General features: G+C 70.5%; 55 protein-coding genes and 2 pseudogenes (1 of these 57 running past the window's edge). 33 read left to right on the plus strand and 24 right to left on the minus strand.

The features are described 5' to 3' along the window. From OO62_RS18330 to OO62_RS18340, 3 genes are all read left to right on the plus strand, one after another. Positions 1 to 166: the final stretch of an MFS transporter gene (locus OO62_RS18330; RefSeq protein ID WP_078617235.1), read on the plus strand. Its footprint begins 1,067 nt before the window's first position; 166 of the gene's 1,233 nt are visible here — the last part of the coding sequence; the start codon falls outside the window, past its left edge; the stop codon is at positions 164 to 166. Between the two features lie 49 nt (positions 167 to 215). Next, positions 216 to 1,052: a COG4705 family protein gene (locus tag OO62_RS18335; protein ID WP_033268615.1), complete on the plus strand. Its 837-nt coding sequence runs from the start codon at positions 216 to 218 to the stop codon at positions 1,050 to 1,052. A 247-nt stretch (positions 1,053 to 1,299) separates the two neighbouring features. Continuing rightward, the gene (locus tag OO62_RS18340) at positions 1,300 to 2,178 is read left to right on the plus strand and encodes a COG4705 family protein (RefSeq protein ID WP_033268533.1); all 879 of its coding nucleotides are present in this window, start codon (positions 1,300 to 1,302) and stop codon (positions 2,176 to 2,178) included. A gap of 72 nt (positions 2,179 to 2,250) precedes the next feature. On the opposite strand, the gene OO62_RS18345 is transcribed toward OO62_RS18340, so the two are convergent. Next, entirely contained in the window at positions 2,251 to 3,639 is a 1,389-nt protein-coding gene (locus OO62_RS18345; protein ID WP_033268534.1) for a sensor histidine kinase, read from the minus strand. Further along, a complete protein-coding gene (locus OO62_RS18350; RefSeq protein ID WP_033268535.1) occupies positions 3,636 to 4,298 on the minus strand; it encodes a response regulator transcription factor in 663 nt (220 codons plus the stop codon). The genes OO62_RS18345 and OO62_RS18350 overlap by 4 nt, the downstream gene beginning before the upstream one ends. A 505-nt stretch (positions 4,299 to 4,803) precedes the next feature. Here OO62_RS18350 and OO62_RS18355 point away from each other — a divergent pair. Together OO62_RS18355 and OO62_RS18360 are read left to right on the plus strand one after the other, a co-directional pair. Continuing rightward, on the plus strand, positions 4,804 to 5,514 hold the full coding sequence (locus OO62_RS18355) for a hypothetical protein (RefSeq protein ID WP_129323025.1): 711 nt from the start codon (positions 4,804 to 4,806) through the stop codon (positions 5,512 to 5,514). Positions 5,515 to 5,876: 362 nt separating this feature from the next. After that, entirely contained in the window at positions 5,877 to 6,497 is a 621-nt protein-coding gene (locus OO62_RS18360) for a sigma-70 family RNA polymerase sigma factor (protein WP_033268536.1), read from the plus strand. 244 nt (positions 6,498 to 6,741) lie between these two features. Here OO62_RS18360 and OO62_RS18365 read toward each other — a convergent pair whose 3' ends face one another. Next, complete coding sequence (locus OO62_RS18365; RefSeq protein ID WP_033268537.1) at positions 6,742 to 7,647, minus strand: LysR family transcriptional regulator; 906 nt, start codon at positions 7,645 to 7,647, stop codon at positions 6,742 to 6,744. A gap of 146 nt (positions 7,648 to 7,793) precedes the next feature. On the opposite strand from OO62_RS18365, the gene OO62_RS18370 reads away from it, so the two are divergent. From OO62_RS18370 to OO62_RS40695, 4 genes are all read left to right on the plus strand, one after another. Beyond that, a complete protein-coding gene (locus tag OO62_RS18370) occupies positions 7,794 to 8,912 on the plus strand; it encodes a PrpF domain-containing protein (protein WP_033268538.1) in 1,119 nt (372 codons plus the stop codon). Then, positions 8,909 to 10,324, plus strand: a complete 1,416-nt coding sequence (dctA, locus tag OO62_RS18375) for a C4-dicarboxylate transporter DctA (protein ID WP_033268539.1) — start codon at positions 8,909 to 8,911, stop codon at positions 10,322 to 10,324. The genes OO62_RS18370 and dctA overlap by 4 nt, the downstream gene beginning before the upstream one ends. A 376-nt stretch (positions 10,325 to 10,700) precedes the next feature. After that, a complete protein-coding gene (locus OO62_RS38980; protein WP_106974870.1) occupies positions 10,701 to 10,856 on the plus strand; it encodes a hypothetical protein in 156 nt (51 codons plus the stop codon). Between the two features lie 233 nt (positions 10,857 to 11,089). Further along, on the plus strand, positions 11,090 to 11,284 hold the full coding sequence (locus OO62_RS40695) for a hypothetical protein (RefSeq protein ID WP_228332388.1): 195 nt from the start codon (positions 11,090 to 11,092) through the stop codon (positions 11,282 to 11,284). Positions 11,285 to 11,290: 6 nt separating this feature from the next. Here the strand turns inward: OO62_RS40695 and OO62_RS18385 are convergent, their stop codons facing one another. Then, the gene (locus OO62_RS18385; RefSeq protein ID WP_033268540.1) at positions 11,291 to 12,121 is read right to left on the minus strand and encodes an alpha/beta fold hydrolase; all 831 of its coding nucleotides are present in this window, start codon (positions 12,119 to 12,121) and stop codon (positions 11,291 to 11,293) included. A gap of 75 nt (positions 12,122 to 12,196) precedes the next feature. On the opposite strand from OO62_RS18385, the gene OO62_RS18390 reads away from it, so the two are divergent. Continuing rightward, on the plus strand, positions 12,197 to 12,799 hold the full coding sequence (locus OO62_RS18390) for a hypothetical protein (RefSeq protein WP_051733398.1): 603 nt from the start codon (positions 12,197 to 12,199) through the stop codon (positions 12,797 to 12,799). Positions 12,800 to 12,931: 132 nt separating this feature from the next. Here the strand turns inward: OO62_RS18390 and OO62_RS18395 are convergent, their stop codons facing one another. Then, entirely contained in the window at positions 12,932 to 13,336 is a 405-nt protein-coding gene (locus tag OO62_RS18395) for a hypothetical protein (RefSeq protein WP_033268541.1), read from the minus strand. A 197-nt stretch (positions 13,337 to 13,533) separates the two neighbouring features. Here OO62_RS18395 and OO62_RS18400 point away from each other — a divergent pair, with 197 nt between their 5' ends. Further along, positions 13,534 to 14,337: a DUF6461 domain-containing protein gene (locus tag OO62_RS18400; RefSeq protein ID WP_033268618.1), complete on the plus strand. Its 804-nt coding sequence runs from the start codon at positions 13,534 to 13,536 to the stop codon at positions 14,335 to 14,337. An 82-nt stretch (positions 14,338 to 14,419) separates the two neighbouring features. On the opposite strand, the gene OO62_RS41355 is transcribed toward OO62_RS18400, so the two are convergent. Next, positions 14,420 to 14,548: a hypothetical protein gene (locus OO62_RS41355; RefSeq protein WP_266105123.1), complete on the minus strand. Its 129-nt coding sequence runs from the start codon at positions 14,546 to 14,548 to the stop codon at positions 14,420 to 14,422. A gap of 98 nt (positions 14,549 to 14,646) precedes the next feature. After that, positions 14,647 to 15,219, minus strand: a complete 573-nt coding sequence (locus OO62_RS18410) for a hypothetical protein (protein WP_129323026.1) — start codon at positions 15,217 to 15,219, stop codon at positions 14,647 to 14,649. Between the two features lie 172 nt (positions 15,220 to 15,391). Between OO62_RS18410 and OO62_RS18415 the strand changes: the two genes are divergently transcribed. Together OO62_RS18415 and OO62_RS18420 are read left to right on the plus strand one after the other, a co-directional pair. After that, a complete protein-coding gene (locus OO62_RS18415; protein WP_033268544.1) occupies positions 15,392 to 15,790 on the plus strand; it encodes a DUF6234 family protein in 399 nt (132 codons plus the stop codon). A 490-nt stretch (positions 15,791 to 16,280) separates the two neighbouring features. After that, a complete protein-coding gene (locus tag OO62_RS18420; RefSeq protein ID WP_033268545.1) occupies positions 16,281 to 17,108 on the plus strand; it encodes an SCO6745 family protein in 828 nt (275 codons plus the stop codon). A gap of 284 nt (positions 17,109 to 17,392) precedes the next feature. Here the strand turns inward: OO62_RS18420 and OO62_RS18425 are convergent, their stop codons facing one another. Then, a complete protein-coding gene (locus OO62_RS18425) occupies positions 17,393 to 18,310 on the minus strand; it encodes an RNA polymerase sigma-70 factor (protein ID WP_033268546.1) in 918 nt (305 codons plus the stop codon). Next, positions 18,307 to 19,500, minus strand: a complete 1,194-nt coding sequence (locus tag OO62_RS18430) for an NAD(P)/FAD-dependent oxidoreductase (RefSeq protein WP_033268547.1) — start codon at positions 19,498 to 19,500, stop codon at positions 18,307 to 18,309. The genes OO62_RS18425 and OO62_RS18430 overlap by 4 nt, the downstream gene beginning before the upstream one ends. Before the next feature lie 572 nt (positions 19,501 to 20,072). Between OO62_RS18430 and OO62_RS18435 the strand changes: the two genes are divergently transcribed. Together OO62_RS18435 and OO62_RS18440 are read left to right on the plus strand one after the other, a co-directional pair. Next, the gene (locus OO62_RS18435) at positions 20,073 to 20,615 is read left to right on the plus strand and encodes an SMI1/KNR4 family protein (RefSeq protein ID WP_228332387.1); all 543 of its coding nucleotides are present in this window, start codon (positions 20,073 to 20,075) and stop codon (positions 20,613 to 20,615) included. Positions 20,616 to 21,030: 415 nt separating this feature from the next. Continuing rightward, positions 21,031 to 22,239 (plus strand): MFS transporter, encoded by a 1,209-nt coding sequence (locus OO62_RS18440; protein ID WP_228332386.1) that lies wholly within the window; start codon positions 21,031 to 21,033, stop codon positions 22,237 to 22,239. A 198-nt stretch (positions 22,240 to 22,437) separates the two neighbouring features. Here the strand turns inward: OO62_RS18440 and OO62_RS18445 are convergent, their stop codons facing one another. Genes OO62_RS18445 through OO62_RS18455 form a run of 3 tightly spaced genes read right to left on the minus strand, consistent with a single transcriptional unit; the run spans position 22,438 to position 24,372 of the window. After that, on the minus strand, positions 22,438 to 22,854 hold the full coding sequence (locus OO62_RS18445; protein ID WP_033268548.1) for an arsenate reductase ArsC: 417 nt from the start codon (positions 22,852 to 22,854) through the stop codon (positions 22,438 to 22,440). Beyond that, positions 22,847 to 23,962: an ACR3 family arsenite efflux transporter gene (gene arsB / locus OO62_RS18450; protein ID WP_033268621.1), complete on the minus strand. Its 1,116-nt coding sequence runs from the start codon at positions 23,960 to 23,962 to the stop codon at positions 22,847 to 22,849. The genes OO62_RS18445 and arsB overlap by 8 nt, the downstream gene beginning before the upstream one ends. 8 nt (positions 23,963 to 23,970) lie before the next feature. Further along, positions 23,971 to 24,372, minus strand: coding sequence for an ArsR/SmtB family transcription factor (locus OO62_RS18455; protein WP_033268549.1), 402 nt, complete (start codon positions 24,370 to 24,372; stop codon positions 23,971 to 23,973). Positions 24,373 to 24,451: 79 nt separating this feature from the next. Here OO62_RS18455 and OO62_RS18460 point away from each other — a divergent pair, with 79 nt between their 5' ends. After that, on the plus strand, positions 24,452 to 24,871 hold the full coding sequence (locus tag OO62_RS18460; protein ID WP_033268550.1) for an ArsI/CadI family heavy metal resistance metalloenzyme: 420 nt from the start codon (positions 24,452 to 24,454) through the stop codon (positions 24,869 to 24,871). A 321-nt stretch (positions 24,872 to 25,192) separates the two neighbouring features. On the opposite strand, the gene OO62_RS18465 is transcribed toward OO62_RS18460, so the two are convergent. Further along, entirely contained in the window at positions 25,193 to 26,920 is a 1,728-nt protein-coding gene (locus tag OO62_RS18465; protein WP_033268622.1) for a hydroxysqualene dehydroxylase, read from the minus strand. A 305-nt stretch (positions 26,921 to 27,225) separates the two neighbouring features. On the opposite strand from OO62_RS18465, the gene OO62_RS18470 reads away from it, so the two are divergent. Beyond that, a complete protein-coding gene (locus OO62_RS18470; RefSeq protein WP_206738514.1) occupies positions 27,226 to 27,711 on the plus strand; it encodes a hypothetical protein in 486 nt (161 codons plus the stop codon). Positions 27,712 to 27,765: 54 nt separating this feature from the next. On the opposite strand, the gene OO62_RS18475 is transcribed toward OO62_RS18470, so the two are convergent. Beyond that, positions 27,766 to 28,695: an ADP-ribosylglycohydrolase family protein gene (locus OO62_RS18475; protein WP_033268551.1), complete on the minus strand. Its 930-nt coding sequence runs from the start codon at positions 28,693 to 28,695 to the stop codon at positions 27,766 to 27,768. Between the two features lie 744 nt (positions 28,696 to 29,439). On the opposite strand from OO62_RS18475, the gene rph reads away from it, so the two are divergent. Together rph and OO62_RS41750 are read left to right on the plus strand one after the other, a co-directional pair. Continuing rightward, the gene (gene rph, locus OO62_RS18480) at positions 29,440 to 32,046 is read left to right on the plus strand and encodes a rifamycin-inactivating phosphotransferase (RefSeq protein ID WP_033268624.1); all 2,607 of its coding nucleotides are present in this window, start codon (positions 29,440 to 29,442) and stop codon (positions 32,044 to 32,046) included. A 299-nt stretch (positions 32,047 to 32,345) separates the two neighbouring features. Next, positions 32,346 to 32,702, plus strand: coding sequence for a plasmid stabilization protein (locus tag OO62_RS41750; protein WP_398742343.1), 357 nt, complete (start codon positions 32,346 to 32,348; stop codon positions 32,700 to 32,702). Between the two features lie 307 nt (positions 32,703 to 33,009). On the opposite strand, the pseudogene OO62_RS18485 reads toward OO62_RS41750, so the two are convergent. After that, positions 33,010 to 33,303 (minus strand): annotated as a pseudogene (locus OO62_RS18485) (inositol monophosphatase family protein); the annotation flags it as partial. Positions 33,304 to 33,521: 218 nt separating this feature from the next. Between OO62_RS18485 and OO62_RS18490 the strand changes: the two are divergent. After that, positions 33,522 to 34,421 carry an oxidoreductase gene (locus tag OO62_RS18490; protein WP_033268552.1) on the plus strand — a complete coding sequence of 300 codons (900 nt, stop codon included), beginning with the start codon at positions 33,522 to 33,524 and terminating at the stop codon, positions 34,419 to 34,421. Between the two features lie 333 nt (positions 34,422 to 34,754). On the opposite strand, the gene OO62_RS18495 is transcribed toward OO62_RS18490, so the two are convergent. Next, positions 34,755 to 35,333, minus strand: coding sequence for a DUF488 domain-containing protein (locus OO62_RS18495; protein ID WP_051733400.1), 579 nt, complete (start codon positions 35,331 to 35,333; stop codon positions 34,755 to 34,757). Positions 35,334 to 35,768: 435 nt separating this feature from the next. After that, positions 35,769 to 36,656 carry an SDR family oxidoreductase gene (locus OO62_RS18500; protein ID WP_033268553.1) on the minus strand — a complete coding sequence of 296 codons (888 nt, stop codon included), beginning with the start codon at positions 36,654 to 36,656 and terminating at the stop codon, positions 35,769 to 35,771. Between the two features lie 745 nt (positions 36,657 to 37,401). Between OO62_RS18500 and OO62_RS18505 the strand changes: the two genes are divergently transcribed. Further along, positions 37,402 to 37,728: a plasmid stabilization protein gene (locus tag OO62_RS18505; protein ID WP_033268554.1), complete on the plus strand. Its 327-nt coding sequence runs from the start codon at positions 37,402 to 37,404 to the stop codon at positions 37,726 to 37,728. A gap of 317 nt (positions 37,729 to 38,045) precedes the next feature. On the opposite strand, the gene OO62_RS40705 is transcribed toward OO62_RS18505, so the two are convergent. Then, on the minus strand, positions 38,046 to 38,216 hold the full coding sequence (locus OO62_RS40705) for a hypothetical protein (RefSeq protein WP_033268555.1): 171 nt from the start codon (positions 38,214 to 38,216) through the stop codon (positions 38,046 to 38,048). A 258-nt stretch (positions 38,217 to 38,474) separates the two neighbouring features. On the opposite strand from OO62_RS40705, the pseudogene OO62_RS40710 reads away from it, so the two are divergent. The 4 genes and pseudogenes from OO62_RS40710 to OO62_RS18530 all read left to right on the plus strand — a co-directional run. Continuing rightward, positions 38,475 to 38,606, plus strand: a pseudogene (locus OO62_RS40710) (IS5/IS1182 family transposase); the annotation flags it as partial. A 123-nt stretch (positions 38,607 to 38,729) separates the two neighbouring features. Then, positions 38,730 to 39,236, plus strand: coding sequence for a DUF6624 domain-containing protein (locus OO62_RS18520; protein ID WP_033268556.1), 507 nt, complete (start codon positions 38,730 to 38,732; stop codon positions 39,234 to 39,236). A 555-nt stretch (positions 39,237 to 39,791) separates the two neighbouring features. Beyond that, the gene (locus tag OO62_RS18525) at positions 39,792 to 41,219 is read left to right on the plus strand and encodes an Ig-like domain-containing protein (protein WP_051733402.1); all 1,428 of its coding nucleotides are present in this window, start codon (positions 39,792 to 39,794) and stop codon (positions 41,217 to 41,219) included. A 445-nt stretch (positions 41,220 to 41,664) separates the two neighbouring features. Continuing rightward, on the plus strand, positions 41,665 to 42,357 hold the full coding sequence (locus OO62_RS18530) for a DUF4232 domain-containing protein (protein ID WP_033268557.1): 693 nt from the start codon (positions 41,665 to 41,667) through the stop codon (positions 42,355 to 42,357). A 136-nt stretch (positions 42,358 to 42,493) separates the two neighbouring features. Here the strand turns inward: OO62_RS18530 and OO62_RS18535 are convergent, their stop codons facing one another. Beyond that, on the minus strand, positions 42,494 to 43,309 hold the full coding sequence (locus OO62_RS18535) for an SDR family NAD(P)-dependent oxidoreductase (protein WP_033268558.1): 816 nt from the start codon (positions 43,307 to 43,309) through the stop codon (positions 42,494 to 42,496). 189 nt (positions 43,310 to 43,498) lie between these two features. Next, positions 43,499 to 44,017, minus strand: coding sequence for a hypothetical protein (locus OO62_RS18540; protein ID WP_033268559.1), 519 nt, complete (start codon positions 44,015 to 44,017; stop codon positions 43,499 to 43,501). Between the two features lie 850 nt (positions 44,018 to 44,867). Here OO62_RS18540 and OO62_RS18545 point away from each other — a divergent pair. From OO62_RS18545 to OO62_RS18570, 6 genes are all read left to right on the plus strand, one after another. Then, entirely contained in the window at positions 44,868 to 45,692 is an 825-nt protein-coding gene (locus tag OO62_RS18545) for a HipA family kinase (protein WP_033268560.1), read from the plus strand. Next, on the plus strand, positions 45,653 to 46,084 hold the full coding sequence (locus OO62_RS18550) for a DUF3037 domain-containing protein (protein WP_051733404.1): 432 nt from the start codon (positions 45,653 to 45,655) through the stop codon (positions 46,082 to 46,084). The genes OO62_RS18545 and OO62_RS18550 overlap by 40 nt, the downstream gene beginning before the upstream one ends. 264 nt (positions 46,085 to 46,348) lie before the next feature. Next, positions 46,349 to 47,110: a 3-oxoacyl-ACP reductase FabG gene (gene fabG / locus OO62_RS18555; protein WP_033268562.1), complete on the plus strand. Its 762-nt coding sequence runs from the start codon at positions 46,349 to 46,351 to the stop codon at positions 47,108 to 47,110. Positions 47,111 to 47,139: 29 nt separating this feature from the next. Continuing rightward, a complete protein-coding gene (locus OO62_RS18560) occupies positions 47,140 to 47,910 on the plus strand; it encodes an SDR family oxidoreductase (RefSeq protein WP_033268563.1) in 771 nt (256 codons plus the stop codon). Between the two features lie 212 nt (positions 47,911 to 48,122). Next, positions 48,123 to 48,791, plus strand: coding sequence for a uracil-DNA glycosylase (locus OO62_RS18565; RefSeq protein WP_033268629.1), 669 nt, complete (start codon positions 48,123 to 48,125; stop codon positions 48,789 to 48,791). Positions 48,792 to 48,993: 202 nt separating this feature from the next. Continuing rightward, positions 48,994 to 49,464 (plus strand): hypothetical protein, encoded by a 471-nt coding sequence (locus tag OO62_RS18570; protein ID WP_381568568.1) that lies wholly within the window; start codon positions 48,994 to 48,996, stop codon positions 49,462 to 49,464. Positions 49,465 to 49,591: 127 nt separating this feature from the next. Here the strand turns inward: OO62_RS18570 and OO62_RS18575 are convergent, their stop codons facing one another. Then, positions 49,592 to 49,987, minus strand: a complete 396-nt coding sequence (locus tag OO62_RS18575; RefSeq protein WP_033268564.1) for a VOC family protein — start codon at positions 49,985 to 49,987, stop codon at positions 49,592 to 49,594. Between the two features lie 39 nt (positions 49,988 to 50,026). Beyond that, entirely contained in the window at positions 50,027 to 50,737 is a 711-nt protein-coding gene (locus OO62_RS18580; protein ID WP_033268565.1) for a TetR/AcrR family transcriptional regulator, read from the minus strand. A gap of 95 nt (positions 50,738 to 50,832) precedes the next feature. Between OO62_RS18580 and OO62_RS18585 the strand changes: the two genes are divergently transcribed. Both OO62_RS18585 and OO62_RS18590 read left to right on the plus strand, forming a co-directional pair. Further along, positions 50,833 to 52,221: an FAD-dependent oxidoreductase gene (locus OO62_RS18585; protein ID WP_033268566.1), complete on the plus strand. Its 1,389-nt coding sequence runs from the start codon at positions 50,833 to 50,835 to the stop codon at positions 52,219 to 52,221. Next, positions 52,218 to 53,126 (plus strand): Gfo/Idh/MocA family protein, encoded by a 909-nt coding sequence (locus OO62_RS18590; RefSeq protein WP_033268567.1) that lies wholly within the window; start codon positions 52,218 to 52,220, stop codon positions 53,124 to 53,126. Before OO62_RS18585 ends, OO62_RS18590 begins: the two co-directional genes overlap by 4 nt. On the opposite strand, the gene lnt is transcribed toward OO62_RS18590, so the two are convergent. Then, on the minus strand, positions 53,095 to 54,627 hold the full coding sequence (gene lnt / locus OO62_RS18595) for an apolipoprotein N-acyltransferase (protein ID WP_033268568.1): 1,533 nt from the start codon (positions 54,625 to 54,627) through the stop codon (positions 53,095 to 53,097). The genes OO62_RS18590 and lnt overlap by 32 nt on opposite strands. Before the next feature lie 106 nt (positions 54,628 to 54,733). Beyond that, entirely contained in the window at positions 54,734 to 55,216 is a 483-nt protein-coding gene (locus OO62_RS18600) for a nuclear transport factor 2 family protein (RefSeq protein WP_033268569.1), read from the minus strand. Positions 55,217 to 55,246 lie beyond the last annotated feature (30 nt).

Below are 55,246 nucleotides of genomic sequence, written 5' to 3' on the forward strand. Positions count from 1 at the left end.
CACGTTCTGCCTCGGCGCACTCGTGGGAGGGTTGACCCTGGACCGCACCTCGCCGGCCACGGTCATGCTGCTCGGCGGCTGCACCGCCGCCCTCACGGTCCTGGCTGCGGGCGCCCACTTCGCCCGGCGCCTCACCTGGCCCGCGGAAGCGCGGACGACGCGGTAGGGCGCACGCTCAGGATGCGTTCAGGTTGCGGATGACACGGTCGGGCACCATGACAGCTGACATCCCCGGGGCCGTCGAGGCGCCCGGCACCTCCCGCCCCGCCCCCACCGGCCGGCGCCTCCGCTGGAACAAGGTCCCCGAAGTCACGGCGTACTTCTGGGTGATCAAGGTCCTGTGCACCACGGTCGGCGAGACCGCGGCCGACCTGCTGAACGAGAAGCTGGGCCTGGGCCTGACGGGCGTGTCGCTGCTGATGAGCGTGGTGCTCGTCGCGGTCCTGGTAGCCCAGTTCCGCACCCGCGCCTACCGCCCCGGCATCTACTGGCTCGCCGTGGCGCTGATCAGCGTCGTGGGCACGCTGATCAGCGACAACCTCACCGACAACCTGGGCGTACCGCTGGAGACCAGCACCGTCGCGTTCGCGGTGGCCCTCGTCGTGGTGTTCGTGGCCTGGTACCGCAGCGAGCGCACGCTCTCCATCCACCACGTCGACACCACCCGCCGCGAGTCCTTCTACTGGCTCGCCGTGCTGTTCACCTTCGCCCTGGGCACTGCCGCCGGTGACCTGGTCGCCGAGCGCATGGACCTCGGGTACTGGCTCTCCGCCGGCCTGTTCGCGCTGGCGATCGCCGCGGTCGCGGTGGCGCACTTCGCCCTGGGGCTGGACGCGGTGTGGAGTTTCTGGATCGCCTACATCCTGACCAGGCCGCTGGGCGCCTCGATCGGCGACTACCTGTCCCAGCCGACCGCCGACGGCGGGCTCGGCCTGGGCACGGTGATCACCAGTGTGCTGTTCCTGGCGGTCATTCTCGGCTTGGTGGTGTTCCTGACGGTCACCCGGCGGGACGTGTCCGACCCGGAACGCCTCACTCCGCAGGCGAGCTGAGCGGACCCACCCTCGGCGGCGGCCGGCCCCGAGCCCGGGGCCGGCTTCACCCGTCCGGGGCTGCTCTGCGGGTGCGGTGAGCGGTGTTCAGGATGCGTTCAGGTTGGGGCTGGGAGCGTTTGACGGGGTGCGGGTTTCGCCGCGCGCGGTGCGCCTCGTGCCCCCACATGCTGCCGCTGTGCGCACTTCGCCAGGCCCCCACGGCACGACGTGAGGAGGCGGAGGCGCCCCCCAGAAGGGACCGACCTTGCCTGAGCCCGAAGTCCTGACCGACCTCGACGTCGCCGGTACCGACAGGTACGTGATGCGGAAGTTGCCGGAGGTCACGCTTGCCTTCTGGGTCATGAAGACCGCCGCGACCACCCTCGGCGAGACGGCCGGCGACCTCTTCGCCCAGACCCTCAAGCTCGGCTATTTCCTGACCACCATCGCGCTGTTCCTGCTCTTCGTGGTCACGTTGGTCGTCCAGCTCCGGTCCCGGCGCTACAACCCGTTCTTCTACTGGACCGTCATCCTGTCCACGAGCATGGCGGGCACCACGATGTCCGACTTCATGAACCGGGACGCCAGCGCCAAGTTCCTCACGGACGGCGCGAAGTCACTCGGCTGGGGACCGCAGGGCCTCGGACTGGGCTACCCCACAGGGGCCGCCATCCTGATCTCGCTGTTGGTCGTCATCTTTGTCATCTGGAAGTGCACCGGGCTGACGTTCGCCATCCGCGACATCGTCAGCTTCCGCGCGGAGGCGCTCTTCTGGGCGGCGATCCTCGTGTCGAACACGCTCGGCACGTCGATGGGTGACTTCCTCTCCGACAGCACCGGACTCGGTTATGCGGGTGGCGCGCTGCTCGTTACCGGTGTGCTCGCCGTACTCGTCGGCCTGATGCGGGTGCCCGCCGTGCCGAACGTGGTGCTGTTCTGGATCGCCTTCGTGCTCACCCGCCCCCTCGGAGCCACCGCCGGCGACTTCCTCACCAAGCCGCTCGCCAAGGGCGGCCTCGACCTCGGCACGGCAGGCTCGTCGGCCGTGCTCCTCGCGATCCTGGTCGGCCTGATGGGCTACGCCCATGTTCAGGAGCGCCGGACCGCCGTCCCCCAGGACAAGAGCCTGACGGGCGCCTCCTGAGCGGCGGCGCGAGGGCCCGGCGGCGTGCCCGCCCGGGCCTGCCGGGCGGGGACGGTGCCGGGCCCGGCACTGTCATCCGGCGGGCAGGCTGACCACGAAGCACGCGCCGGAGCTGTGCCCGGCGTCATGGGTGACCTCACCGCCGGCGGAGCGGGCCAGGCGCCGCGCGAGCGGCAGTCCGAGGCCCGCTCCGCCGTGTCCGTCCTCGGGGTCGGCGCGCCGGCCCGGCTGGAAGAGGTCCGCGGTGAACGAGGCCGGGACGCCGGGCCCGTCGTCGATGACCGCCACACAGATGCCGTCGGGCCCCGGCGCGGCCTGGATGCCGACCCGGGTACGGGCGTAGCGCAGCGCGTTGTCGGTGAGCGTGGCGACGACGCGTTCCAGCAGTGCGGCGGGCGCCCCGGCCACCAGCGAGTCCGGGCCGGTCACCGTGATCGCGGGCTTCCCGGGAGCGCCGAGCCGTGCGGTGAGGCGGCGCAGCACGGCCATCACGTCCGCCGTGCCGGGTGCGGTGTGCGCGTCGGCCCGGGCGTCGTCGAGGACGGTGTCGCAGATGGTGCGCATCGAGTCGGCGGCATCCGCGATGGAGGCGTGCGCGGCGCGGGTTTCGGCGGTGGAACGGGGCCGGGCCTGCCACCAGTCGAGTTCGGCGGTGATCCGTGCCAGGGGGTTGCGCAGCTCGTGGGAGAGCTCCCGGGTGAGCTGCTGTTCGTGCCGCAGCACGGCACGGATGCGGTCCAGGAGTTCGTCCAGCGACGCCCCGAGCCGTGTCAGCTCGACGGGGCGGTCCCCGACGCCGAAGCGCTGTTCGGAGCCGACCACGCTCCATCGGGTGGCCTGTTCGGTCATCGCCCGCACGGGGCGCAGGGCGCGCCCCACCGCCAGCCGGGTCAGGACGTAGGTGCAGGCCAGTACGGTGGCGTCCAGGGCCAGGGAGGCGACGAGCAGGGTGTCGGCCGAGGAGCGGTAGGGCGCGAGGTCCATGGCGGTGACGACAGCGGCGGTGGGCCCGGCGCCCGGCCGGACGTCGCCCACGGGCTCGGCGCACAGGCGTATCGGGTCCCCGGCCGTCACCTCGGCGCAGTGTCTGCCGCCGCGCGCGGCGAGATCCGCCGCGGTGCGGGTGAGGGTGGCGCCGGGCGTGGTGGAGGCGGGGTGTTCCAGCAGCCGGGCGCCCGCGTAGATCCATACGTTGGTGTCGAGGACGGCGTCGTGCGGCGTCTCCAGGACGCGCACCGGGCGGTGGCGGGTGTCGACGGTCGCGGCCACGGCGGCGGCCCGGGTGTGCAGCTCATCATCCGCCTGCTGCTGGAGGTGCTGCCGGACGATCGCGTTGAACACGACGGTGAGGATCACCATCACCAGCGTGGCGGTGGTGAGCGCCACCAGCGACAGCCGGCCCCGCAGGGTGCGGGGGCGGCAGCGGGCGGCAGGCCCGGCGAGGCGGTTTCGGGCGGTCACGACAGCCGGTGCCCGATCCCGCGGATGGTGCTGATCGTCAGGCTGCTTCCCGCCTCCCGGATCTTGCGCCGCAGCCGGCTCAGATACTGGTCGAGGGTGTTGTCACTGACGTATGCGCCCTCGGGCCAGCCCACCCGGACCAGATCCCGTCGGCGCACCACCGCCCCGAGTCCGGCCATCAGCGCGGCCAGCAGCCGGAACTCGGTGGGCGTCAGCGCCACATCGACGCCCCGCACGCACAGGCCGTGGTGCACGGGATCGAGGACGAGGTCCCCGGTGGCCGTCGGCGCCGGGGGCCCGGAACGCTTGAGGGCGGCGCGCAACCTGGCGGCGAGTTCGGTGAGGTGGCAGGGCTTGGGAAGGTAGTCGTCGCCCCCGGCGGAGAACCCGCTGAGGCGGTCGCTGAGCCGGTGGTGCGCGGTCAGGAAGACGACCGGTCCGAGGAACCCCTGTGCCCGCATCGCTTGGCACACGTCCCGTCCGTCCGCGTCGGGCAGCCCGACGTCCAGCACCACGGCGTCCACGCCGTCGCCGACCAGCCGCAGGGCGATGGCGCCGTCCTGTGCGGCCCGCGTGTCGAAGCACTCGTCGCGCAGCCCGCGCACCAGCACGTCCCGCAGGGCATGGTCGTCCTCGACGACCAGGATGGTGGGACGCAACAATGATCACCTCACTGACTAGGGAAGTCCGTCCCCGTTACCGCGCCGGACGCGGCCCGACGGGCAGGCCGACACCCGAGGCCGGCCCTGGGCGCGCCCGGGTCACCACACCCCGAGCGACTACAAGCAAGTAGACGGTCTACCGCACTGTAGACGACGAGGGTGGCCGAGGCTTGTGAGTGAGGGCACAACACGCTCCCTCCGGTCTCCTGGCCTGCGAAAAGCCGGTTCGGCTCGCCCCGATCCCGGGCCCGACGGCGTCAGCACGGCGTGGCACTACCGCGTCGCCGAGGCCGAAACCGCGGAACCACGGAACCGCACGCCCGCGCAACCGCCGTACGGCAGCGTCGACCCGACAGGCGTAGGTGCAGCCGAAAGCATCATCTCCCCTTCCCTGCCGCCCAGTTGACCGCCCGTGAGGTGGTTTAGCAGATCTGGACAACAACTGAGCCCGAGGTGCCGTGCACCCTCCCGAGCGGGCGAACGGGCTGGCACGATGGCCAACATGACTTCCGGGTCGGTTTCACGCGCTGTGCGCGCCGCGATCTTCGCGGTGGTGTGCGTGACGACCGCGGCCCTGGGGCATGCGCTGATGTCCGCGCGGCCGTTGCCCTGGTGGGTCCTCGTCGCCGCACTCGGCGTAACGGGCTCGGCGGCCTGGTGGTCGGCAGGGCGGGAACGCGGCGGGTTCGTCGTGACCGGTTCTTCCGTCCTGGCACAGCTGGCGCTGCACTCCCTGTTCGGCCGGGTGCAGTCGTGCGGGGCCGGCCTCTGCCTGGAGAGCGCTCACGCCTCCTCGTCGACGCCGATGGGCGGCATGGCGGGGATGAGCCGTCTGACGGACATGGCCGGCATGCAGGCACTTTCCACCGCACACACGGGCGCTCCCGGTGCCCTGCGCGAGGACTGGAGCCTGGCGCAGATGGTGCACGCCGGCCACGGCACTCTCGGCATGTTCCTGGCCCACGCGCTGGCCGCGCTGGTGTGCGGCTTGTGGATGTGGCGCGGCGAGGCGGCCGTGTGCCGGCTCGCCCGGAACGCCGCCGCGGAATGGTTTGCGCCCTTCCTGCTGGCCCTGGCGGCACTGGGCTGGACCGGCCTGAAGCCGACCGCCCGCCCGGCGGTCGGGGCCGCTCATGTCCCGTGCCTGCGTGGGGTGTTCCTGCACCACGTCCGCTTTCGCAGGGGCCCGCCGAGCCCGTCCTTCTGCTGCTGACCGCCCGCCCCGGGGCCTTCCCGGCGCTGCCCGGAATGCTGCGACGCCGTCTTGGACGCACCTGCCGTCAATGACGCGGTGTCGTCGATGCCGTCCGGGCCCCGTTCCCCTTTCCGCGAGGTGGCGGGCGGAGTACCGGCGGGTCCGCGCGACGGGCGCCCTTACGCGTCCGTGAGCGCAGCTGGACCACCCGCCGGCCCTTGGCCCCGCGGCCCTCCCGCCTGCCCGTAGCCGTACGCCTTTCGCGCGTCGTCCCTGGACGTACGTCGTCACCGGCCGTCGTACGGGTGCCGGAGTGCCGCTCACCGACGAGGCCGTGCCATGCCGTGGTGCGGCCCGCATCTCCCGAAGGACATGTGGTGATGATTCCTGCCCTTGACGGTCTGGCCGGTGGCAAGCGGACGGCCGCGGACGACGCGCAGTTGACGGCCCTGGCCCTGGCCGCCCGGGACGGTGACCCTGACGCCGTCGAGCGCTTCATCCGCTCCTCCCACCGCCATGTATGGCGGTTCGTGGCACACCTGAGCGGCGAAACGCACACCGCCGACGACCTCGCCCAGGAGACGTTTCTGCGCGCCCTCACCAGCCTGCCGCGATTCGCCGGCCGCTCCTGCGCCCGCACCTGGCTCCTGTCGATCGCCCGTCGCGTGGTGATCGACCGCTACCGCTCCGCCGCCGCCCGTCCGCGCATCGCCGACGTCGACGACTGGCAGGCGGTCGCGGAACACCGCCAGCCCCTCTGCCTGCCGGGCTTCGACGACGGGCTGGCGCTGAGTGAGTTGCTGGACGCGCTGGAGGGTGAGCGGCGCGAGGCATTCGTGCTCACACAGTTGGTCGGCCTGCCGTACGCGGATGCTGCGGCCGTCGTGGGCTGCCCCATCGGCACGGTCCGCTCCCGGGTGGCCCGCGCCCGCGCCGACCTCATCGCCTGGCTGACGTCCGCCGAGACCTGCGCACGGGCCTGCCAGACGTGCGCAGCGTGACCACTTCCGGTGGCGAGTGTCCCGGTCTCGCCGTCCCATGCCCTCGGCCTGGTCACTTCCGGAGCCGCCGCTCGCCAAGCTCACCTAGGATCCCGTGCTCCTTCCGGTTCACGCCGCCGAACCCAACGTATGGCCAGGGTTGCCTGCCGCCGCCCGTTGCTCGGGTCCAACACCGAAGTGCGGGGCCTGGATTGCAGGCGGCGGTCAGCGCCACGGTTCCATGATCGGTGGGCGTGGTTCGGTGTCAGAGGGTTCGGGCCGCGGCGGCGTCGCGGAGGAGTCCGGCGAAGGTCAGGGCGGCGGGGGTGAGCGAGTGATCGGCCATGCGGACCAGGAGGATGCGGCGGACGGGGGCCGGCGGCTGGAGGGGCAGGACGTTGACGCCGGGTCGGATGCCCTCCAGGGCCAGGGTGGGAGCAAGGGCGACGCCGATGCCGGCGGCGACCATGGCCTGGGCTTCCTGGTAGTCGTGGGCCTCGTAGGCGATGTGGGGCTCGAAGCCGACGGCGCGGCAGCCGCGGACGAGGGCTTCGGCCACCGGGTGACGGTCGGCGCGGGTGATCCAGGGGTCGTGTGCGAAGTCGGCGAGTGAGGCGGCGTCGCGGCCGGCGAGTGGATGGTGGTCGCTGACGAGAAGAGCCGGCGGGTCATCGAGGAGTGGGGTGATGACGATGTCCTCCCGGTCGATTCGGCTCCAGTCGTAGTCCCACATCAGCGACATTTCGATCTCCCGGTTCTCCAGCATCGTCCAGAGCCCGGCGATGCGGGCGCTGCGGACGGTCAGCCGTACGTCGGGGTGGGCGTCCCGGAAGGCGATCACGGCCTGCGGGAGGAGCGAGGCGCCGACGGTGGGGAAGGTGCCGATGCGCAGCGTGCCCGCACGCAGACCGGCGTAGTCGGCGAGTTCGTTTTCCGCGGCCTGCAGTTCGCGTTCGATCCGTTGCCCTCGTTCGGCCAGCGCCCGTCCGGCGTCGGTGAGGGTGACGCCCCGGGCGTGGCGTTCCAGCAGGGGCTGGCCTGCCTCCGTTTCCAGGCGGCTGATCTGCTGCGATACCGCTGACGGGGTGTAGTTGAGGGCGCGGGCTGTCGCGGTCACCGAGCCGCGCCGGGCGACCTCCGTGAACAGCAGGATGCGCCGGACGTCGAGCATGCCGCCACCTCCAGCGTTCACTTGAGCTTAATGGCCATGCAGATTTCCGAGATTGTACTTCACGCTGCCGTAACCCACCGTGGAGGACACCCCGCACGGCGAGACCGTCGGTGGACTTCCCCTTCCATGGCTGTGAGGAGTCAGTTGTGCTGCGTCTGCAGGGCGAGATGATCCGCGGAGGAACCAGCAAGTGCTGGATCTTCGACCACCGCGACGTGGCCGCCACGGGCGTGGACGTCAGTGCCCTCCTGCTCGCTGCCTTCAACGCCGCCGACCCCCGCCAGATCGACGGCGTGGGCGGCGCCTCCTCCACCACCTCCAAGGCCGCCGTCGTACAGGCGTCGACCCAGGCCGGCGTGGATGTCGAGTACGCCTTCGCGCAGGTCGGCATCGGCGACGAGCGCGTGGAGTGGGCCAGCAACTGCGGCAACTGCGCCACCGCCGTGGCCCTGTACGCCGTCCACCACGATCTCGTGCCGATCGCGTCGGACACCACCACCGTCCGCATGCTCAACGTCAACACCGGGGCCCGCCTCACCGGCACGATCCCCACCCCCGCAGGCGTGGCCCCGGAGGAGGGCACGGCCGTGGTGCCGGGTACCTCGGCACGGGGCGTGCCGGTCCTGCTCGGGTTTCAGGACCCGGCGGGCTCGACGACCGGCCGCGCTCTGCCGACCGGCCGGGCACTGGACGAGCTGACCGGCCCGGACGGCCCCGTCGAGGCTTCCCTGGTGGACGCCGGCGCGCCGGCCGCGCTGTTCGAGGCCAAGGCGTTCGGCCTCGACAGCACGGAATCCCTCACCACGTTCGCCACCGCAGTGCCCGCGCTGACACTGCTGCGCCGCCAGGCAGCGCTGGCCATGGGCCTGGCCCGCGAGGGTGATCGGGTCAGCCACGCGGTGCCGAAGGTGGGCATCGTCGCGCGACCCGCTCCCTATCGCACCACACAGGGCACACTCGTCAACCAGGACGAGTACGACCTGGCCGTACGCATGGTCTCCATGCACGCCCCACATCCGGCGATCGGCCTGACCTCCGCCGTGGCTCTGGCCACGGCCGCCGCCACCCCCGGCACCCTCGCCCACCGCGTCGCCCGGCAGACCGCCGACGGAACGCTGCGCCTGGGCACCCCCGCCGGCGTGGTCACCACCCAAGCCGTCCCCGCACCGGACGGCGCGTCCCCCACGGTGCTGCTGCACCGCGCTGCCCGGCGTATCGCCCGAGCCGAACTCCTCGTTCCCGTCCTGGAAGGACGCCCCGCATGAGCCGCAACGACGCCGCCCCGGGTACCGTCACCGCACCACCGGGCCGCATCCGCCGGATGCTGCCCCACCTCTACATCCAGTGCCTGATCGGCGTCCTCCTCGGCGCCGCCGTGGGCGGGCTGTGGCCGTCCGTCGGCGCCGACCTCAAACCGCTCGGCGACGGCTTCATCGCGCTGGTGAAGATGTTCATCGCGCCGATCATCTTCTGCACGGTCGTCCACGGCATCGCCTCCATGGGCAACGCCCGCGCGGTCGGCCGGGTGAGCCTGAAGGCTCTGGTCTACTTCGAGGTGCTGACCACCGTGGCCATGGTGATCGGCCTGGTCGTCGTCAACATCGTCAAGCCGGGCAGCGGTCTGCACATCGACCTCTCGACCCTGTCCACGAAGGGCCTCCCGCCGGAGACGACCACGGCCCACGAGGGCTTCGCCGCCTTCCTCCTCACCATCATCCCGGCCACCCTGGTCAGCGCCCTGACCGGCAACGAGATCCTGCCGGTGCTGCTGGTGTCGGTGCTGTTCGGCTTCGGTCTGCACGCCAGCGGAGAGGCCGGCCTGGGGATCGCCCGGGGCGTCGAGAAGTTCTGCACGGTCCTGTTCACGCTCATCCGCTGGATCATGCGGCTGGCCCCCATCGGCGCGTTCGGCTCGATGGCCTTCACCATCGGCAACTACGGCCTGGGCACCCTGCGCCACCTGGCCCTGCTGGTCGGCTCGTTCTGGCTGACCGCCCTCTTCTTCGTCCTGGTCGTCCTCGGGACCGTGATGCGCCTGAACGGACTGCGGATGCTGCCCTTCCTGCGCTACATCAAGGAAGAGCTGCTGATCGTCCTGGGCACCTCCTCCACCGAGCCCGTCCTGCCGCGCATGATGGCCAAGCTCCAGCACGCGGGCGCCTCGAAACCGGTCGTCGGCATCACGCTGCCCGCCGGGTACTCCTTCAACCTCGACGGCACTGCCATCTACCTGACCATGGGCTCGGTCTTCCTCGCCCAGGCCCTCGGTATCGACCTCAGCCTCACCCAGCAGCTGACCATGCTCGCCGTCATGCTGCTCACCTCCAAGGGCGCCGCAGGCGTCACCGGCTCCGGCTTCATCGCCCTGGCCGCCACCCTCAGCGCCGTACCGCACGTCCCGGTCGCCGCCCTCGCGCTGGTCTTCGGCGTCGACCGGTTCATGTCCGAAGCCCGCGCCCTGACCAGCCTGGTCGGCAACGGCGTCGCCACCCTGGCCGTCGCCCGCTGGGAGGGCGAACTGGACGAGGACCGCGCCAAGGCCGTCCTGCGCGGAGAGATCCCCTACACCCCTGCCCCCGCTCCTTCTGCGGTGACAGCCGAGCCCGATCCGAAGCAGACGCCCGCACCCGAGGCGATGCCCGAACCAACCCGCGACCCGGTGCCCACCGCAAGCTGATATGGCGTGGGCGGGCCGGCCCAGAGCAGATGCTCCGGGCCGGCCGCCCACGTCTCAACAGGACGTCGTACTCGCCGTCCGGGCTGATCAGGAACGTCCGGTCCTCCAGTACGCCCAGCCTTCCAACCGCTGATCAAGTCCGGCGCACGCCGCGCAGAACTCCCGCGTCGTCTGCCGTTTCGGCGATCAGGGATCCGCGGATTTCCCGGCGTGAGCGAGGTACCTGTCCGTACGGTCCGCGCGGGAGGTGCGTCAGGTGGCCAGGATGCGGAACCGGACCTTCATGGACTGATCACGGCCCGAGGGTCGAACCGCTGGTGCCGCAGCGCGAGCGCGGCACCGACGAGACGGTACTGCCGAGGACTACCAGCAGATCATGGACGCGGTGCGACGGGCGGATACGCCGGTTATGGCCAAGCAGGTCTGCGGTGAGCTGGGGATGTCCCAAGAGCCGGCCCGCTCGGAGGCGATGCGCTCGAAGCTGAACCGACTGGCCGAGCGGGGCTGGCTGCGCAAGCTGGCCGACGGGTAGTTCACCACCACGCTGTGAGTGTGGCCCAGCAACGGCAAGCAGCACGGGCCGTAACGCCGGTGCCTCCGGCGGAAGTTGATACATCATGTCAAAGAAAACCAGCCCCGCCGGGGGCGCTGAGACGGTTGTCCACCAGTCCAGTCTGCAGCTGTCCACGGCCACCCTGACCTTCCTCGGCGACCCTGCTGCGCGGCCATCTGAAGAAGATCCGCTCCCGGTGGCGGAAGCTGACGGTGCGTCGTTGGGTCCTGGAGGTGATCGAACTGCTTGCCGCACGGGCCCGGTGCCTGGAGCGCGCGCTGAAGAAGGTCATCCGAACGGGTGGCCGCATCGTCCTGATCGACGGCACTCTGATCCGCACCCGGCGCCGCACAGGAGCGGACAACCGCCGCAACTACAGCGGGAAACACAAGGCCCCAGGGGCGTGAGCCAGGTCATCCACGCAGGAATGCCGCCGTGGTCGCCACGAACCGGTCGGCGTCGTCGCACCACGGATAGTGGCCCGCGCCCGGTTGCACCACGAGTGTGGCGTCAGGGAACACCTCCGTGAACTTGGCCGCGGACACCGGCGGGCTGTTCAAGTCGAACTCCCCGGTGAGCAGCAGAACGGGGGCCTTGCAGGCGGCGAGCGCCGCACGAGTGCTCTCCGGGTTGAAGGCGCCCTCAGCCGCGAAGTGAGCGACAGATTCCTGGTTGCGGGGCTGGCTGGCCGTGTGGTGCTGCTGTGCCGTGGCGTCCCACCGGCCCCAGAAGAAGGGGGCGACGGCTTCCCAGTCGCTGCCCGTGCCCTCGGTGATCGCCTGCAGGGCGGCGAACGCTTCCGGGAACCACGGCTCGTTCTTGCGAAGCTGAGCGAGCTCGCGCCGCGTCTCTCCCGTGATCGCTACACCGACAGCGCGGGTGCTGGGGCCGATCAGGGCGAGCTTGCTGACTCTCTCCGGGTATCCGGCCGCGTATTGCGTCGCAATGTTCGTGCCGGCGGAATGGCCGAGCAAGTCCATCCGGGGAAGGTCTAGGTGCTTGCGCAGCGCCTCGACATCCTCGACCAGGCGGTCGCAGCGGTAGGAGGAAGTGTCGTCGGGAATCGCGGACCGGCCGGTGCCGCGAAGGTCCAGGAGGACCAGCTGGCGGTACGCGGACAGGCCGCCGAGGTCGCCGAGGTACGTGGAGTCCGTAGGACCTCCCGGGATGCAGACGAGCGGATCGCCCTCACCGATGACGCGGTAGGCGAGCTGGGTTCCGTCGGGCGCGGAGAAGGTAGGCATGCTGCGGATCCTGCCAGTCATAACCTGGTTATACAACTGGGTTATGAGAGCGATGCCGTGGTGTATAACCGGGTTGTGGCACGCGAAGAGAGCACGCACCGGACCCCCGAGACGCTGACCGAGCAACAGGCCGAGCGGCTGCTCGCCGGCATGAACGAGGTCATTCGTGCGGGCGAGGAGATGCGAAAGCTGCGCGCCGAAATGATCAAGGTGTTTGCGGGCTTCGGCTGGACGCAGGAACGCATCGCGCAGCTCACGGACATGAGCCAGCCCGCCGTGTCCAAACAGATGGCGAAGCGCAAGACCGACGACCCGCAGCCTCCGATGCGGCTCTCCCTCGACCAGTACGACGCTCCCTGGCTCGAAGGGCGGCTGTGGGGCCTCGCTGAGGAAATCTCCGAGACCGTCCACGAAACCGCCTGCTGCACCCGCTACGTCAACGCACTCGCCCGTGGCAAGAAGCGCTTCACGCCGCAGAACATCGACGAGCTGCGGCGCCTCGTCGAAGAGGACCTGAGGCTGCACCGGGCAGAGCTGCCCGGCAGTTACCGGGCCGCGTACGACGAGATCAGCCGCGGTCTCGACATCCCCTCGAAGGTCACCCCCACCGCATCAGCATCTGTACGCCGCTCCATCGCCCACCAGATCCAGCGCGATCTGCTCCAGGAGGACGTGTAGGCCGTCCTCGTGAACGGCCCTTTCGACGAACTTCGCCGCGCAGAGCGCTCTCCCACGGTCAACGACTACTTCCGAGCCGCCGCCCGCGCCGTGGTCACCTACAACCTCTCCTAATCGCATAGGTGGTGGTAATCACCTCGGCGCCGTGCCCTTACAACTCTCCTTGACCTTCATCACGTTGAAGATCACCGGGTATTCGGTGATCCGCTGGTTCGGGCCCGGCTGGGAGCCGCAGATCTTCCACTCAGCCGGGTCGTCCACTGGACGGCCTTGTCCGCTCGCGTCCTTGAATGTCATGTCGAGTTCGGAGCTCATCTGCTCGTACGCGCGCTGGGCGTTGCCGCCGATGACATCGGGCATGGTGGCGGCGACAGGCGCAGGGTCTGCCGAACGACGCGTCTCGGCGGATCCCGCGCCGGTCGGGGTGTTCGCCGAGGCATCCGGCACGGACGACGCGCCGCAGGCGGTGACTGAGGCCAGGAGCGAGGCCAGGAGTGTGGCGGTGAGGACGGGTCTCAGAAGCTTGGTGACGGTCATGTTTCCCCCGAGCGTGATGGCAGTTCGGGACAGTATTCACGGTGAGACCACAGGAAGCACCGCCTTCTGGATCGACTCCAGGTCCGTGGCCGTACCCGGTCGCAGCTCGGTACGACTGACCGCGGTGGGCTGTTCCTGCAGAGGGGGAGCGGTGCGGAGTCAGCGGGATGTCAGTGGTGGCGTACAGACTGTGGGGCATGACTTTGGTGACCGCACATGATTACGCCTGGATACGTTCCTCCCCGGTGTTCCGCCAGGCGCTGGAGGGCGGATACGGCCTGACCCTGGTACGGGGAGTGGTCCCCGGCGACGTACTGCGTGCGATGGGGGCGGAGCCGCAGGGCACTTGCACGGGGGTGGACGCCCTGATCGAGCAGCATCTGAACCAGCGTGGTGAGACGGACTACTGGGACGACTCTTTCATCGCGGGTGCATGCACGGTGCCGGGTACGGACGGCGACTGGACGCTCATCCTGCAGTTCGACGGCGGTGTCGGGATGCACTCGCGCTTCCTGGAGGCCCTGTCGGCGGGCGGGCGGGCCGTGACGCATTCCACCAACGGGGGCGCACCCATCGACCTGTTCCACTGGTACGAGGCCGGAGAGCTCCGGACCACTTTCGAAGGGCCCACCGCCAGGTATGGCAGCACTCCCGACGAACTGGTCCCCGTGATGCGTGAGATCGGGTTCGACCTGGCCGAGGACGAGGACAGCACCGGCCCGAGCAGCGACACCAAAGCGGCGGTCCTCGCCCTGACCGAGCGGCTGACCGGCGTACGACTCACGGAGGAACTCCTCAAGGACGCCGAGTATCACCTGGGGCACGTGCCGGAGGAGCCCGCCGAGGAGTGGACCAAGGTGGTCATCGACATCACCGACGCGCACGGGGAACGGTTCTACGCGGAAGTCACCCGCGAGGAGGCCGAGGCCGCTTCGGCCCGCGCCCGGGAGAAGGCCGAGGCGCCAATCGTCGTGCGCGGGCCCTCGTCGCCCGCTCCCTGACAGGCCATGCCGGAAGAACTCTGCCTCGCAAAATGGGCAGTTGACTGGTCTGAGGCCAAGCCGATCGTCGTTGTGGGTAGGGTCAGGAGACACGTACGTTGACTGCCGTGCGCATGGCGTCGGCCTGGTTCTGGTGGCCGCGAAGCCGGTACTTGCGCACGACATCGTCCAGGGCCTGGACCAGAGGGGAGAAGTCCTCCGACTCTGCCACCGCCGCCCTCCACCGGCCCGAATGCGCCAGGGCCCCGACCAGCAGGTGCGCGTGCGCCATCAGTTTTTGCCAGCCGATCGGGACTACGGGGCCGCGGCTCAGGTCAGTGCGGACTTCAGCGCCGAGGCAGCGTCTCCTGAACTGGCGGCAGGGATCTTCCAGCGGAAGGCGTCACCGTGGCCGTCGACATAGACGAGGGTGCCGCCCTTCTCGGAGTTGGTTATGTCGAAGGCGACGGTGTTTCTGCGGAAGGTGTGGGGCTGGACGGTAGGCCCGCCGTCATGGAAGCCGATGGGAGCGATCCTTGCCGCACCCTTGCTGTTTCCCGCCTTGACGGTGTGCCCGTTGGGAGCCTGCCAGCGGAAGCCTCCTTTGCTGGTCGCTGCCGTCACCTTGGTATCAGTCCGGTTCTCGGCGCTGAAGGCGACGACGGCGTAGAGACCGTGCTCCGGGGTGCCTGTGCTGGCCTTGTTGACGTAGACCACGGTGTCTGGAGTGATTCGCACAGCACCCTTCCCGCCGACGCCGACGGTATCGGCGCCCTGTCTCAAACTGAGCACAGTGCGCGGAGTCGGCTCGGGCTTGGCTTGGTCATTGCCATCGGTACAGGCGGTGAGAAGACCAAGGCACCAGACGGTGATGAGTGTGGTTGCTGTGCTGGTGTGGCGCATGATTCCTCCGAGCAGCCGCAGACGAAGCAGTCAAGGTTCCTTCCACAGCAGCATGTCAGCCAGATCATCCGGCCAGGGAGCAACGGGATAACGTGCTCCCACGACTCATCAGGCACGAGAGTTGAGTACGGGTGCTCATGCGCTTCACCACCAGGCGCGGCACCCTGCACCCATGACCGACACCGTTGCCGCCCGGGAACGCCGGCGCCCCTGGTCGCACAGAACACGCCTGGGCGTCGACCTCGCCCTCGCGATCCCGCTCTTCCTGGTGGAGACCGCGTGGCTCGTGCTGGACTGGATATACGGCCTTGGCCTGGAGGTATGGGCCGCGCAGGGTGACCGAGCACGGATCGACGCGGCCGGCCTCGCGCACATCGAGGGCGTACGGATGCTGCTGATCGCCGTACTCATCCTGGCAGTCCTCGCGGGAATCTTCCGTGCGCGCTGGACGGTGATCGCACACCTGCTGGTGGCCGTCCTGGCGGGCGGAGTACTGACGATCTCCCAGCTGGAATGGGCGCACAGCCACACCTCGTCACCCGCTTGCATCCGCTACAGCGCGAACTGCTGAAACAGCCGGACGCGAACCGCCACGTTGCTGCCTGCGGCAGCCAAACGGTTGCTGATCGGGCCGGAGCCGAACCACCCGAGAGGGACCCCAAGTCCAGCCCCGCTCGGCGACCGCCACGTGGACGTGCCGTACCTGCGTCCGAGCGGCGTCGTACCGGACCGGGAGTCGAGCCGATGACCTGCGTGCCGGACGCACTCTCTGCGTGTACCTCGGCGCGCCGAACGATCGGCGTCGGCCTGGGCATCACCCTGGCCCTGGCCAGCGCCATGACGGTGGCTGCCCCCGCCTGGCTCGGCAGCTGACGTAACCTCGGCGGAACGTCAATGTCGAGGTCACCTCCGCGCAGTCCCGCTGCCTACGCACCAGGAGCACGCTCCTGCCGAGTCCGCGGCTCGTGACCGCAGGCGGTCACCTCCGACTGCCCTGCCCAGGAGCTGATCTGACGGCTCGTGCTGCTCCACAGGGTGTGCCCGCTGGCATGATGTGGGCCATGACCCGCACCGCTCGCCGCATGTTCGAGCTCCTGGAGCCGATCTGCCTGGTCACCTACTTCGCCGACGAGTGCAACGAGGAGCTGGCCGCGCTCGGCCACCGCACTTACTGGGACGGCTACTTCGCCAGCCGGGCCGCGCCGCTGGGGCGGGTGCCGGCGCAGGTCGTGCACGCGGCCTTCTACAGCTTCGCCGACGGGGAGGTCGCGCGGCACATCCCGAGCGCGTGGGAGACGATCCCGCCCGAGGCGTCCGTCGCCGCGCGGGAGCGGGGCAGCGCGGCCTCCGTACGGCGGATCCTCGGCGACGAGCTGGCCGACTCCCCGGGCCTGGTGCGCGCCGCCGACCTGACCACCAAAGCCGCGACGAATGCGCCCATGGAAGGCCGGGTGATGTACGCCGGGATGCGCTCCCTTCCGGTGCCGAGCGATCCGGTCGCCCGGCTGTGGCATTCCGCGACCATGCTGCGCGAGCACCGCGCTGACGGGCACGTCGCCGCCCTCGTCGGCGCGCGCATCGGCGGCACGGAGGCTCACGTGCTCTCCGCGCTGGAGATGGGCATCCACCCGCCGGAGTCGTTCGGGCGGATCCATCACCTGCCGAAGGAGCGGCTGGCCGCGGTCATGGACGGCTTGCGCGAGCGCGGGCTCGTCGACACCGACGGCCGGTTCACCGACGCCGGCCGTGAGACCAAGCAGCGCATCGAAGCCCTCACCGACGAGCTCGCGGCCCCGCCGTACGACGCCCTGTCTCCCGCCGAGCTCGACGAGCTGGTCGCCGAGCTCGAACCCATCACCGCGACGTTGGTGGCCGCGGGGTCGCAGTGACGAGAAGCGACTGACGGGGCGAGGAGTCCGCCGGCCGGTATGGCGACTTGTCGACGAGCCGTGCGATCTCGTCGCGGCCATGGTCCGGCCCGGCACCCGCGCTCGTCGGCGGTCACGACTACCGAGCCCGGCGGCAACAGGCAAGGCAGGCAGCCGCTCGGCAGACGTGGATCATGACGGCCTCAGCCTGCCGCATCCGCTTCCACCTGGGCCCGGGCCGTGCTGCGGCAGCGGGCCCGGGCGCTCACGGGGATTCCGGAGGGCGGCCACAACGACCGAACAGTTCACGAGAGGTCGTGCCGGGCGCCGTCGGCGACGGCGTGGAGCTTGTCGGGGTTGGCCACGTTGTGGATGGTCGAGATGCGGCCCTCCGGGTCGAAGTCGAAGGTCAGCGTGGCGACCACGCGGTCCGGGCCGCGGAAGACCACGCCCGGGCCGCCGTTGATCCAGGTGAGCTCTGCCCGCATCTGCCCGGGCTCGATGCCCTGGTAGGTCACGGTGCCGAGCCCGGCGAACCAACGGGCCACGGTCTCCAGGCCGACGACCGGTTTGAGGGCCTGGCGGACCTTGCCGCCGCCATCGGTCCACAGCGTCACGTCCGGGGAGAGCAGCTCCATGAGGGTGTTGATGTCGCCGCCCGTAGTTGCCGCGAAGAAGCGCTCGGTGACCTCGCGTTGGCGGGCGCGGTCCGCGGTGAAACGGGGTCGGCGGGCCTGGACGTGCCCGCGGGCGCGGTGCGCGGCCTGCCGGACCGCCGGCTCCGAGCGTTCCACCGCCTCCGCGATCTCCGCGTAGCTGAAGGCGAAGACCTCCTTCAGCACGAAGACCGCGCGCTCCAGGGGGCTCAGCGTCTCCAGGACGACCAGCAGGGCCATGGAGACCGAGTCCGCCGCGGCGACGCCGTCGGCGGTGTCCGGGCCGGTCAGGATCGGCTCGGGGAGCCATGGCCCGACGTAGGTCTCACGCTGGTGGCGGGTCGAACGCAGCCGCTCCATCGCCAGGTTGGAGACGATCCGGGTCAGATATGCCTTGGGGTCGGCGACCTGTGAACGGTCAGCCGCCGACCACTTGAGCCAGGCATCCTGGACCACGTCCTCGGCGTCGGCGGCGGTGCCGAGGAGGCGGTAGGCGACGGAGAAGAGCAGGGTGCGGTACTGCTGGAAGGCGAGCTGGTCGGGGCCGGCCTGCTGCGGCTGGGTCACTTGGCGCTCCGAATCCGGGTGTAGCGGCCGCCGTGCGGCCAGAACGCGCCCGAGGCGGGCATCTTCTTCATGCGGGCGAAGGTCGGCCACGGCGCGGCGGTGACCGTCTCCTTGTACTTCGCGGCCCGCTTGCCGGTCAGCACGATCCGGCGCGGGCTGTCGTCGGGGTGGGTGAACTGCACGACGGCGTCGTTCCGGCCCAGGCTGACGGGCGTGTGGTAGTAGCCGAAGCGGAAGGGCTTGGGCTCCTTACCGGCCAGTACCCGCAGGATCGAGAGGGCCGCGTGCACGCCCGTGGGCATGCCGCCCTGGCAGGTCCCGTGCATCACGCCGTAGCCCTGACGGATCGCCGCCGCATCGCCCACGGCGTAGACGTCCGGGTGGGAGACCGAGCGCAGTGCGCTGTCGGTGACCACCCGGCCGCGCTCGTCGACGGTCAGGCCCGCGGCGCCGGCCAGCGGCGAGACGCGGGTGCCGCTGGTCCACAGCACCGCGGCCACCGGGATGCTGGAGCCGTCCGCGAGCTCGACGCTGTCCGGCAGCACCTTGGCCACCTCGACGCCGCTGCGCACCCGCACGCCGAGCCGGGCGAGCGCCGAGTCCAGGTGGGCCTTGGCCTTCGGGTGCATGCTCGCGCCCGGCTCCTGCCGGCCCAGCAGCACGACCTGGAGCCCCGGGTGCCGCTCGGCGATCTCCGCGGCGGCCTCGACGCCGGTGAGGCCGCTGCCGCCGACCACGACGGTCCCGCCGTCGAGCCGGGTCAGCCGGTCGGCGAGGAGGGCGGCGTCCTCCGGGCTGTTGAGGGTGTAGGCGTGGTCGTCCACCCCGGGGACGGCCGCGGTGTTCGCGATGCTGCCCAGGCCGTAGACCAGGGTGTCGTAGCGCAGGACCCGGTCGTCGTCGATCCGGACGGTCTTCGCCTCGGCGTCCACGGCGGTGACCCAGCCGCGGACGAAGCCGGCGCCGGTGCCGTCCAGCAACTCCGGGATGTTCATCTCGGCCGTCTCCTGGCCGGTGGCAGTCATGTGCAGTCGGAGCCGCTCGGTGAAGGTGTCGTAGGGGTTGACCAGCGTCACTCGCAGGTTCCCGCGCTTCCTGGTGCGGGCCGCGAGCTGGATCGCGGCGGAGAGCCCGGCGTAGCCGGCACCCAGGACCAGGACCTCGTGCTGCTGCGCTGCTGTCCCGTTCATCGCTCTGCTGCCTCTTTCGTGTTGATCGTTCCCGCTGTGCGGACGACCACCAGACGCAAGCTGCCCTTCCGTTCGTGACGTGGGGCCGATGTGACCCGCGTCACCTCGCGAAGGCGTAGCGGCGCGCGCGGCATGAGCCCCCCGAGCACCGCGACGCGCAGCATTCAACCATGATCGACTGATCGACCGGCTTCGCACGGAAACTGACGGAACACCAGAGCCCCACGACAGCGGCAGGGCCCGATGCTTGCATGCCCCCGCGAGCACGGCCGCCTTTACGCCGACTGTCCGGGCGGTGGCCGACAGGCTCCTGGACCCGCTTGGCGGCAACCCGCACACGATCAGAAACTCCGGCTCGGCCGGTCACCGAAGCCGGCGGCACCTGGAGCCGGTCCGCGCCCGGCGATCACTCTCGATGAAACTCAGAGCGCCATTCACCTGAGCTGCGCAGAAGTCCATAACTACAGCCACGCCACCGGATACGCGAACAGCATCACCATGCTCGACTGCACCGAGGGCGAAGTATTGTTCGACACCGTCCTGGTCCAGAACACCGCGGAGTGGCAGACGACATGCTGAGGGTCGAAGAGTTGGAGGCCGTGTTTCCGGCGATCACGCCGTGGCGGGTGGCGGCGGGCCGCAGCGTGGACTGGGCTGCCCTCGAGGCGGCCCTCGGGACGGCGCTGCCCTCGGACTTCCGCTCTCTGGCGGAGGCGTATCCGGTCCTGGTCGTCGACGACTTCCTCATGGTGTCCTCTCCGACGCCCGGTGCCGAGGCGTTGTGGGGATCCGCGCGCCGGGAGGACGAGATCCTTCAGGATCTGTACGAGATGGGCGATACCGAGGGCTACGTCCCCTTCCCGCAGCCGGGGGGCCTCATCTCCTGGGCGGAGTCCAATTCGGGGGACTCGTTCTACTGGAGGACGGGCCCCGCGGACCCGGACGCATGGCCGGTGGTCGTCCGCGGAGACAACGGCGACTGGTCGGAGTTCCCGGTCGGTGCCGTCGAGTTCCTGGCCGGCGTGTACGGGCGCACCATCGACGTGCCGGGCATGCCCAAAGGCTTCCCCAGCGACGACCCGAAGGTGCTGGGCCTGAGCGACCGCATCGACTGACCGGCACCTGAACCGCAGGCACATGCACCACATCGCCATCGCCGGATAGACAGACCGGGCTGCCAGAGCGCCTGGCTGCCCGCACCGATCCGGAGATCATTTACGGGACAGCCCTTAGTAGAGGGGGTTGGTGGCGAAATGGCAGAAGGAGCGAATGGCCGCGGAATACGAGCGGAGCGTCGAGCGCTTCCGAATACACAAGGAGCGCACGCAATGAGCGCACGTCACCGAGCCATTCGTCCACCATGGCCGGCGTCCACTGCCAGTGAATTCGGTTGTGGCGGGCCCGGTGAGCCGGTGAGGTGCTCCTATGGACGGTGCCAAAGCGCAGGCGCAACGGGCGAGGGCAGAAAGTGCCCGTAGGGTCACGCCGCGACCGGCTCCATGGCACAGGTCGGCGGTGCTCGTAGCCCTCATGCTGGCTGCCTTCACCTTCAACACTGCGGAGAACCTGCCGGTCGGGCTCCTGGAGCTCATCTCCCAAAGCCTGCGGGTGTCCGTGTCGGCGGTCGGCCTCTTGGTCACCGGTTACGGCGTGATGGTGGCCGTCGCGTCTCTGCCGCTCGCCCACGTCACGCGGGCCGTCCCCCGACGTCATGTGCTCACGGCACTGCTGGCCGCGCTCGTTGTGTCCAGTCTGGTCGCGGCGCTGGCCACGTCCTATGGCTTGCTCCTCGTGGCGCGGCTGCTGACCGCGCTCGCCCAGGCGCTGTTCTGGGCCGTGATGGGACCGGTCGCGGTGGGGCTGTTCGCGCCCGAGGTCCGTGGGCGCGTGGTCGGGGCGCTGTCCGTCGCCGGTTCGCTCGCCCTTGTGCTCGGTGTTCCCGCGGGGACCTGGCTGGGGCAGCAGAGCCACTGGCAGGTGCCGGTCGCCGTGCTCGCGGGTCTGGGGCTCATCTCACTCGTGACGATTGCCGTTCTGCTGCCGACCTCGCGTCCGGAAGAAGAGCATGCCGCCTACGGAACCAGTCCCGACGCCCGCCGGTTCGGGACCGTGCTGGCGGCCGGGGCCCTGTCCGCCACTGGCGCGTTCGCGGGATACACCTACATCGTGACGTTCCTGGGCGACGTGAGCGGGTTCTCCCCGAGCACGGTCAGCGCCCTGTTCGTGGTTTTCGGTGTTGCGTGTCTGGCCGGGGTGAGCATCACCGGGGTACTGCTGGATCGCGTTCCGCACGCCGCGCTGACCACTGCCGTGGCCACGCAGGCGGTGGGCATGCTCGGCTTGTACGCGGCCGGTGCCCGCCCGGTGGCGGCGGTGGTGTTCCTGGTGCTGATGGGCGGTGCACTGGGGCCGGTGTTCATGACCACCCAGAACGAGATGCTGCATTGCGCACCGGGCCGTACGGATATCGCCCTCGCGGCGAACTCCGGCGCGTACAACGCCGGTATCGCGGCGGGCGCCGCGCTCGGGGGAGTGGTCCTGCAACTCGCCGACGTGCGGGGCGCGTTCCTCGTCGGCGGGCTGCTGACCGTCGGCGCCTGCGCGGTGCTGCTCGGCGGGCGGCTGCTGCCTGGGGCGCCACTTCGCGCTCCTGCGGCCAGCTCTCGGTTGACGGCCTGCGCTGACGAGACCGGCCTTACGTCCCTTAGTCAGGCACACCCATCTGACCTGGGCAGATAGGTGCGGAGTCCCGATGCCCCCACCCGTGCACCTTTTGCAGAGACGGTGTGGCTGCCGCCACCCGGCACAACAGGCGTCGTGCCCTCGCCGGATCGGGTGAGCGGGCGGGCCCGGCGCGGTGTTGCGAGTGGTGGGCGGCAGAAGCTCGCGTTCGGAGTGAACGCATCAATCCGGACGCGAGCGACCTGATCCGTCGAGTCAGGTCCGGGCGGGCCGCACGTCTTTCAGCAAGCCGTGGATTCGTCGTTCGATCTCGTCGCGGATCGGCCGGACGGCGTCGACTCCTTGGCCTGCGGGGTCGTCCAGCGTCCAGTCGAGGTACTGCTTGCCGGGGAAGATGGGGCAGGCGTCGCCGCAGCCCATGGTGATCACCACGTCGGAGGAACGTACGGCCTCGGTGGTCAAGATCTTCGGGGTCTGAGCGGACAGGTCGATGCCGACTTCGGCCATCGCCTCGACGACGGCCGGGTTGACGGTGTCAGCGGGGGCGGATCCGGCGGAGCGGACCTCGACCTGGTCGCCGCCGAGGTGGGTGAGGAAGGCGGCGGCCATCTGGGAGCGTCCGGCGTTATGGACGCAGACGAACAGCACGGACGGCTTGGGGGCGTCAGTCACGGGCGGGCTCCTTGAGGTCGGCCGGCGTTGCGGCCGGGACGGAGGCGGCGTCGGGGAAGAGCCGGCGGGCGGCCAGGGCGACATAGACCAGGCCGATCAGCACCGGGACCTCGATGAGGGGGCCGACGACGCCTGCCAGGGCCTGGCCGGATGTCGCGCCGAAGGTCGCGATGGCGACGGCGATGGCGAGTTCGAAGTTGTTGCCGGCCGCGGTGAACGCCAGCGTCGTCGCCCGCGGGTAGTTCAGGCCGACGGCCCTGCCCAGGGCCATGGAGCCGGCCCACATGACGGCGAAGTAGACCAGCAGCGGCAGTGCGATCCGCGCGACGTCCAGCGGGCGGGAGGTGATCGCGTCTCCCTGGAGGGCGAAGAGCACGACGATGGTGAACAGCAGTCCCCACAGGGCGAACGGCCCGATGCGGGGGATCAGCTTCGTCTCGTACCAGGTGCGGCCCTTGGCCTTCTCGCCCAGGCGGCGGGTGAGGAACCCGGCGGCCAGGGGGATGCCGAGGAAGATCAGCACGCTGCGGGCGATCTCCCAGACCGACACGTTCAGACCGGTCTGTTCCAGGCCCAGCCAGCCGGGCAGGACGGAGAGATAGAACCAGCCCAGCAGGCTGAAGGCCAGGACCTGGAAGACGGAGTTCAGGGCGACCAGGACAGCGGCGGCTTCACGGTCGCCGCAGGCCAGGTCGTTCCAGATGATGACCATGGCGATGCAGCGGGCCAGCCCGACGATGATCAGCCCGGTCCGGTACTCCGGCAGGTCGGGCAGGAAGATCCACGCGAGCGCGAACATCACGGCGGGGCCGAGGATCCAGTTGATCGCCAGAGAGGGGATCAGCAGGCGGCGGTCACGGGTGACGGTGTCCAGACGGTCGTAGCGGACCTTGGCCAGCACCGGATACATCATCACCAGCAGGCCCAGCGCGATCGGCAGCGAGACGCCGGTGACCGTCACCTTCGCCAGCGCGTCCCCCAGCCCCGGCACCGCGCGGCCCAGGCCGAGGCCCGCGGCCATGGCCAGCAGGATCCACACGGCCAGGAAGCGGTCCAGGAACGACAAGCGGGCGGCGACCGGCGCCGCAGTCGCGGGCTCAGCCATCATCTCCGCGGTCATGAGGCGGCCCCCGCGGGCGTCTCAACGGCCAGGGGGAGCGGCTCTCCGGCGGGGCGGGTCAGGATGCCGGCCAGCCGGTCGGTCATCTCGGGCAGCAGTCGGTAATACACCCATGTCCCGCGGCGTTCGGAGTCGATCAGTCCGGCCTGCTTCAGGAGCTTGAGGTGGTGGGAGATCGTCGGCTGAGACAGGTCGAAAGCAGGCGTCAGGTCACACACGCACACCTCGCCGCCGGCCCGAGAGGCGATCATCGACAGCAGCCGCAGCCGCACCGGGTCCCCGAGGGCTTTGAAGACCTTCGCCAGTTCGGTGGCCTGATCCTCATCCAGCGGCGCGGTCAGCAGACCCGGGCAGCAGGCATCGGTCTGGCCGAGCACCTCAAGCTCTTGTTTCGACATGCCTCTATGTTGACGAACTTCGATGCAGGGCGCAAGCTTGCATCGATGAACATCAATGCAACGAGATGGGGAGACCGCCATGTCTCGCGTTCAGCTCGCTCTCAACGTCCCCGACCTCGACGCTTCGGTGGAGTTCTACGCCAAGCTGTTCGGCGTGGAGCCGGCCAAGCGTCGCCCCGGATACGCCAACTTCGCCGTCGCCGAGCCGCCGCTGAAGCTCGTCCTGATCGCAGGGGAGGCCGGCCAGGAGACCCGCCTGGACCACCTCGGTGTCGAGGTCGCCTCCACCGAGCAGGTCACCGCCGCCACCGACCGCCTCAAAGAAGCGGGCCTGGCGACCTTCGAGGAGAACGACACCTCCTGCTGCTACGCCCTCCAGGACAAGGTCTGGGTCCACGGCCCCGGCAAGGAACCCTGGGAGGTCTACGTCGTGAAGGCCGACGCAGACCAGATGGGCAAGCCTCCCGCCTTGGAGGGTGAAGCCTGCTGCAGTAGCTGACGCCACCGTCGCCCTGCGGCTCGAAGGCTTCACGGGCACCTTGGCCATGGTCGGTGAGGAACTGCGCCCGCCGTACGCCCGCCACCGCTCTCGAAGCACGTGCTGGCCGGCACGCTGGAACCGCACAAGACCACCCTGCGGCAGGACACCGATCTGCAACGACTGCGGATGAACCTGAAACTGGGCTGCCGCGCCACCCACCTGGACCCGGCGGCCTGCACCGTCACACTGGCCGACGGTGACCGGCTGCACTACGACGGCCTGATCATCGCCACCGGGCTGGGCTGGCCGGTGTGCATGTGCTGCGCACCCTCGACGAGGCTACCCACGGTCGAAGAGATTGGGCAGGCCGGACCGGTACCTGATCTCGTCGAGCTTGTGGAGGAAGGCCAGCTCGGGAGGACGGTGGAGTCGCCGGACCTGGCAGCGGGGTGCGGTCGAACCGGCCGTGTCCAGCAGGGCGTTGACCGCTCGCCGCGCAGATTCGTTGGCGCCCTCCATCGTCGCGAGGTCGATGTCGGTGGCGACGTAGTCGCCGGCCAGGAACAGGTTCGGCGCCGCCGTTCGGCTCGACGGTCGGTCGTACCAGGTGCCCACGGGGTGGATGAGCAGCTGCTCACGGTTGGACGGTGCAGGCCCGCCGAGGCCGGTCACCGCCGGGTCCATGAACCACGAGTGCAGGTCCGCGTCGGCGAGCACCTGCCGCCCGGCGCCGTTCAACCCGGCCTTGAGCTGCGCCCAGACCTCCCGGCGAACCTCGTCCGGGGTGCACTTGAGCCCGGGCCTTCCGTACAGGATCCCCGGCCTGTCCCATGCGGAGATGTCCACGGAGAGACAGTCGGCCACCTCCCCGTCCCCGTAGGTCGAACGGAAGTCACGCCCCTTCCAGAACTGCGCCTGGCTGACCGAGGTGAGTGCCCACGGCGAGTCCACGTGGATCACGTGCCCGTGCACGAGGGGTGTGCGGGTGCGCAGATAGAACTGCACGCCCACCATCCAGGCCGTCCGGAGCCGGTCGCAACGTTCGAGCTGGGGGTCGGCAGCGCGGAGATCGGCGCCCCAGCCGGCGCGGGCGTCCTGGACGGGCATGGCGCTGAGGTAGTGGTCGGCGGCCACGGTACGGCCCGCCGCGGCGCTGGTGGACCTCACCCTGACACCGGTGATCCGGCCGCCGTCGTAAACGAGCTCCTCGACCGCGGTGCCTAACTCGAACTCGACGCCGAGGCTGCGCAGGTGGAGCTCCCAGGGCGTGATCCACGCCTCGCTGGTCGGCGCGTTGAGCACCCGGTCGATCTCACCGTCGTTGCCGCGACCGAGCAGGTTGTAGACGAACGCCTGGATGAGGCGGGCGACGGTGCGCGTGCTCGCGACCTCGGCTTGGACGGCGACGAGGTCCCGGGTGATCCCGACGCCGAGCAGCTGCTGATACTCCCGTGACATGGCGTCGGCGTTGATGAATGTCCACCAAGGCACCCTCTCCCACTGCTCGATCCGCCGGACTTCGCAGCTGGTGAGGTGGACGAGCAGGCGGCCGAGGAAGTGAGCGACCTCGGTGGGCGGCAGGTCCAGCGAGGTGTCCAGGAGCCCGATCAGGCTTTCCACCAGGGTGCCGGGCAGCAGCGACCCCGGAACGGGTAACGACAACAGCCTCCGGACCGGAAACCGCAAGTTCGGACGGCCACCGAACCGTGCCACGAGGCACTCGGGGGCGTTCACCAGATTTCCGTGGACGCTGCCCGACTTGTTCGGGTACGGGATGCGGCGCAGCGTGTCCGGGAGATTGCGATAGAACCCCGGGAAGAAGCGGAAGCCGTGCTCGCCGGGCAGCGGGAGACGTCCCCCGGTGCCGGTGCCCGGGACGCCCATGCTGCGGGCCTTGCCGCCCAGCGTGTCGTTGCGTTCGTACACCGTGACGCGGTAACCGCGTTCGGCGAGTTCATGTGCCGCGGTCAGCCCCGCGACGCCGCCGCCCAGCACCGCCACCGACCCGAGATCACGGCCCTTGGACACAGCGGTGCTCCTCGTCGTCGTTGTTGCCGGCGCGCTCATGGGCTCGGCCATCGACGGACACTCAGCCGAAGCAACCACGAGTGGCAACAGCCATGAGTGCAAGTCGGTCTGATCCTGGACCATCTGGGCATCTGCGAAACCAGGGCGATCGGGCCACCGGCCTGTTGCGTCAGGCCACCGCGAGCGCGGCCGCCGCGTGATTCTTTATCGCCCGCCTCAAGAAGGCGGACCGCACGCTGCGCTCCCCACCCGTGGCCGAGCAGCGGGAGGTGCCCCTATGCCTTATGCCTTCGGTCAAAGGAAACGGAGCTGCGATAGGCCCGGGCGCTGGGCAACATGGCGGTGTGGCTGATCTGCTGTGGGATGACGTGAAGTGTTTCCTCGATCCGGACCTGATGGGATCGCTATCGGACGTGCGTGTTCCTGATGCCTCGGTGCACAACTGGCAGGACGTCCTCGATCTCGTCGTGGAGAGGGGCTGGAAGTGCCAGTACTCCGAAGGAGAGACGGTGCTTCCCCTGCCTTGCGCGGAGGCCGCGCTGTCCCGACCAGCGGATGCTGAGTGCCCGAACCTGCGTGTCTGGCTGACTGCTGATGTGCTGGCGATCTTCCGTTTCTCTTCGGACGAGGAGATCGATTTCGAGGTTGATCTGCGGGAGTTGCAGGGGCAGGAACGACTTGATGTGCTCTGTGGCTTCTTGCGGGAGATCGGGCGGCGGTTGGGCAAGCCGGTGCTGATGGATCCGGAGGGTGTCTGTGGCCATCCGGTGCTCGGCTTCGATGTCGAAGCTGATCGAGTTGTCCTCCTTGCGGAGCCGCTCGTCAGGTGACTACGGCTGAGGGCTGGAGTTCGTGGAGGCTGCCATCGCGGAGCAGGATCCGGTTCAGCCTTCGAGGCGGTGTGCAAGGTGGAGCAGATCTGCCAGGCGCAGCACGCGTCCGTCGAAGCCTGGGAGGGTGACATGGAGCGGCTGGGTCCAGTGAGCGGGGATTGCATCCAGCCCGTAGTACGCCCCAGCGAGTCCTCCGGTCACCGCGGCGACGGTGTCCGTGTCACCGCCGAGGTCGATCGCCGCGCGTATCGCGTCCTCGAAGCTGGTGGTGGTGCGTAGGGCCCAGACGGCGGAGCCCAGGCAGGGCCAGACGGCACCGTTGAACTCGGTCGCCTGAGCGGGGTGCCAGTCGGGCGCGAGGACTGCGGCGTAGCGGCCGCGGTGGTCGGGGTGGACGAGAGCCAGGATGTCCGGGAGTGCGGTGAGGGGGTCGATGTCCTCGAACGCGACGCGGATGAGTTCGTGGAAGATCGCGGTGCCTTCCCAGGCTGCGCGGTCGCCGTGAGTGAGGGCAGCGATGCGGCGGGCCGCGTCCATGGTGGCTGCTTGGCCGAAGGCAGCAAAGTGGACCGCGGAGGTCGAGGCCCGCATCAAGGAGCCGTTTCCCGCTGCTCGTTGGTCGACCTGGAAATGGGTCGTGGAGGCGAGGTCCCAGGGCATGCCGTTGGTCAGGACGTCTTCGGTCTGCAGGCCGATGTCTTTCGGTTCTGACGCTGCCCATCGCTGGAAGCGGGCGAAGATGTCCGGCAAATCCAGTCCGCCCCGCTCGAGCAGCGACTCCGCGACCAGGACGGCCATTTGCGTGTCGTCAGTGGCCTCGCCGGGGTCCCAGCCACCGTCTCCGCACATCTCGCCACCGGCACCAGGCGCGGGAAACCGCGCGGAGAAAGCTCCCGGGGGGCCAAACTCGAAAGGGCCGCCCAAGGCGTCACCCACCGCTGAGCCGACGACCGCGCCAGCGGCCCGCTGGATCCGCTTCATTCGCGCAGGTTATCTGTGCCGCGCCGACGGCCACGCGGCCCTATTTCCTTCTTCGGCTCCCCGAACCGTCGGCGGCGAACGCGTCTCGTCCACGGAGGTGCGCCGCTCGACCGGTCCGCCCAGCGGTAGCCGTCCCACTTGGCCTCGTACGCGACTCCGCGGGCCGGCAGCTCCTTGGCCGAAGCGGCCAGCAGACGTCCCGGCCCGTCGCAGGTGAGATGGATCCAGCTGGTCAACCCGCCTCGGGAGCGTCCGAGGGGGATCGAGCCCCCGTTTCGGGCCTGGGCCAACGACGCGTACCCGTACGCGACGCGCCACCGCTTCGCGAGATCTTGCCAGTCCCAGCGGACGGCAAAAGACAAAGGCAAGGAGAGCACTCTCCTTGCCACTCTCAAGTTATAGCGCGAGGGGGGGCTTGCGGCAAGACCCCGGTCACGGCGCACAATCGTCGGCCGATGCCACAACCTGGGGAAATGAGGGGCACGACGTGCGTGTGTTGTTGTCGACGTACGGGGGACGCGGTGACGTCGAACCGGTGGGGCCGGCAGTGCGGTTGCGGGCGCTCGGGGCGGAGGTGCGGGGATACGCGCCGCCCGAGAGGGCGGAGCGGCCGGCCGACTCGTCGAAGGAAAGGCAACCGGAGGTGAGGTCGTGCCGGACAAGAGGTTCGGCAGAGCGGGAGGCGCCGGTGAGGCGATCGGCGACCGCAGTGCGACGGAACACGGCTGCCTCGGAGGTATCCCGATGATCGAGCAGTACGTGTTGGATCTTCACGAGATTGACGAGACGCAGGTCGCGGTCGTTGGCGGCAAGGGCGCGCACCTGGGCGGGCTCTCGCGGATCGAAGGCATCCGCGTGCCGGCTGGCTTTTGCGTGACGACGGACGCCTTCCGGCGGATCATGGCGGAAGCGCCGTCGATCGACGATCGGCTCGATCAGCTGTCGCGCTCGGACCCGGACGACCGGGAGGCGATCCGCACGCTCAGCGCGCAGATTCGCCGGACCATCGAAGAAGTCGCCCTCCCGGGCGATGTCGCGGCGGCGATCACCCGCGCGCTCGCCGGGCTCGGCGAGCAAGCCGCGTACGCCGTCCGATCCAGCGCGACGGCAGAGGACCTGCCGACGGCCTCCTTCGCCGGCCAGCAGGACACGTACCTGAACGTCGTGGGGCCGACGGCGATCCTCCAGCACGTCAGCCGGTGCTGGGCCTCGCTGTTCACCGAGCGGGCCGTGACCTACCGCCAGCGGAACGGCATCGACCACCGGACGGTCCACATGGCCGTGGTCGTGCAGCAGATGGTCTTCCCGCATGCGGCCGGCATCCTGTTCACGGCGGACCCCGTCACGGGCAACCGGAAGGTCGCCACCGTGGACGCCGGCTTCGGCCTCGGTGAGGCACTGGTGTCCGGCCTGGTGAACCCGGACGTCTTCAAGGTGCGACACGGTGAAGTCGTCGCCAAGACGATCGCCGCCAAACAGCGTGCCGTACACGCACTGCCGGCCGGCGGTACGCAGGAAGTGGCGATCGACGCGCAGCGGCAGGAGCAACCGGCGCTGACGGATGGGCAGGCGGTCCAGCTCGTGCAGCTCGGGCGGCGGATCGAAGCGCACTTCGGCCGCCCGCAGGACATCGAATGGTGCCTGGTCGACGAGGGTTTCCAGATCGTGCAGAGCCGGCCGATCACGACGCTGTTCCCCATCCCCGAGACCGGCGACCAGGAGAATCACGTCTACGTCTCCGTCGGTCATCAGCAGATGATGACCGACCCCATGAAGCCCCTGGGGCTCTCCATGTGGCAGCTGACGGCCATGGTGCCGATGCACGAGGCCGGCGGGAGGCTGTTCGTCGACGTCACCCGGCGCCTGGCCTCGCCCGCGAGCCGCGCCGGCCTCCTGGATCTCGTGGGGAGAGGCGATCCGCTGGTCAGGGACGCTCTGGAGACCGTCCTCGACCACGACGATTTTGTCCCGTCGCTCCCGGACGCGGGTCCCGGCGGGCCGCCGGCCGGCGGAGCGGCCGCCCCGATCGAGACCGATCCGGCCCTCGTCACCGAGCTCATCGAGCGCAGCCAGGCGTCCGTCGCCGCCCTGGAGCGCGACATCCGGACGAAGACCGGACCGGCGCTGTTCGACTTCCTGCTGGAGGCATTCGAGGAGCACAAGCGGGTCCTCAGCGATCCGCTGAGCATACGGGCGATCATGGCTGGGATGGAGGCCACGTGGTGGCTCAACGACAAGCTGGGGGAGTGGCTGGGCGAGAAGAACGCGGCTGACACGCTCACCCTGTCCGCCCCCGACAACGTCACGTCGGAGATGGGACTGGCGCTGCTCGACGTCGCGGACGTGATCCGCCCGCATGCGGAGGTGGTGGAGTTCCTGCAGGGCGTCGAGTACGCCGAGGACGCAGCCTTCCTGGACGAGCTGGCGAAGCTCGCGGGCGGGACCGAAGCGCGCGACGCCATCGAGACCTACCTCGACCGGTACGGCATGCGCTGCGTCGGCGAGATCGACATCACGAGGCCGCGTTGGCGGGAGCGCCCCACCACGCTCGTGCCCGTGATCCTCGACAACGTCCGGAACTTCGAGCCGGGCGCCGCCGAGCGGCGCTTCGAGCAAGGGCGGCAGAAGGCGCAGAAGAAGGAACAGGACGTGCTGTCACGCTTGCGGGCCCTGCCGGACGGGGACCGGAAAGCCGACGAGACCAAGCGGATGATCGACCGGGTCAGAACCTTCATCGGGTACCGGGAGTACCCGAAGTACGGCATCGTCAGCCGCTACTTCGTCTACAAGCAGGCGTTGATGGAGGAGGCCGAGCGCCTCGTGCAGGCCGGCGTGCTTCCTGAGAAGGAGGACATCTTCTACCTCACGTTCCAGGAGCTCCACGACGTCGTGCGCTCGAACCAGGTGGACGACCAGATCGTCCAGCAGCGCAAGGACGCGTTCCGGTCGTACCAGGCGCTCACGCCGCCCCGGGTGCTCACATCGGATGGTGAGGCCGTCACCGGGGCGTACCGGCGCGACGACGTGCCGGCCGGCGCCCTGATCGGCCTACCGGTTTCCGCCGGGACCGTCGAGGGAAGGGCCCGGGTCATCCTCGACATGGCGGACGCCGATCTCGAAGCGGGCGACATCCTGGTCACGACCTTCACGGACCCCAGCTGGTCGCCGCTGTTCGTCGGAATCGCGGGCCTGGTGACGGAGGTGGGCGGCCTGATGACCCACGGCGCGGTGATCGCCCGGGAGTACGGCTTGCCGGCCGTCGTGGGCGTGGAGCAGGCCACCCGGCTGATCCGGGACGGGCAGCGGATCCGCCTGCACGGAACCGGCGGATACATCGAGATCCTGCCTTGATCGACCGCAATGGGAACATCGGGAACGTGTCGCCTCACAGCGCGGTGAGGTCAAGCACCGGCTTGCCTGTGGGCGCCCCGCCCTCGATCCTGCGGTGAGCTGACGACAACTCGCTCCAGCTCCAGAACTTCGACCTGGAGCCTCAGTTCTCCTTCGGCTGATGCCTTCACCGCCCGGTGCCTCCTGCCCTGTCTCGGCAGGAGGGCCGGCGGCGAAGGCGACCAGGCTGAAGCCCGGCCCGCACCCATCGCGTGCGCACGGACATTGACATCACCTCGTCATGAGCCGGGAAGAGCGCAATCTTCCTCTACCGCCGTGGGAAGGCCGTACGTTCGCCGCGGGGTAGGGCACCTGCGAGGCGCTGCCGGTCACGCTCGTCGAAGCCGGGGGCGTTGTCGAGGTACGCGGCGACACCGCGGTCGACGCCGGACGCTGGCTCGGGAACCCGTGTTCTGACGTGCCGGAGCCGGTCAAAGCAGGCCAGTAAGACCTCCACTCGGGACTCGAAGTCTGCCTCGCAGCGTGGCGGCGAGCGCTCTCACCAGGGCCCTGGGGGCCCGACCAAGGAACGGCTGTACGAAGAGGCCAAGAAGAAGAACATCCACGGCCGCTCCCAGATGAACAAGGACGAGCTGCGCAGGGCCCTCGGCCGCTGACCTGAGTACCAGCGGCCCAAGCTCGCCTCCCCGCTTCGCCGCAGGGCTCAAGCTCCGAGCCACCCGGCGGGATGCGTCGGGTGGCTCGGTGCCCATGCGTGGCAGGGGCGGGAAGGCGGGGTCCTTCACCGTTCCGGCTGTGGTGACTGAGCAGCGTGATCGCGGAGGCCGGGCCCGCACACTCAGGGATGTGCGTGAGCGGAGGAATGGCGGCCGTTCACCGCTGTCCCGGGCCGCCGCGCTTACCTACCCAAGCCTGGTGCGCCCGGCCAGACGGCTGACTCCGGAGGGCCCGTCGGGCGCAGTGCTAACTGCTGATCATCGTCATCAGCAGCCAGTGGGTTTCGCCGAAGGCGACCACGACAAGTCCACGTCCTGCCGCCGGCCCGATGGGAGCGCCGTCGATCCCGGTGACTACGCAGCCGGCTGCCTGGCACAGAGCGATGCCGGCTGCGAAATGCACGCTCCCGGACAGATCACCGCCGTCGGTCACGTACGCGGCGCGCTTGCCCGCGGCGACCCAGGCCAATGCCAGCGTCGTGGACACAACCCGGGGCCGGAACCGTTCGACGAACCTGGGCTGGATCAACATCACCACCGCCGTTCTTCTCGTCCGGCTGCGCTCGTGACCGGACTTCACGGGACGGAGGCATCACCACTAGCAACCTTGTGCGCCCTGGGGAGATTCCCGGTTTCACTGTGACATTCCTCCGCCCTCAAGCGCCTTCTCGTCACCGCTCTCACCTGGGCATACTCCACGCCTGTCCCACCTCAAATCCTCGAAGAGCGTGGGCTGTTGCGAAGGAGCTGAGGGAAGAGATGATGTCGGAGACAGTCTGTGCGGGGGCCGCAGGCACATGGCTGCTGGGGGACCTCCCGGTCAACCGGATCGGCTTCGGTGCCATGCGACTGACCGGCAGTGCCGCCTTCCACCAGGGCATTCCGCGCGACCGCAGCCAGGTGATCGGCGTTCTGCGCCGTGCGGTTGAACTCGGTGTCAATCACGTCGACACCGCGGCGTTCTACTTCTCCCGGCTGCGCTCCGCCAATGAGCTGATCAACTCGGCGTTGGCCCCGTACCCGGACGACCTGGTGATCGCCACCAAGGTCGGTCCCGCGCGGGACGCGTCCGGTGAGTGGGCGGCGCCGGCGCGGCCCGATCAGCTGCGCGGCCAAGTCGAGGAGAACTTGCGCCAGCTCGGCCGCGACCACCTCGACGTGGTCAACCTGCGCCTCATGGGCCAGGACTCGATCAGCGAGCACTTCGGAGCCCTCGCCGATCTGCGTAATGCCGGGCTCATCCGGCACCTCGGCATCTCCAACGCCCGCCCCGCCCACCTGGCCCAGGCCCGGACGATCGCCCCCGTGGTCTGCGTCCAAAACCGATACGGCATCGACGCACGCGCCGGCGAAGAGATGCTCCAGGCATGCGCCGCACACGACATCGCGTTCGTGCCCTTCTTCTCCATCGCGGGTGAGGGACGCGAGGCAGGCGCCGTCCGTGCCGAGCACGAGCAGATCCTCACCGTCGCCCGCGCGCATGGAGTGTCGCCGTCGCAGGTACGCCTCGCATGGACTCTGCGGCAGGGCAAGCACGTCCTGGCCATCCCAGGAACGGGCAACCCGGACCATCTCGTCGACAACCTGGCGGCGGGCGCACTTCAGCTGACAGAGGAAGAACTCGGACTCCTCGATTCGATCGACGGCACCGCACCCTGACGCCGACTACCGGCGGGCACGTTTGAGGAGGTGCAAGGACGGCTCTTGACCAGGGAGGCAGGCCCTGAGCTTGTCGTTTATCGTCAGCCGTCGAGCGAGCCTCGAACGTGATGCGCAGGGTTTCCAGTGCCGCAGGCGCATCTCTCGCTTCCAGAAGCGCTACGCCCTCATGGCCCTGCTGGCGCCCGTGGCAGCGGCTTCGATGACTTGATGCACGCTGCTTCCTCTCTCGCCGATCGCAGAGCACGGCCCGGGCACCCTCAGGTCGGCCGGTCCACCCACGGGCCTCCACCGAGCGATTCGAACAGCAGCTTCCCAGACACCTCGCCCGAGTCATGCGCCCTTGTCTCTTCCGAGGCGGCGTTGGCGAGGCTGATGGACAGCGGCGGCTGCGGTGTCGTCGTAGACGAGCAGGCCATCGGGACGCAGCCGCAGCCCCGGCGTCGGCGGGTGGGGCATGAGCCGCTTGTCGTGCATCAGGTGTTGGACGGCGACGTGCCTGGACACGGTGGCGAAGTCGGCGATCAGGCGCCGGTGACAGCGCCACCAGACCGCTTCACTGCACATCACTGTCGTGCGGGAATGAGCGGCTTCACCGAGCAGTCGGTCCATCGCTGCCACGAACGCGGGCTCACGCATATAGGCGGCATAGCCCCTGAACGAGGTGTTGCGCCAGACGACGTCCGGGGAGTCGGCCGGTGCCTTGCGAAAGCCCCCCAGGTCCGGCTCCCAGCGGTAGCTGATGCCGGCCTGCGGCAGCCAGTGGGCGAGGCTGCTGCGGAACAGGTGAGGGCTGCGACGGCTGCCGGGCCCGATCCGTACGTCGACCACAGACCGCACGTCCGCGCCCCGCAGCAGCTCGATCACCTGCTGTTGCTCCGCGGTGCTGTGACCGAAGGTGATCAGCTCCATCGGCCCCGGATCATCGCCGTGCTGCCTGGGCCCCACGTTCGGTCACCGCCCTGCCAGGACCATGGTTCCGCATGGCTCCAGACTGCTCCCGGACACCGGATCCCGCAGCCGCAGCGCCCTCGCACCGCAGCCGCAGTCTCAGGACGCCGGCTGTCAGCCCGCGTCGTGGACTGGGTGGGGCCCGTTGCCCGGGCCCCACCCACGCCCGCACCGAGAGCGACGCCCTCGCCATGGCAAGGGACGAGGCCCGGTGGATGCGGTGCAATCAGGCGGTTTCGGGCCCCAACAGCCGCCGGAGCGCCGGGTGATGATGCTCGGGGAAGTCACACTCGCCGACACCGCGCAAGGGCAAGCTCACCCGGCTGGGAGGTCTCCGGGACGCTGTCCCTCTCCCTGTCTTACGACGGACGCTGACCGAGGGGAGGCCCGCAGCCGTTACGGCAGCGGGGTGCCGCCCGTCGCGTTCACGATCTCCGCCGTGATGTAGCTCGACTGCGGAGAGGCGAGGAAGACATACGCCGGGGCCATTTCCGCGGGCTGTGCCGGGCGGCCCAGCGGCGATTGCTTCCCGAACTTGGCGGTGTCGGGGAGCGTCGCCGGGATGAGGGGCGTCCAGACCGGGCCGGGTGCGACCGCGTTGACGCGGATGCCGTCCGAGGCGAGCATCTGCGCGAGGCCCTGCGTGAAGGTGACGATGGCGCCCTTCGTCGTGGCGTAGTCGAGCAGGTGCGGGCTCGGCTTGTATGCCTGGACGGACGCGGAGTTGATGATGCAGCCGCCCTTGGGCATGTGGGGCAGCACCATCTTCGACAGCCAGAACATGCCGTACAGGTTCGTCCGCATCACCCTGTCGAACTGCTCGGTCGTGATGGCGCCGATGCCGTCCGGTTGGGACATCTGGTAGGCGGCATTGTTCACGAGGATGTCGATCCGCCCGAGTTCGGCGACCGCACGCTCCACCAGGGCACGGCACTGCTCCTCCTCACGGATGTCGCAGGAGACCGCCACCGCCTTGCGCCCCGCCTCCTCGACCAGCCTCGCCGTCTCCCGCGCTTCGCTCTCCTCGGACGCCAGGTGGGTGAACACCACATCCGCCCCCTCCCGCGCGTACGCGAGCGCCACCGCCCGTCCGATCCCGGAATCGCCGCCGGTCAGGAGCACCTTGCGGTCGGTCAGCAGACCATTGCCGCGGTAGCTCTCCTCTCCGTGGTCGGGCGGCGGGTCCATCGGCCCGGTCCACCCCGGATGCGGCTGGTCCTGCTGCGGAAATTCCGGCTGGGGGTGCTTGGTCACCGGGTCCTCCGGGCCGTGGTTCGCTGCCATGGAGACCTCCTGTTCGCATCGGCTCGGCGGGCATCGGGTGCCCTGTCGCCGCCCAATGAACCACCGGCCCGCCGGCCGGCCGGCACTCGACGCGACGAGGACGCCGAAGCTACGCAGGACAGAGCACAAGGCAGGCCGGAGCCCTACGCCTCGGGACGACGCTTGGGCCTCAGGTGCGAAGTCGTACGTGGCTGAGCGCGTTCGTCTTGCGGCGCTGGAGTCGGGGCGAGTTCGGACGTACGGCCAGGCCGCAGAGGAGTGCTCGATGCGCCGAGCGAGGGGGTGAGGGTGGCCCGCCCGCGTGTCCACCCTGCGGCTGTCGACGTGCGCTGCGACCTCCTCCTCGGCCCAGCACTCCAAGGCGAAGCCGCCGGACTCGGCCAGTGGCCGCAGCATCGGACGGACGGCCGCGGTGAGCCGCCACACGGTCTGACATGGGTGGTGCGGCTTCGGAGAAGGGCTCGTTATCGACGGCGTTGCTCGGGAACCCGTGGTCGCTCTGACCGACGCCGCCCGTACCCTGCCCGACCCACAGGTCGGCGACCTCCTCCAAGCCCTTTCCACCGACTGAACCTGACGCCTCGCACCACTCGGGCAAGCCACCTCGGCCGGTTGGCCCGAGTGGCTGGCCCGGGTGGCGCGGGCGCTCGTTCGGGCGTGGAGTAGAGAGCGCACCTGGCAGCCCGGACAAGGGTTCCCGGCCTTCAGGGGCGTCCAGTCATCAGCGGCCAAGTAGGAGCACATCGTGCCTGCGGGGTCGAGTAAGAAGCGTGAGCGGCAGTACGAGCAGATCAAGGACAACGCCCAGGAGCACGGCGTCTCCGAACGGCGCGCGAAGGAGATTGCCGCGCGAGCCGTCAACAAGGAACGCGCTCGCTCGGGCGAGTCGGAGCAGGCGAGCAAGCCCTCCACCCGGGACGCGAAGTCTGCCCCGCAGCGCGGCGGCGAGCGCTCCCACCGGGGGCCTGGGGGCCCGACCAAGGAACAGCTGTATCAAGAGGCCAAGAAGAAGAACATCGACGGCCGTTCTCAGATGAACAAGGATGAGCTGCGCAAGGCCGTCGGCCGCTGACCTGACTACCAGCGACCAAAGCCTGCTTTCCGCCTCGCCTCAAGGCTCTTGCTCCGAAATACGTGGTGGAGGTGCAGAGCCCTTCAGCGCCCAGATTCTGTAGCAGCTGCGAAAGTGACCCGGAGCGGACCCCGTCATGGAGGTGAGTTCCCTGCGGGAGCAGTGCGCACTCCGAGCCACAGTGGTCTCTGTCCCATATTGGGCTAATGATGCCTCTGGTGAGGAAAGCCTGGGGGCGGGGGAAAGGAAAACACGCGGGGCGGGTCGGACAACGTGGTGTTGTCCGACCCGCCGCGCGTGTTGTGCGGGCGTGATAGCTACCAGCGGTACCACCGACCACGCTTGCCGCCAGGCCCCGCGGAACGCAGGACGAAACCCAACAACCAGACGGCCAGGACAACGACCGCGACGATCCACAGCGCCTTCAGGGCGAATCCGGCTCCGAAAAGGAGCAGTGCGAGAAGAAGAACGAGAAGCAGGGGAACCATATCTATCAACCTCCGCCCATCATCTGCCCGGCCTCGCACCTCCCATACGGATAGCAACGATGTTTCTCTGAGGAAATGCGGGGCACGAAGAGGCCGTCTAATCAGGGAAGTCCCGGCGAGCCTTGGACGCCAGTGGGCCCCTGCCTGCGACACCGTTTCAATAGCTCGCGTTTCCTGAAGCATGGAAGTGCGGGAGGGAGACGTTGCAGCCATGCTCTGTCCGCCGCCGCCACGCCGAGGCGTGCCAGGGGGGCTTGGCAGAACGAAGTGGAGCGGACGAGGAGCGCCCGCACGCATTTCCGGGCCGTGGCCGCGAGATTCGACAAGCGTGCCTACGTCTTCCACGGCACCGTGACCGTCACGGCGATCCGGCTCTGGCGCCGGGCATAGATCCATTATCCGGGTTCAGGGAGGCGCCTGTCACCGTTCTCTGGAATGATCTTTACGCCTGATATGCGCCTTTAGGGTTGCGATCGACGAGCACAACGCATCGACGTATCAGAGGAGTTGAGAGTGGCGCAGGACGTTGCCGCGCTGGCGGTGGAACTCACGGACATGGCTGCGGCCGATCACCAGTCCGCAGTCCGCGCGAACAGCGATGATCCGGCCGAGCAGTTGGCGTGGCGGCGGCTGACCGCACGGCACGGCGACCGACTCGGCGAGATCATGGACGAGTACGGCTGGCCGACGGCAGAAGTGGTCGGCGAGGAGGCCGCACGCGCGGCGTGGCTGATCGCCCAGCATGCCGACCGGCAGCTCGACGTCCAGCGGCGCGCCCTCCAGTTGATGGAGCAGGCGGTGTCGGCAGGCTCGGCCGGCCCGCGCGAGCTGGCCTTTCTGCGCGACCGCACGCTGGTCAATGAGGGCCGCAAGCAGGTCTACGGCACCCAGATCGCCGGCGTGAAGGACGGGTCGCCGATTCCGTGGCCTTGTGAAGAGCCCGAGCGCATGGACGAACTCCGCGCGGAGGTCGGCATCGAGCCCTTCGACGAGTACGTCGCCAAGTTCGCGATGCCCTGACGGCCCGTCCCCAGTCGCGTCCGCGGATCACTACCCATGCTCACCTGCCGTGGGGCAATGATCCGCCGGACAGGCCCCGAGCAGAGAACCGCAACCAGGAATTTTCCTCAGCGCGGGTAACTCTCCCTGACCCACCGTCCATCGCCGAGGTTGTCGACGTTCAGGTAGCCGAAGAGTGGGGCGCCGAAGTGCAGCAGAAATCACATCTCGTCCGGATCCACGTGCGAGCCTGGGCGGGGGCACGGGGCGAGGATGTGGCTCCGCATACCCCATGCAACGCCTGCCGGTGGTACGGACACGCCGAAGCGCGCTCCGCCGTACGGGTTGTCTGGTGCGGCATCCGTAGCCCTGCGTCAGGCCCCTCGCTTCAATGAGTGGTACCGACGGTGGGTGCCCATCCCCTGGCGGGGGCCACAGCGGCTGTTTGCACGATGCAGTCCGTTGTGCTTCTTCAGGGCACCCCCGGCAGGAGAGCGCGATCGGCACAGCGATATCGGCTGTGGTGCGCAGCGGCCCCCACCTCCCACGCGGAGCCCACGAAAGGGGCCGTCCAAGATGGCGATCAACCTCACACTCTCCCCCTCCAGCCTCGCGGCAGGCGGGACCTTCACGGTCACTGCCACCGGTGCCGCGCCGGGCGAAGCTCTCACCTTCACCTACGACGCTGCGACGCCTCAGACGGTAGTCGCCGACGGCACAGGTAGTGCCACCGTGTCGTTCACTGCGACCACGACGGGACCGGTGGTCGTCGCAGGCCCCACCAGTGGGGCCGCCTCCGCGACGCTCACCGTCACGGCGGCTACCAACTGCGTTGTCACGGTGACGTCTTCGCCGGCCACCCCGACCGCCGGTCAGCCGGTCACCGTCACCGCGACCGTCACCTGCAACGGAGCCCCGGTCCCGGGCGCGACGGTCGTTTTCACCGCTGCCAACGGCAGCCTTGCGCTGGGGGTCGGTACCACCAATGCCTCCGGCCAGGCCAGCGTGACCACCAGCGCGTTGCCGGCCGGCAATAACGTCGTCGTCGCGTTGGTGGTCTCCGCCAGCACCACCTGTACCTGTGTCGGTGTCTCCGGCACTGCGACGGTGAACGTCGGCGCGGCGACCAACTGTGTTGTCACGGTGACGTCGTCGCCGGCCAATCCGACGGCCGGTCAGCCGGTCACGGTCACCGCGACCGTCACCTGCAACGGAGTCCCGGTCCCGGGCGCGGTGGTGGTCTTCGCCAGCTCCGGCGGTGCTCTTCAGCTGGGGGTCGGTACGACCAATGCCTCTGGCCAGGCCACCGTGACCAGCAGTCTGTTGCCGGCCGGCAGCAACGTCGTCACGGCCACCGTGGTCTCCGCCAGCACCACCTGTACCTGTGTCGGTGTCTCCGGCACTGCGACGGTGAACGTCGGCGCGGCGACCAACTGCGTCGTCACGGTGACGTCGTCGCCGGCCAAACCGACCGCCGGTCAGCCGGTCACCGTCACCGCGACAGTCACCTGCAACGGAGCCCCGGTCCCGGGCGCGGTGGTGCTCTTCACCACCACCAGCGGCGCACTGGGACTCGGCATCACCGGGGCCACCGGCCAAGCCAGCGTGACCACCACCGCACTGCCCGCCGGCAACAACGTCGTCACGGCCACGGTGCTCAGCGCCGGCACCACGTGTAACTGCACCGGCGCCTCCGGAACCGCGACGGTGACCGTCGGCGTGGGCGACCGCACGCTGACGGCTAAGCCGGCCTGCTATGCGCTGAACTCCCCCCCGGTGCCTTGGGCGTTCGCCCATGCCACGTTCAGCGTGAGCGGTGCGACTCCGGGCTCGACGGTGACCTTCTCCGTGATGGGAGCCACGGTGTGCACTGCCGTGGCCGACGCCAGCGGCAACGCCTCCTGCACGGCCAACCTCAGCATCACGCAGGCGCTGGCCGCCACCTACTCCGCGAGCAGCGGTGGGGTGACCGTCACCGGAACCCTGGGCCCCTGCCTCAACTGACGCCTCACCCCGGCTCCCGTAGGTCAGCGCCGGGAGCATGCCGGCGCTCACCGAACCGGCAAGAAGCCGACCGATGAGCGACCGGACACCACAGCCGTCCCCCGTAACGCAACTACGGGGGACGGCTGCTTGCCGTAAGGATAAGTGCGGGAGACACGACGAGGTTCCCGCGCGGCGGGCCATGGTCGGCCGGTCGCCTCAGCGGATACCGTCCCGCTGGCTACGACCGACAACGGCCTGATGCACACGCTGCAGAGCGACGGCAGGGCGCTGGGGCCTTGAAGAGCACCGGCGCCCGGCGGCCGGACCTCTCCCGTTTGCGCGGTTTGTTTGTGAGACGTAAGTGAGGCGTTTCCGGGACGTCAGTGGCCCCGGGAAAAGTGGTGTTCACACCGCGGGAACGGCCGAAGAAAACTCCCGCACGAAACACAGGGGGAACCCGATCATGCGTACTTCCCGGATTCGTACCGCCACCCTGGCCGCTGTCACCGCCGCGCTGGCGCTGGGCCTGACCGCCTGCGGCGGCGCCGACGGCGGCGCCAAGGCGGCGGGCGGTGACAACGCCGCCGGCACCGCGCAGAGCCGGTCCGCGTCCAATGGGGACGGCAAGGGCGGCGCGGAGCAGGGCAACAGCGGCGGTGGTACGAAGGAGGGTGCGCGCTCGACGACCACCCCGGGCGGGACGGGCGAGGTCGCGGGCAAGGGCACCACGGCCGGCGGCCAGCAGTGCCGCGGCGACGAGATGCTGCTCACCGCGGTGCACCGGTTCGCCGGGCAGCAGGGCGACCACCTGCTGGTCACCGCGTCGAACAAGGGCACCAAGCCGTGCTGGGTCACCTCGTACCCGGCCGTGAAGCTCGGCGACAACGGTGCCGCACTGCCGCACTCGAAGAAGGACAACCCGGGCGGCGCCAAGCACCTCACGCTCCAGCCCGGCGGCAAGGCGTACAGCGCGGTGAACCTCTTCGACTACGGTTCGAAGAACCACACGGCGCAGTCGTTCGCCCTCGCGCTGCGCGGCGCGAACGGTCAGAGCGGCCCCTCCTACTCCGTCGACCTCCAGGGCGAGAAGCCGCAGTTCAGCTGGAACGAGGCCGACGTGCTGAACTGGAGCGCCAAGAAGCCGTACGACTTCTGATGGCCCGTCGGTCAGTGAAGGGTGATCCCGGACGCGCCGCACGGCGCGTCCGGCACTCCGTTGGCACCCGGGAGGGGTTCGTCCGTCGTGGCCTGACGGGCCCGGCGCGGCCGGCACGGGCCCGTCCGGGAGTCCGCTACAGGTGCGGGGTGCGCGCCTCGATCCGGTAGTCGAAGGCGGCACCGCCGACGCCGACCGTGGTCCCCCCGCCGTCGACGGTGAGGACGGCCCCGTTGACGTAGGACGCGGCGGGCGACAGCAGCCAGTCGATCGCCTCGGCGACCTCCTGCGGATCACCCGGCCGCCCGGCGGGAGTCAACCGGTTCGCCTCCTCGTACGCCGCCTCGACACCGCCCGCCAGCCCCGCCTCCGCCGCGAACCGCGCCATCCGCTGGTCGGCCATCTCCGTACGCACCCAGCCCGGGCACACCGCGTTGGCCCGCAGCCCCTGCGGCCCGTAGTCGACGGCGAGGGAGCGGCAGAGGTGGAGCAAACCCGCCTTGGACGTCGCATAGGCCGCGTTGCCGGGGCTGTTGCGGAGCGCGCCGACCGAGGCGACCGCGACCACCGCGCCGCGGGCCGCCAGCAGATGCGGCAGCGCGGCACGCAGCAGCAGGAACGGGCCGGTGAGGTTGGTGCGTATCAGCGCTTCCCAGTCCTCGACCTCGGTGTCGCCGACCGCGCCGCCCCGCCCGATTCCGGCGTTGAGCACCACGCCGTCGAGTCTCCCGTAGGCCGTCACCGTCGTCTCGACGAGCTCGCGCACGGCCTCGGGGTCGGCGGCGTCGGAAGGGTGGGCCAGCGCTCCGGTCTCCTCGGCCACCCGGCGCAGTGGCTCGGTCCGCCGCCCGGAGATCACGACTTGGTGCCCGGCGGTGCGCAGCAGCCGGGCGGTGGCGGCCCCGATTCCCGTTCCCCCGCCCGTCACCAGGACAACACGCTGTTCCGACATGCTCGTTCGCCTCCGAAGGTGGTCAACTTCCGGTTCCCCGTACCGCGAGCATACGAAGCGCAGGCACCGCCGGGCCGACCGGGCACCGCTGGCGGCGGCACCGCGGCCGGGTGCGGGGCGAGGAGCGACCGCGGCGATGCACCGCGTCTGACGCCGCGCGCTGATCCACCGGGGATTACGGGACAGCCCTCAGCCCAGCGCGCATGTCCAGATCACGGGGTGCGGGGCGCCGGCGCCGTCGTACGGATCGCCGTCGTAGGCCCAACCCCCCGCCCTGGCCTGGTCATTGACGGCCTCGGTGCCGGCCGGGCCGTCCGGGGCGAGGCTGGGGAGGGTTCGCATGGGGCCGGAGCCCGGCCAGATCTGGGCCTGGTCGACGGGGGTGATCGGCGGGATGCCGTACGGGAACATCGCGGTGCCCACGGCCACGCCGCTGCTGGGGCTGATGTCGTTGAGCCAGCCCTTGCCCTCGTGAGCGGGCAGCCCCGGTATCTGGACGCCGTCCTTGGTGTAGGGGGCGTCCCAGTAGGTCTCGGCAGCCAGGTCCTGGTGGTCGTATGTGCGCTCACCGACGACGCGTCCGTGGTTGTCGATGGCGGACGGGTACCAGTCCGTGTCGGTGTTGATCTCGACGGGCTTGAGCTGCCGTCCCGGACCCGTGGTCCCACCGGGCCAGACCAGCCCGACGCTGCCGCTCACCTCGCTCACGCCGTCCCAGTATCAGGAGTAGCCGATCACCGTTCCACGGGAGTTGATACCGCGTACGCGTACCCGGGTGCCCGGGTTTGACGGTGAGGGTCCGGGTGAGGGTGGCGCCGGTCCAGAGATAGGCGGCGTCCGAACTGTCGTTGCCGCCCGCGACGGTCCCACGGTCGTTGACATCGGCGGCATAGGTGCCGCCGGGGAGAATGCGTACCGCTGAGGCACCGACCCGGTAGCTGAAGGCGGCGGCGCCCACCGGGCCCTGGATGCTGCCCACCATGAGACCGCGGTGGTTGACGGCGGCGACCGAGCCGCGGTCGTACCCGGACGGGAGCGGGACACGGTGCACCGTGCTTCCCGTCCAGTAGGCGGGCAGCCCGGCGGACCGGCCGACGGACAGGCCGCTGGTGCCGAAGTCGTTGACACTCTCGCTGCCCCAGGACCCGGCGCCGGTGCCCGGCAGCCGGTCGAGGACATGGAGGGCAGGGGTGCAGCGGGAGGCCGGGCCGGGGCCTCCCGCCGCGGTCGCCGGAACCAAGGGCTGCCCTGTGGTCCCCGGTGGATCAGCTCATGGCTGCCCGGTCTCGCTGCCTCGCCGCGGGGATCGACCGTGACCGTGACGCTGTGCACTGAGGAGCTGAAGCGCCACGTCGGGGCTGTCCCACCGGTGGAGGTGGAGTTTCCGTGGGGAATGCCGGCCCGGATATTCCGCGGAGGAAGTTGGGGAGTGCGGCGGTGGGCAGTGGTCGAAACTCCGCAGATGCTCCCCGGGCGTGACCGGGGCGGATCGCCGGGTGAGGTGGCCTCGGGAGCCCGTCGTGGTTCCAGAGGTAAGGGGGCCGGATAGCCTGGCGAAATGCTTACAGAAGTCATTGCGACTCGTTATGTGACACCCCTGAGGGAGGGGGGATCCCTTCCCGGCATTGTTGAAGGGGACGATCTGGGTACCTACATCATGAAGTTCACCGGGGCCGGGCAGGGGCGGAAGACGCTCGTCGCGGAGATCATCTGCGGGCAGTTGGGGCGTCGCCTGGGACTGCGGGTGCCGGATCTGGTGCGGATGCAGCTCGACCCGGTCATCGGGCTCGGCGAGCCCGACCAGGAGGTCCAGGAGCTGCTGAAGGCCAGCGGCGGGCTGAATCTCGGCATGGACTACCTCCCCGGATCACTGGGCTTCGATCCGCTCGGGTTCGAGGTGAGCGCCCGCGAGGCGGGCCGTGTGGTGTGGTTCGACGCACTGATCAACAACGTCGACCGGTCCTGGCGCAACCCCAACCTGCTGGTGTGGCACGGCGAACTGTGGCTGATCGACCACGGTGCCGCGATGATCTGGCACCACAACTGGCCGGGCGCGGAGAAGACTGCGGCCCGGCCGTACGACGCCTCCGACCACGTGCTCGCCACGTTCGGACCGGACGTCGCCGCGGCGGCCGAGGAGTTCGCGCCGCGGATCACCGAGGAACTGCTGACCGAGATCGCCGCGGACGTCCCGGACGAGTGGCTGACCGACGAGCCCGGATTCGACTCGCCGGACGTGCTGCGGCAGGCGTACGTCCGCACGCTGCTCGCCCGCGCCCGGACGATCAGCGACCACATCACCATCGGAGAGCCCACCAAGGACAAGCCGTCGCAGGCACCGGAATGGCTGGCCGGAAAGTTGCCGCGGAGGGCAGTGAAGTGACCGGTCTGCACAACGGACGCGATGTTTTCGAGTACGCGCTGCTGAAGGTCGTGCCCCGGGTGGAGCGCGGCGAGATGATCAATGCCGGGGTGCTCGTGTACTGCCGCGCCCGGCGCTTCGTGGAGGCCCGGACCCATCTGGACGAGGCCCGCCTGCTGGCGCTCGACCCGTCGGCCGACGTGGCCGGGGTACGGGCCGCGCTCGGTGCCGTCGAGGGCGTCTGCCTCGGCGGGGAGCGGGCCGGTCAGGCCGCCGGCGACGACGCCGGGCGGCGTTTTCGCTGGTTGATCGCGCCGCGCAGCACCATCGTCCAGCCGGGCCCCGTGCACACCGGCCTGACCACCGACCCCGCGGCGGAGGCTGAGCGGCTGCTGGAACTGCTGGTGCGCTGACACCTGGGGGAGTGGTGCGTCATGCCGGGCGCCAGGGTTGCCGGACGTCCGTCCGGGGACCTTGGCGCCCGTGTCGTATGGCGCGATTGCGCCGGGTCGGGTGCGGCGGCCCAGGTGAGGTGGGCAACGGCGCGGTGGTGGGGCGTTGACAGCGCCCTGCCGGGCTTCTAGCGTCAGCCCTGCTCAGGCTACTAAGCGGTTGCTCACCCACGGGATCGGTGTGGCGGACCGCTTGTCGAGGTTTCGAGGGTGAGGAGAACCCGCATGTCCACCACCGAGCAGCGCGTCGCCATTGTGACGGGCGCGGCCCGCGGTATCGGCGCGGCCACCGCCGTCCGCCTGGCCGCCGAGGGCCGCGCCGTAGCCGTACTCGACCTCGACGAGGCGGCCTGCAAGGACACCGTGGAGAAGATCACCGCGGCCGGCGGCAAGGCCGTCGCGATCGGCTGTGACGTCTCGGACGCGGAGCAGGTGGAGGCGGCCGTGACCCGGGTCGCCTCCGAGCTCGGCGCGCCGACCGTCCTCGTCAACAACGCCGGTGTGCTCCGCGACAACCTGCTGTTCAAGATGAGCGAGAGCGACTGGGACACGGTCATGAACGTGCACCTGCGCGGTGCGTTCCTGATGTCCCGCGCCTGCCAGAAGCACATGGTGGACGCCAAGTTCGGCCGCATCGTCAACCTCTCCTCCAGCTCGGCGCTCGGCAACCGCGGCCAGGTCAATTACTCGGCCGCCAAGGCCGGTCTGCAGGGCTTCACCAAGACCCTCGCCATCGAGCTCGGCAAGTTCGGCGTCACCGCCAACGCCGTCGCCCCCGGTTTCATCGTCACCGACATGACCGCCGCCACCGCCGAGCGCGTCGGCATGGGCTTCGAGGACTTCCAGGCGGCGGCCGCCACCCAGATCCCGGTGCAGCGCGTCGGCCGCCCCGAGGACATCGCCAACGCGATCGCCTTCTTCACCGGCGATGCGGCCGGCTTCGTGTCCGGCCAGGTCATGTACGTCGCCGGCGGCCCGCTCAACTGACCGCCCCACCGACTCCAGGAGTACAGAACATGACCGAGCAGGACAGCGGGCTCCCCGAGCTCTCCGGCAAGGTGGCGCTGGTCACCGGTGCCAGCCGCGGCATCGGCTACGGCATCGCGGAGGCCCTGATCGCCCGCGGTGACCGGGTCGTCATCACCGGCCGCAACGAGGACGCCCTCAAGGAGGCCGCCGAGAAGCTGGGCGCCGACCGGGTGCTCGCCGTCGCCGGCAAGGCGCACGACGAGGCCCACCAGGCCGTCGCCGTCGAGCGCGCGATGGAGACCTTCGGACGGGTCGACTACCTCGTCAACAACGCCGGTACCAACCCGGTGTTCGGGCCGATCGCCGACCTCGACCTCAACGTCGCGCGCAAGGTGTTCGAGACCAACGTCGTCTCCGCGCTCGGCTTCGCGCAGCGCACCTGGCACGCCTGGCAGAAGGAGAACGGCGGCGCGATCGTCAACATCGCCTCGATCGCCGGCCTCAACGCCTCGCCGTTCATCGGCGCGTACGGCATGAGCAAGGCCGCGATGGTGAACCTGACGATGCAGCTCGCCCACGAGTTCGCGCCTCTCGTGCGGGTCAACTCCATCGCACCCGCGGTGATCAAGACCAAGTTCGCCGCGGCGCTGTACGAGAACCGTGAGGAGGAGGCGGCGGCCGGCTACCCGATGGCGCGGCTCGGCGTCCCGGCGGACATCGGCGGGGCCACGGCCTTCCTGCTGTCCGACGCCTCCGGCTGGATCACCGGCCAGACGCTCGTCGTGGACGGCGGCCTGTTCCTCAACGCCGGGGTCTGAGCCCAGAGGCGGAGCGTGTGAGGGTGCCGGTCCCGGTGGGGGCCGGCACCTTCCTCGTCAGGCGCCGTACGCCGCACCCGCTCGGCTGTGCGAGGCTGAGGGGGGCCGGGTCCGTACGGGAGACCGGCCGTGGACGGCGTTGTCAGTGGTCGCCGGTAGGTTCGAGGACAAGAACGCAACACACACCGGAGGTTGTTGACGTGGTGACCGACATGCTGCCCGCATCCTGGCGCGGGGTACTCGGCGAGGAGTTGGACAAGCCCTACTTCAAGGAGCTGATCGACTTCGTCGAGGAGGAGCGGGCCAACGGTCCGGTCTACCCGCCCCGCGATCAGGTCTTCGCGGCGCTGGAGGCGACCCCCTACGACCAGGTGAAGGTGCTCATCCTCGGCCAGGACCCGTACCACGGCGCCGGGCAGGGCCACGGCCTGTGCTTCTCGGTGCAGCCCGGCGTCAAAACGCCGCCGTCGCTGCGGAACATCTACAAGGAGATGCAGGCGGAGCTCGGCCACCCGGTCCCGGACAACGGCTATCTGATGCCCTGGGCCCAGCAGGGCGTGCTGCTGCTGAACGCCGTTCTGACCGTCCGCGAGGCCGAGGCCAATTCGCACAAGGGCAAGGGATGGGAGAAGGTCACCGACGCGGTGATCCGTGCCGTGGCCTCCCGGCCCGACCCGGCGGTCTTCGTGCTGTGGGGGAACTACGCCAAGAAGAAGCTGCCGCTGATCGACGAGGAGCGGCACGCCGTGGTGCAGGGCGCGCACCCCTCCCCGCTGTCGGCGAAGAAGTTCTTCGGCTCCCGCCCGTTCACCCAGATCAACGCGGCGATCGCCGCGCAGGGCCACACCCCGATCGACTGGCGCATCCCGGACCTGGGCTGATCCGGGGGCGTGCCGGGCGGCGCCGGACCGTGGTCCGATCGCCCGGCGCGCCGCGCACACCGCGCGAAGGTTTCCCCGGGCGGTTAGCGTCGGGGGAACGGCAGTGACGGTGGTGAGCGGATACGGGGAGTGCACGGTGGTGGACAAGCTGCGGAAGGCCACGTCCGAGGACGGCGTGCTGACCCGGATCGGCCAGGCGATCATGCTGCATCGCGCCGGCGACCGCGAAGAGGCCCGCAATCGCCTCACGGCGCTGTGGCACGAGATCGGGCCGCAGGGAGACGCCTTCCACCGCTGCGCCCTCGCCCACTACATGGCCGACACCCAGGACGACCCCAGGGACGAGCTCGACTGGGACCTGCGGGCCCTGGAGGCCGCCGAGGGCTTCGTCACCGAGCGCCCCGACAACGCGGCCCCCGGCGCGTCGAGCGTCGCCGACGGCCCCGGCCCGCGGCACCCCCTCGTCGCCCTCCGGGCGTTCTTCCCCTCGCTGCATCTCAACATCGCCGCCGACTACGCCGCCCTCGACCGGCCGGCCGACGCGCACGCCCAGCTGCGGCGGGCCCGGGCGTCGATCAACGCGCTCGCCGACGGTGAGTACCGCCAGGGGCTGAGGGACGCGATCGAACGGCTGCAGCTGCGGATCGACGGCGCGGCGGGCCGGACGGCCTAGAGGAGGACGGCCGGCGCCGCGTGTGCGGAGCGGGCCGGCCCGGCGGTGTGTACCGCCGGACGGGCCAGGACGCGGCGGCCCGCCAGGACGCGGCGACCTGCCCCGCGGCCCTCACCGGCACCGGCGGTCAGGCGAGGCCGTGGCCTTCGCTCGCGGCCAGCACGAAGGGGTGCCCCGCGGGATCCGAATAGCGCCGGATGTCGTGGCGCCCGCCGTTGTCCCGGGTCTCCAGAGGACGGGCGCCGAGGTCGATCGCCTCCCGCTCCGCCTCGTCCATGTCGTCCTGCGGGACGAGGAAGTGCAGATGGGCCTGTTGTGAGGTGTCCGGGCGCGGCCAGCTCGGCGGCGCGGCGCCGCGGTCCCGCCGGATGGCGAGGCGTACGCCTGAGGGCTCGACGACTTCGACGTAGTCGGGATTGCTGCCGACCCGCGCCTCACCGCCGAGGAAGCGGGCGTAGAAGTCGGCCAGTTCCAGTGGTTCGGCGGCGTCCAGCACCACCACACTCGCCTTGGCGACGGCCATCCGGGACCCCTCCCTCCAGGGCGGGCCACGCACCCGCCGTTACTCCCCGGCTACCCCGGTCCGGCCCCGCGACGCACCGGCGCCCGGGAGCATCCCGGCCAGCAGTTCGGCGCAGGAGGTGCGCAGCGCCGCGCGGGTCGGGACGGCCGCGTGGAACTGGCCCGCCGTGCAGGAGAAGAGCACCCCGTCGCACCAGGCGACCACGGAGAGCGCGTGCCGCTCCGGCGCCGCGGAGCCGGCCGCCGCCAGCATCGCCACCACCGGCTCCCTGAAGGCCCGGCCCGCCCGGTCGTAGACCTCCCGCAACGCGGGCCTGCGGGTGGCTTCCAGGGCCAGCTCGTAGCGGGCGAGGAGCAGCTCGCGGTGGTGGGTGAGGTAGCGGTGCAGGGCGAGGGAGAGCGCCTCGGCGAGCGCCGGCACCTCCGCGCCGCCGGCCGCGGCCCCGGCCCCGGATGCGGCTCCCGCCCCGGCTTCCGCCCCCGACGGCCGGTCGCGCTGCGGCCGCGGCAGCTCGTCCGGTGTCAGCACCGCCGCCTCCCGCTCGGCCAGCCGCCCCACCGCCGCCTCCAGCAGGGCGGCGCGGGTGCGCGCCAGATTCGAGGTGGAGCCCTGCGGCAGCCCGGCGGCCTCGTCGACGGCCCGGTGGGTCAGTCCGCGCATCCCACGCTCGGCGAGCAGGCGCAGCGCGGTGTCGGCGATCAGCTGCGGGCGAGAGGCGGCAGACGGGGCGTGGTCGTCGCGGGCGTTCATGGGGGCGAGCCTACCGGTCTGACTACAGGTGTAGTCTCACTGCTGTGCGACTACACCTGTAGTGGCGCAGTGTGGAACGGGAACCGGGAGGCGTCATGCGGCAGCGCACCGCGATCGTGATCGGCGGCGGGATCGGCGGGCTCACCGCCGCCCTGGCGCTGGACCGCCGCGGCTGGTCGGTCACCGTGCTGGAGCGCACCGCCGGGCCCGTGCCGGCCTCCGCCCCCGGAAGCCGGGCGCAGTCCGCGCGCCCGGCGCGCAGCGGCGCGGGCATCGGCCTCGCCCCCAACGCCCAGCGCGCCCTGGACACCCTGGGCCTCGGCGATGCCGTCCGCGCCATGGCCGCCTGGCAGGGCGCGGGCGAGCTCCGCCTGCCCGGTGGCCGCCGGCTCGCCCGTACGGACAACGCCGCGGCGGTCCGGCGGTTCGGCGGGCCGGTCATGGTCGCCCACCGCGCGGAACTGCTCGCCCTGCTCGCCGGCCGGCTGCCTGACGGCGCGTTGCGCACCGGGGCCGCGGCGGAACTGGTCGACCCGGGCGAGCCGGGCCCCGGGGGCCGGCCCGCACGCGTCCGGATCGCCGCCGCCGCGGACCGGGCCACGGGCACGGACGGCGCCACCGCGACGGACGGGACCCGCGCCACGGACGGGGCCACCGCCACGGGAGAGGGGGCCGGCGTCCCGGGCGGCGCGGACGAGGAGCTGACCGCGGACCTCGTCGTCGGCGCCGACGGCATCCACTCCGCGGTTCGGCGCGCGGTCTTCCCCGGCCACCCCGAACCCCGCTACGCCGGCTTCACCGCCTGGCGGTTCGTCGTGCCGGCCCCCGACCGCCCCTGCACCGCGCACGAGACCTGGGGCCCCGGCGGCCTGTGGGGCACCGTGCCGCTGCCCGACGGCCGGATCTACGCGTACGCCACCGCCGCCGTACCGCCCGGCGGCCGGGCCGCCGACGACGAACGGGCCGAACTCCTGCGCCGCTTCGGCACCTGGCACCGCCCCGTTCCGGACCTGATCGCCGCCGCCGACCCGGCCGCCGTGCTCCGCAACGACGTGCGCGCCGCCGCCGCCCCGCCACCCGCCTTCCACCGGGGCCGGGTCGCCCTGCTCGGCGACGCCGTCCACCCCATGACGCCGAACCTCGGCCAGGGCGGCTGCCAGGCCATCGAGGACGCCGTCGTGCTGGCGCAGCTGGCCGCACCGGACGCCGATCTCGCCACCGCGCTCGCGGAGTTCACCCGGCAGCGGCTGCCCCGCACCATGGACGTGGTCCGCCGGGCCGAGCGGATCGGCCGGCTCACCACCTGGCGCTCCCGGCCCGCCTGCGCGCTGCGCGCCGTCCTGATGGCCGCCACCGCCCGGCTGACCCCGGATCTCGCGCTGCGCGCCCTGGACGGGATCGCCGACTGGCGGCCGGAGGGCCCCACGTATGCTGCCGGGACGCGGGGCACCAGGACCGCGGCGCAACCCAAGGAGCATGAGTGAAGGTCGGCTGCATCGGACTCGGCGACATCGCCCAGAAGGCGTACCTCCCCGTACTGGGCACCCAACCGGGCCTGGAACTCCACCTGCACACCCGCACCGCGGCCACCCTCGAACGGGTCGGCGCGGCGCACCACCTGAGCGGGCGGCAGCTGCACGCCGACCTGGACTCGCTGCTCGCCACGGGCCTGGACGCGGCCTTCGTGCACGCGGCGACCGCGGCGCACCCCGGGATCGTCACCCGGCTGCTCGAGGCCGGCGTACCGACCTACGTCGACAAGCCGCTCTCCTACGACCTGGCCGAGTCCCGGCGGATCGTCGGGCTCGCCGAGGAGCGGGGCGTGGGCCTGACCGTCGGCTTCAACCGCCGCTACGCGCCCGCCTACGCCCAGTGCCGCGAGCACCCCCGCGAGCTGATCCTGATGCAGAAGAACCGCGTCGGACTGCCCGAGGACCCGCGCACGCTGGTGCTCGACGACTTCATCCATGTCGTCGACACCCTGCGGTTCCTCGTTCCCGGCGAGGTCGACCACATCGACGTCCGGGCCAGGATCCGCGACGGGCTGATGCAGCACGTGGTGCTGCAGCTGTCCGGTGACGGCTTCACCGCCGTCGGCACCATGAACCGCCTCAGCGGCTCGGCGGAGGAACTCCTCGACGTCTCCGGCCAGGACACCAGGCGTCAGGTGGTCAACCTCGCCGAGGTCATCGACCACAAGGGGCAGCCGACCGTCCGGCGGCGCGGCGACTGGGTGCCGGTGGCCCGGCAGCGCGGCATCGAGCAGATCGTCCTGGCGTTCCTGGACGACGTACGGGCCGGCCGGCAGCCATCCGCGCAGGACGCGCTGCGCAGCCACGAACTGTGCGAGCGGGTCATCACCGACGCCCTCGCGCAGGCCGTCCGCTGACCGCGCGCAGGCCCGCGCAGGCACCCCAGAGCACCAGCGCGCCGATCGCCCCGTACACCGCCCAGTCGCCGAACCGGGCGTACGGGCTGGTGCCCGCGGCCAGCGGCAGGTCGTAGACGGCCGCCGCGCTGCGGTCGGTGCCGAGCTGCGGGCCGATCCGCTCGCCCCGGGGGCCGTAGACCGCGCTCACGCCGGTGAGCGTGGCGTGCACCATCGGCCGCCAGGTCTCCGCGGCGCGCAGCGCCCCCAAGGAGGCGTGCTGCTGCGGTGCCCAGCTGTCCTGGAACGTCGAGGTCGAGGACTGGGCAACCAGCACCTGTGCGCCGTCGCGCGCCAGGTGGCGGCTCATGTCGGGGAAGGCGGTCTCGAAGCACACCAGCGGCCCGATCCGCAGTCCGCCCGCCGAGGCCACCGGCATCACCACCTGGTGGCTGCCGCGTACCCGGTCGGTGGCGGCCGCCTTGCCGACCTTCGTCGCCCAGCCCAGGACGGACCGCAGCGGTATGTACTCGCCGAACGGCACCAGGCGCATCTTGGAGTAGCGGTCGCCGGTCAGCCCGTCCGGCCCCACCAGCACCGCGCTCTTGTAGATGCCGGGGCCGCCGGCGCGCGGCGCGTCGACGTTGACCAGCAGCTCGGCACCGGTCCGCCGGGAGAGCGCGGCGAGCCGGGCGGCGAGGTCCGGGCGGTCCGCGGGATCGTGGTTGAGGCTGCTCTCGCCCCAGACGATCAGGCGCACGCCGCGGCCCGCCAGCGTCCGGGTGAGGGCCTCGCTGCGGGCCAGCCGCGCGCCGGGCGTGCCGGTGAAGCCCGGCTGGACGACCGCGACCCGGACCGTGCCCGCGAGGCGGGGGAGCGGCGCCCAGCACCATGCGGCGGTGACGCCCAGGGCGCACACCAGCAGGCCCGCGACGGCCGGCAGCCGTGCCGCCGGCGGCGCGATCAGCTCGGCCAGTGCGGTGTTCACCGCCACGATCAGCAGGCTGACCAGCCACACCCCACCGATCGACGCCAGCCGCAGGGCGGGCGGCACCTGCCACTGGCTGGCGCCCAGCAGCCCCCAGGGCCCACCCAAGTACTGCCACGAGCGGACCAGTTCGACCATCAGCCAGCCCGCCGGGACGAGCACCAGCGCGGCGGCACATCTCCCGGCGCCGGGCACCCCTCCGAGGAGGGCCCGCACCAGCAGTCCCCAGGGCGCCCACAGCGCGCCGAGCAGCAGCGCGAGCACCAGGATGAAGACGTGCAGACTCGGCAGCAGCCAGTGGTGCACGGACAGCATGAACCCGGCCCCGCCCAGCCAGCCGTCCAGCGCCGCCCGCCGGGCGGTGGGCGCCGACCGCACCAGCAGCAGCCAGGGCACCAGGGCGAAGAAGGCCAGCCACCACCAGGCCGGCGCGGGAAAGGTGAGGGCCGGCACGGCACCGGCGAGCGCCGCCGCCGCGCCCCGGCCCCACGGGGAGCCGAGCCACCGCGCCGCAGGGGCGGGCGATTGGTCCATACGGTCTCCCTGGTGTGCCGGGTGCCGCCGGTCGGACGGCCAGTGTGCGCGGACCGGCCGATCAAGGAAAGGGGGCGTCGCCGGAACGGGGCGGCGCGCCCCGGGCTCACTCGCCGGGGGGCCGCACCTCACGCCACTTCTCGTGCACGACGACGCCGGTCAGCCGCCAGCCGTCCGTGGTGCGCAGGGCGGTGAAGTCGTAGCGGCCGGCGCAGGTGTAGTTGGGCGCGGTCGGGCCGCCCTCGGTGTCGGGACCGGACCCGGCGAGCCGCATCGGATTGAGGTAGTCGGCCCGGACGGTGGCCGTGTCGCCCGGGCCTCCGTCCTGCCCGGACAGGGTGACGCGGCGGTTGACTATCAGGTGCTGCCGCATGGCGAAGTGCTTCAGCATCTCGGCGAGCCAGGCCGCGACCTCCTCCGTACTGCCCTCGATCCCGCCCGCGGAGCGGTAGTCCACCCGGCCGTCCGGGGTGAACAGGGCCCGGTAGCCCGCCCAGTCGCCGTCGTCCACGGCGACGGCGTAGCCCGTGATCAGGTCGTCGAGGGCGAGGCGGTCCATCACACTGGAGTGTTCCGCGCGCTGCGTCATCTCCTCAGTTTTCGGCATGCGGAAGGCCCG

The sequence above is a fragment of the Streptomyces lydicus genome, assembly GCF_000717345.1.
GTDB classification, from domain to species: Bacteria; Actinomycetota; Actinomycetes; order Streptomycetales; family Streptomycetaceae; genus Streptomyces; species Streptomyces lydicus.

What these genes read in the sequence shown, in the direction of transcription:
- OO62_RS18335 (WP_033268615.1), top strand. Translation starts at nt 216, where the DNA reads ATGACAGCTGACATCCCCGGGGCCGTCGAGGCGCCCGGCACCTCCCGC.
- OO62_RS18355 (WP_129323025.1), top strand. Translation starts at nt 4,804, where the DNA reads ATGACTTCCGGGTCGGTTTCACGCGCTGTGCGCGCCGCGATCTTCGCG.
- OO62_RS18360 (WP_033268536.1), top strand. Translation starts at nt 5,877, where the DNA reads ATGATTCCTGCCCTTGACGGTCTGGCCGGTGGCAAGCGGACGGCCGCG.
- OO62_RS18365 (WP_033268537.1), bottom strand. Translation starts at nt 7,647, where the DNA reads ATGCTCGACGTCCGGCGCATCCTGCTGTTCACGGAGGTCGCCCGGCGC.
- dctA (WP_033268539.1), top strand. Translation starts at nt 8,909, where the DNA reads ATGAGCCGCAACGACGCCGCCCCGGGTACCGTCACCGCACCACCGGGC.
- OO62_RS38980 (WP_106974870.1), top strand. Translation starts at nt 10,701, where the DNA reads ATGGACGCGGTGCGACGGGCGGATACGCCGGTTATGGCCAAGCAGGTC.
- OO62_RS18385 (WP_033268540.1), bottom strand. Translation starts at nt 12,121, where the DNA reads ATGCCTACCTTCTCCGCGCCCGACGGAACCCAGCTCGCCTACCGCGTC.
- OO62_RS18395 (WP_033268541.1), bottom strand. Translation starts at nt 13,336, where the DNA reads ATGACCGTCACCAAGCTTCTGAGACCCGTCCTCACCGCCACACTCCTG.
- OO62_RS18400 (WP_033268618.1), top strand. Translation starts at nt 13,534, where the DNA reads ATGACTTTGGTGACCGCACATGATTACGCCTGGATACGTTCCTCCCCG.
- OO62_RS18410 (WP_129323026.1), bottom strand. Translation starts at nt 15,219, where the DNA reads ATGCGCCACACCAGCACAGCAACCACACTCATCACCGTCTGGTGCCTT.
- OO62_RS18415 (WP_033268544.1), top strand. Translation starts at nt 15,392, where the DNA reads ATGACCGACACCGTTGCCGCCCGGGAACGCCGGCGCCCCTGGTCGCAC.
- OO62_RS18420 (WP_033268545.1), top strand. Translation starts at nt 16,281, where the DNA reads ATGACCCGCACCGCTCGCCGCATGTTCGAGCTCCTGGAGCCGATCTGC.
- OO62_RS18430 (WP_033268547.1), bottom strand. Translation starts at nt 19,500, where the DNA reads ATGAACGGGACAGCAGCGCAGCAGCACGAGGTCCTGGTCCTGGGTGCC.
- OO62_RS18435 (WP_228332387.1), top strand. Translation starts at nt 20,073, where the DNA reads ATGCTGAGGGTCGAAGAGTTGGAGGCCGTGTTTCCGGCGATCACGCCG.
- OO62_RS18440 (WP_228332386.1), top strand. Translation starts at nt 21,031, where the DNA reads ATGCTGGCTGCCTTCACCTTCAACACTGCGGAGAACCTGCCGGTCGGG.
- arsB (WP_033268621.1), bottom strand. Translation starts at nt 23,962, where the DNA reads ATGATGGCTGAGCCCGCGACTGCGGCGCCGGTCGCCGCCCGCTTGTCG.
- OO62_RS18455 (WP_033268549.1), bottom strand. Translation starts at nt 24,372, where the DNA reads ATGTCGAAACAAGAGCTTGAGGTGCTCGGCCAGACCGATGCCTGCTGC.
- OO62_RS18460 (WP_033268550.1), top strand. Translation starts at nt 24,452, where the DNA reads ATGTCTCGCGTTCAGCTCGCTCTCAACGTCCCCGACCTCGACGCTTCG.
- OO62_RS18465 (WP_033268622.1), bottom strand. Translation starts at nt 26,920, where the DNA reads ATGAGCGCGCCGGCAACAACGACGACGAGGAGCACCGCTGTGTCCAAG.
- OO62_RS18475 (WP_033268551.1), bottom strand. Translation starts at nt 28,695, where the DNA reads ATGAAGCGGATCCAGCGGGCCGCTGGCGCGGTCGTCGGCTCAGCGGTG.
- rph (WP_033268624.1), top strand. Translation starts at nt 29,440, where the DNA reads ATGATCGAGCAGTACGTGTTGGATCTTCACGAGATTGACGAGACGCAG.
- OO62_RS18490 (WP_033268552.1), top strand. Translation starts at nt 33,522, where the DNA reads ATGATGTCGGAGACAGTCTGTGCGGGGGCCGCAGGCACATGGCTGCTG.
- OO62_RS18495 (WP_051733400.1), bottom strand. Translation starts at nt 35,333, where the DNA reads ATGGAGCTGATCACCTTCGGTCACAGCACCGCGGAGCAACAGCAGGTG.
- OO62_RS18500 (WP_033268553.1), bottom strand. Translation starts at nt 36,656, where the DNA reads ATGGCAGCGAACCACGGCCCGGAGGACCCGGTGACCAAGCACCCCCAG.
- OO62_RS40705 (WP_033268555.1), bottom strand. Translation starts at nt 38,216, where the DNA reads ATGGTTCCCCTGCTTCTCGTTCTTCTTCTCGCACTGCTCCTTTTCGGA.
- OO62_RS18525 (WP_051733402.1), top strand. Translation starts at nt 39,792, where the DNA reads ATGGCGATCAACCTCACACTCTCCCCCTCCAGCCTCGCGGCAGGCGGG.
- OO62_RS18530 (WP_033268557.1), top strand. Translation starts at nt 41,665, where the DNA reads ATGCGTACTTCCCGGATTCGTACCGCCACCCTGGCCGCTGTCACCGCC.
- OO62_RS18535 (WP_033268558.1), bottom strand. Translation starts at nt 43,309, where the DNA reads ATGTCGGAACAGCGTGTTGTCCTGGTGACGGGCGGGGGAACGGGAATC.
- OO62_RS18545 (WP_033268560.1), top strand. Translation starts at nt 44,868, where the DNA reads ATGCTTACAGAAGTCATTGCGACTCGTTATGTGACACCCCTGAGGGAG.
- OO62_RS18550 (WP_051733404.1), top strand. Translation starts at nt 45,653, where the DNA reads ATGGCTGGCCGGAAAGTTGCCGCGGAGGGCAGTGAAGTGACCGGTCTG.
- fabG (WP_033268562.1), top strand. Translation starts at nt 46,349, where the DNA reads ATGTCCACCACCGAGCAGCGCGTCGCCATTGTGACGGGCGCGGCCCGC.
- OO62_RS18560 (WP_033268563.1), top strand. Translation starts at nt 47,140, where the DNA reads ATGACCGAGCAGGACAGCGGGCTCCCCGAGCTCTCCGGCAAGGTGGCG.
- OO62_RS18565 (WP_033268629.1), top strand. Translation starts at nt 48,123, where the DNA reads ATGCTGCCCGCATCCTGGCGCGGGGTACTCGGCGAGGAGTTGGACAAG.
- OO62_RS18570 (WP_381568568.1), top strand. Translation starts at nt 48,994, where the DNA reads ATGCTGCATCGCGCCGGCGACCGCGAAGAGGCCCGCAATCGCCTCACG.
- OO62_RS18575 (WP_033268564.1), bottom strand. Translation starts at nt 49,987, where the DNA reads ATGGCCGTCGCCAAGGCGAGTGTGGTGGTGCTGGACGCCGCCGAACCA.
- OO62_RS18580 (WP_033268565.1), bottom strand. Translation starts at nt 50,737, where the DNA reads ATGAACGCCCGCGACGACCACGCCCCGTCTGCCGCCTCTCGCCCGCAG.
- OO62_RS18585 (WP_033268566.1), top strand. Translation starts at nt 50,833, where the DNA reads ATGCGGCAGCGCACCGCGATCGTGATCGGCGGCGGGATCGGCGGGCTC.
- lnt (WP_033268568.1), bottom strand. Translation starts at nt 54,627, where the DNA reads ATGGACCAATCGCCCGCCCCTGCGGCGCGGTGGCTCGGCTCCCCGTGG.
- OO62_RS18600 (WP_033268569.1), bottom strand. Translation starts at nt 55,216, where the DNA reads ATGACGCAGCGCGCGGAACACTCCAGTGTGATGGACCGCCTCGCCCTC.